We start from the raw sequence: 53,502 nt of genomic DNA on the forward strand, positions 1-53,502 counted from the left end.
TAGAGGACGAGAGCGCGCGCGAGCGCAATTATGTCGGCGATGCCGACTGGGTGATGTCGGACATCACGATTTCGACCGCCGCCGACCAAGTGCCGATCGCGCCGGGGAGGAAAGTCTCGGACAAGGTCGAGGGGGACCGCCGCACCGCCCGCTTCCGTTCGACCGCGCCGATCCTCGCCTTCTTCTCAATCCAGTCGGCAGACTACGAGATCGCCGCGCGCGACATTCCCGAATTCGGCGAGAGCGGTCTCAGGCTCGAGGTCTATCACGACCCGCAGCACCCCTATAACGTCCAGCGGATGCTCGATGCGATGGAGGCTTCGCTCGGCTATTACGCGGCCAATTTCGGACCCTATCAGTTCGACCACGCCCGGATCATCGAGTTTCCCGGTTATGCCAGCTTCGCCCAGGCCTTTGCCGGCACGATGCCGTGGTCGGAGCGGATGGGGTTCATCGCCAATCTCGCCGATCCTGGGGAGATCGATTACGTCACCTATATCGCGGCGCACGAAATGGCGCATCAATACTGGGCACACCAATTGATCAGCGCCGACCAGCAGGGTGGCACGATGCTGGTCGAGACGCTGGCGCAATATTCCGCGCTCATGGTGATGAAGGACCTCTATGGCGAGGACCAGATGCGCCGCTTCCTCAAATACGAGCTCGACAATTACCTTGGCTCGCGCGGCAGCGAGGCGATCGAGGAACTGCCGCTCGAACGGGTCGAGAACCAGGGCTACATCCATTATCGCAAGGGTTCGGTGGTGATGTACCTGCTGCAGGACCGGCTCGGCGAGGACCGGGTCAACGCGATGCTCGCCGGGCTGCTCGATCGTTATCGGTTCAAGAGCCAGCCCTATGCAAGCTCGAGGGATCTCGTCGAAGGGTTCCACTCGCTTGCCCGCAATGGCGAGGAACGCGGCCTGGTGCGCGATCTCCTGCAACGGATCACCCTCTACGATCTCAAGGCCGAGGAGGCGGTCGTGCGCGAACTGGATGACGGGCGCTTCGAAACGGTGCTCACGATAAAGGCGACGAAATTCTACGCCGATGGAGAGGGGCGCGAAATCGAGGCTCCGCTTGCGGACCGGATCGAGTTCGGCCTGTTCACGGAGCGCCCCGGCAATGGCGCCTTCGCGCGCGAGAACGTCATCGCGATGGAGCGCCGGCCGATCCGTTCGGGCCGCCAGAAACTGCGCATTGTCACCGACCGCCCGCCCGAATGGGTCGGGATCGACCCGTACAACAAATATGTCGACCGCAATTCGGACGACAACCTCGTCGCACCGGGATGATCTCCCGCTCGTCGTCGTGGGCAAGGACGTGCTCCCGGCGGTGGACAACGAAAGCGCCGCGCCCCCGGAACACGCTCGACAAAACGCGCCGCTTTGACCAGTGGCTCTTGCATGAAGTCCGTCTCGTACATGCGGTTTCCGGCTTGGCCCTATCTCGCATGGCCATGCGCGGCGCTGGCGGGGCTGGTGGTCCCGGCCCTTGCCATCCTGCTGCTCGCGGATGCCGCCGCTCCGCTGGCCTCGGCCGGCGGACCGATTTTCGCGGTCGGCCTGATGGGTTCGGGAATGATCGGAGCGGCCGCAGGAGGGAGCTTGCGATTTGGCGTGTTTCTTGCCCTGGCAACCGGCGCAGGTCTCATTATCCTCTCGCTCGCGCTCGGCATGTCGCCCCCATCGTATGCGGCATCAATCGGGCTGGCGTTCGTCACCGCCGCGATCAGCTTTGCCGCAAGAGGAGCCCTATTCGCCCGCAGCGCTTCCGAAAAGGGCTGGATCATCGCGCTGGGGGTGGTCGGCGGCGAGGCGGCTGTCGTGGCGACCGCCTTTGCGGCACCGGGTGCCTTGCCCGACTGGCTGCTGGCGCTGCTGCCCGCGCAGTGGGCCAGCACGGCTATCCAGACGGCGCTGGCCGGAACCGGTATGCGCGCGGCGATCCGGCCCCTGGTGGCGCTCGCCGGAACCGCGGCGGCGACGCTTCTTGTGTCTTCGCTATGGCCGCGCCGCTGGCCCTATCTCGTGATGTTCACCACCTGGATCGGGGTCTCGGCGCTGGTCCTGTATGGGGCCTGACCCCGGGGCCTGGAAACATGCCGCGCGCCGCAAAGCGTCATCGCAAAGCCGCAAGGCGGAAGAAACAATCGCAGTGAATAAACAGGCAAAAACCGCGCTTGTTGACGAAGGCGGGCGGCAATCGGAGCGGTACATTGAAAGCTCGAATTCCATAACTTCGATCAGGGCCAGATCTTTGCTATCGGCTCCCGAAACGCTCTCAACTCGGACGTTTCCCTGCGTCATGACGATGGCAAGGACGCTCGCACGCGATAAAGGGGCGTGGCTGCGGTCGGGCATGGTGGGCCCGGGGGCGCGCAGATAGCAGTTTGAAATCAGAAGGGGCCGATGAGCAAAACACACTCCAACCTTCTTGTCGGGCTGCTGGCGATCACGCTTGCCGTCCTGTCATATATCGCCTGGAGCCCTGCGGAGCCTGCCAAGGAGCGCTCGCCAGACTCCCAAAGCCAGTCAGCCTCCAACGATCCGCGCGAAGCCGTGCCGATGAATGCCGAACAGATGCAATTCGCACTCGCACAGATGCGCGGTTTCCTCGAAGCGGTCGAACGTCTCGAGGCTGCCGAGCGGGAAATGGATACCGAGACGATGGCCCGTATAGCAGGGGCGCATGGGCCCGGAAAAAATCAGGCTCCGCAAGGCTTCCGAGACCGACTCCCCGAAACCTTCCGTGCAATGAGCAGCGCCACGAGGGCATCATTCGCGGCGATGGAGAAAGATTTGTCGAACGGCGATCTCGATGCGTATAAGGCGACCCGGCTGGAGGCGTTGAGAACCTGTAACGCCTGCCACTCGTCTTTCCGTTTCGTTCTCGACCCCGATTGAGCCGTGGACGCCGTCGGCAAGCATGCGGTGACGTATCGATCCCCTTCCTTTCGCCCGCGCCGCATCCAAACCGGCGGCGTGACTTGGCAGACGGCGTCATCCCGGTTGCAAGGGGACAATGATCAACCGCATGTAATCGGCATCCCGGGTGACAAACGCTTGGCTGTGAATTAAGCGCTGTCCTTGGATGTTATGCGTGCCGAAATTTGCCTCCAGACGCAGCCCCGTGACCTTTGCGGTCATGGTGGTTGTGCTGCTCGCCAGCATCCTCGTCCCGCGCGGCTATATGGTTTCGCCATCCCCGACGGATGTCTTCGAGATCACGGCCTGTCCCGAAACCAACCCGCTCGCGCGGATTGTCGCGGATAGCCAAAGCCAGGAACACCGTCAGGCTCATGCAGCCATGGGCCATCACATGGATCCCGCCGACGACGATCCGTCCACCGGCACGTCCGGCAGTGATTGCGCGTTTGCCGGATTTGGCGCCCAGGGCCTGGCACAAGATGATCAACCATGGGGCGAACCGGCTCGCCTTCATGAAGCGCCGCAGCGCCCGCTGCACACCGCCAGTGCCGAACGGCGGCTGTTGAGATTGCGGCCTCCCCTGCGCGCGCCCCCCGTGAGCATCTGAAATCTTTCCTTTCAGACCCGGACGCTGGTCATCAGCCAGCGTTCGACCGCTCATGCGCAATTCGGATACATCCAATGGCTTTCAACACTCTTGGCAGAGCGCTCCTGCTCGCCTCCATTTCACTCGCCCCCTTCCACGCCGCCCTGGCGCAAGATCGCTCCGAGCAAGACAAGCCCGGCAAGACGCAGGTCGATCCGATCCTGACCGATACAATCGTGGTCAGCGCCGTGCGACCGGATCGCGCGGAACGGATCAGTGCGGACGAACTCGCCATGCCCGAGCAGATCGCTCTTCCGGCGGATGCCACCGCGATTGCCGCCCGCGTTCCCGGCGGTGCGTTCTTCGGCAACGGCGCGTTGTCGGGCCAGTTGTCATACAGAGGTCTGGCCGGGCAACGCGTCCTGGGACGGGTCAACGGTCAGCGCTTCGCAACGGGCGGGCCGAACGCGATGGACCCGCCGTTTCACTACGCGCCTTCCGTGCTTGTCGAGAGGATAGACGTTGCCCGCGGCGTCGCTCCGGTCTCCCAAGGCCCTTCGCTTGCAGGGGCTGTCAATGCTCAACTCTTCGAGACGGATTTCGCCGATGGCCCCGACTGGTCGACCGACCTGCGTTTCACCAGCCAGTATCGCAGCGTAGACAACAGCTACGCCCTTGGCGGCATGGCCGGCCTGTCGAACGAGAAATGGCGCATTGGCGTCATCGCCAGCCGCGAGGAAGGCGAGGATTACGACTTTCCCGGAGGCACGGCCGTCGGCACGTCTTTCGAGCGCAATCTCTACGGCGCCCATGCCGGCTTTCAGACCGGTTCGGGTGAGCTATTCCTCGAATACAGGCGCAGCGAAACCGACCCGACCGGCAACCCGCCTTTCTTTCTCGATATCGTGTTCTTCGACACCGACTTCGTCCAGGGCGGCTATCGCGGGGAGATTGCGCAAGACGTGCAGCTCACACTCAGGCTGGGCCATGTCGCCATACGTCACCTGATGGACAACCAGACCACTCGCGATCCCGTGGCCCCGCCGAATCGCGCGCGGGCGACATTCGCGGATGCCGACACGAGCACCGCGGAACTCGCCGTGCGTTTCGGCGAGACGGACTCCTATTTCCAGTTCGGAGCGGATACCGAATTGACCGACAAGTTCGTCACCATCACCAATCCGTTCAACCCTGCGTTCTTTCTGGAATCGCAGCCCAACGTCCAGGCGGAGCGGATCGGAGCGTTCGCCCAGTGGCGCGGCGCGGCCGGCAAGGCCGAGTTCGAGCTTGGCGCGCGGGTGGACAGCACGAACCAATCGGCCGGCGCACCGCAAGTGGGAGCGGCCGTGCCGATGGGTCCGCGCGGGCTCGCCGCTGCTTTCGCAGCCGCCGATCGCGAGACGCGGCAAACGACCGTGGACGCAGTTGTTCGAACATGGCTTCCGCTCGGCGACATCACGCCGCGCCTGACGCTTGCCAGGAAAGAGCGCGTGGCAAGCCTCCTGGAGAGGTTCGGCTGGCTACCGACCGAGGCGAGCTTCGGCCTTGCGGACGGCAATATCTATGTGGGCAATCTCGATCTCGAGCCGGAAACCGCCTGGATCGCCGAAATCGGATTCGATCTCGACACGGGCGGTTTTTCGCTGCGTCCGACGGCTTTCTACCGCCGTGTCGACGACTTCATCCAGGGCGTGCCCTTCGACGATAGCATCGGAGTGATCGACAGCCCTGTAGAGATGATCGCCTCGATGAACGGCGATCCCACACCGCTTCGCTTCGGCAATGTGGATGCGGAGCTCTTCGGGGTCGACCTGGATTTCGCGCTCAGGCCCATGGACCGGATCGAAGTGAACGGAACGGCCAGCTTCGTAAGGGGCAAGCGACGCGATGCGGACGACAACCTGTATCGCATACCGCCCGCCAATCTTCGCTTGTCGGCTGCCTATCGAGGCGATGACTTTTCTTTCGGCGCCGAATTGTTCGCGGCCGCCAGCCAGAACAAGGTTTCGGCTTTCAACGGCGAGGCACCGAGCGAATCCTTTGCAGTCGTTGGCCTCTTCGCACGATACGGCTTCGCCGATGGTCTTGCGCTGGAGGCGGGGGTCGAGAACCTGTTCGATGAGTTCTATCAGCCGCATCTCGCGGGCCGCAACCGCTTCGGGGCTTCCGATGTGCCGATGTTCGAAAGGCTGCCCGGCCCGGGCCGCGGTGTCTGGGCGCGATTGACGGGGCGCTTCTGAGGAGGCGCCCCCGAAAGGGCCCAAGAAACGTCGGCAATGATACGCCTGTTACCGATTGAGCCGCGCAACGTCGCCTGTTGCGCGGCCTTCGGCGCGGTCCCTGAAAGCAGCGACAAGTGCAGAGGTAGGTGGCGGAGCAGGAGGGATTCGAACCCTCGATACGGGGTTGCCGTATACACACTTTCCAGGCGTGCGCCTTCGACCACTCGGCCACTGCTCCGCGCTGCCATGGGGCAAGGCGCGGCTCCTAGCCATGAACCGCGCGGTTCGCAAGGCGCTCTGAGTGCGCGGGCGATGGGAAGCGCAGCGCGTTTGTGGTAAACGCATTGCTCAGGATGGCGCTGCGCGGAATGGCATTCCCTGCGAACGCCGCCTCGAAAACCCCTTTCCGCCCCCGAAAACGCGTGGAAAGGGGTTTTTGATTGCGCGCGGCCTGTGGCACATCCCTGCCCATGAGATATGTCGTTTTCGCAGCCGCTGCGGCTTTCGCCCTCCCTCTCCCGCTTTCCGCGCAGGATGCGCCTGTGCGCGCGAGCAGCGCAGTGGTAGCGCAGACAAAGCCCCAGCCCGGCCCCGCCGACATCGTCAACGCCGCGCCGCAGGAGGACTGGGTGGTGATCCCGCCCGAGGACCTGCTGGTGATGACGCTCGCGCCGGACGCCGAGGGGAACGCGCGCAAGGTCGTGATCCAGCTGATGCCGCCACCCTTCAGCCAGGGCTGGACCGGCAATATCCGCCTGCTCGCGCGCGAGCGCTGGTACGACGGGACAAGCGTCAACCGGGTGCAAGACAATTACGTCGTCCAATGGGGCGATCCGAATTACGACAATCCGGAAGCCGACGGTAAGGCAAAGCCGCTGCCGGATGGGCTGCGGGTAATGGATGAAAGCGCCTATATCACCAGCCTTCCACAGCGGGTGCAGGAGGCGCTCGAAAGCAATCTTCGCCGCAGGCTGAGCGAGAGAATGGCACATGACGGGATCGAGAGCGACGGGTCCCGCTCCTCCAATCCCAGCGAGGAGCAGAAAGCCGATGCGTTTCTCGCCGATCCCTATGCCGCTATGCATTCGTGGTTCGCGGGCTGGCCGTTCGCGCTCGACCCCAATCGGCAGAGCGTCGGCAACGGGAAGCCGATGGCCTGGCCCGTCCACTGCTACGGCATGGTCGGCGTCGGGCGGAATCTGTCGCCCGACACGGGCTCTGGCGCGGAGCTCTACACCGTGATCGGCCACGCGCCGCGCCATCTCGATCGCAACATCGCGCTTGTCGGGCGGGTGATCGGGGGGATGGAGTACCTCTCCAGCCTGCCGCGCGGGTCGGGCGCGCTCGGCTTCTACAGCGCCGAGGAGCGGGACAAGCGCACGCCGATCCTCTCGATCCGTATCGCCAGCGACCTGCCCGAGGAGGAACGGCCGCTCTACGAATATCTCTCGACCGAGAGCGATACCTTCGCCCACTATGCCGAAGCGCGCGCCAATCGGCGCGACCCGTTCTTCATCGTGCCGGCAGGCGGCGCGGATATCTGCAACATTCCCGTGCCGGTGCGCGCGTTCGAATACGCGGACGACGAGTGAGCGATAGCCTCGCCGCGACCCTTCCCCTGACGCGCTGGGAGGGCGAGCGGGGCACTTATCACCTCGTCACATTCACCGGCGCCCAGGCCGAGGAACTGGCCGCGCGGGCGATGATGGAACGGCTCGAAACAGGCCGGGCGCGCGGCTTCGGATCGCTCAAGGTGACGGCGCGGATCGGGGCGAGCGAATGGCGCACCTCTATCTTTCCGCAAAAGGGCAAGGCCGAGTGGATACTGCTGGTCTCGCGCACAGTCATCCGCGCCGAAGACCTCGCGCCCGGCGACCCCGCCCACGTCACCCTCACCTTTTGAGGGAACGCAGGCCCAAGTCCCTCATTAACCTATGTATGACGGACCAAGCAGATCGCGCGGGAACGTCCCCGCAGCCCCGCCCAGACCACTTTCGCGCGCGCAATCCGCGGGCCGCTTCGGCCGGGCCCTTCGCGCGTTTCTTCCGCCGTCGCGGCGCGCTCGACCTGACCCGCGATGCGTCCGGCCACCGCCGCTATGCCTGGCTGCATGAGGATATGCTGACATGAAAATCGCCGACCGCAAGGAATTCGCCAGCAAGGCCCCGCCGCTCACCGTGACGCCCGAGACGATGGTCTATGATGCTGTCACCCAGATGGCGGAAAAGAATTTCGGCTCGGTCATCGTCACCGACGGCGATCGGCGCGTGCTCGGCGTGATGACCGAACGCGACATCTTCCGCCGCGTGATCGGGGCAAGCCGCGACCCAAAGACGACTCCGGTGAGCGAAGTGATGACCACCGAGGTGCGCATGGCGCACAAGGACGACAACGTGCTCGACTGGTTGCAGGTGATGTCGAACGAACGCTTTCGCCGCCTGCCGGTGGTGGACGAGGATAACCGGCTCGTCGCGGTCATGAGCCAGGGAGACTTCGTTAGCTATACCTGGCCGCAGCTCCTCACCCAGTTCTCGCAGATGGCGCAGGCGACGCTGACGCCCGCATTCAACCCGCTGATGATCGTCTTCGGCGGACTGGTCTATGCCGTGGCGGTCGTGCTGATCGTGCTCGCCTTCGTCGGATAGCCTAAATCCGCTCGGCCTGTGCCACGGCATCGCTTGCGCGTAGCGCCGAAAGGATGCGGGTCAAGTGGGCAAGGTCCTGAACTTCGGCATCGATCTTGTAGCTCGTGAAGGGATGATCGAGCTGTGTCTGGTCCAGGCTGGTCACGTTCGCCTTGTTCTGGGCGAAGATTCCCGCCATTTCGGCAAGCGTGCCCGGTCGGTCGTAGAGCGTCACGCCGAGCCGGCCGACCGCTCCCTGCGAACGCTTGCCCCAGCTGAGATCGAGCCAGTCGGTATCGACCCCGTTCGCCAGATCGAGGCAGTCGATCGCATGGACCAGCACGGGTTCGCCCTTGCGCCTGATACCCACGATGCGGTCGCCGGGCACGGGGTGGCAGCAGGTCGCGAGTTCGAAGGCCACACCGGGCGTGAGCCCGCGGATCGAGATCACCTTTTCCCGGCTCGGCCACTCCTCGTCTTCCTCAAGATCGGCAGTGCAGCCCGGGACGAGCGCCTCCATCACCTCGCGGTCTGTCAGCTTGGCCGCACCGATGGCAAACATGAGGTCCTCGGGCTCTTCCATCTCGAGCCGTTCGAGCGCGGCCTTGATCGCCTTCTTGCCGATGCGCGCCGGCACGCGGGAGGCGATCTCGTCGAACAGCTTTTCCCCGATCGAGGCGACTTCGGCGCGTTCCTTGAGCCGCACCTGCCGCCGGATCGCAGCGCGCGCCTTGCCGGTGACGACGAAGCCGAGCCATGACAGTTGCGGCTCGGCATTCGAACCCTTTATGATTTCCACCACGTCCCCGTTGTCGAGCGGCGTGCGCAGCGGCATGTGCCGTCCGTTGATCTTCGCGCCGACCGTGGCAAGTCCGAGATCGGTGTGCACCGCGAAAGCGAAATCGACCGAGGTCGCGCCCTTGGGCAGCTGGAACAGCGCGCCCTTGGGTGTGAAGGCGAAAATCCGGTCCTGGTAGATCGCCATGCGCGTGTGTTCGAGCAGTTCTTCGGCATCGTGGCTTGCATCGACGATCTCGATCAGGTCGCGCAGCCAGCCCACCTGACCGTCGGCACGGTCGTGCTGCTTGTAGGCCCAGTGCGCGGCCAGGCCGAATTCGTTGCGCCGATGCATCTCGCGGGTGCGAATCTGGACTTCGACCCGCATCGAATCCTCGTACATGAGCGAGGTGTGCAAGCTGCGATAGCCGTTGGTCTTGGGCGTTGAGATGTAATCCTTGAACCGCCCGGGCAAAAATTGCCACGTCGTATGCAGCACGCCCAGAGCGCGGTAGCAGTCCGCTTCGCTTTCGGTGATGACGCGAAAGGCCATGATGTCGGTCACCTGCTCGAAGGAGACGTGCCGCTCGCTCATCTTGGTCCAGATCGAATAGGGATGTTTCTCGCGCCCCATGACCTCGACCTTCAGGCCCGCCTCGGCCAGCGCCTGCTTGATCTTGAGAGCGATCGCATCGACCTGCCCGCCGTCCTGGCTGCGCAGCTGTTCGAGCCTCTTGGTGATCGTCGTATAGGCCTCGGGCTCGAGCTCGCGAAAGGCGAGCGCCTGCATCTCGCGCATATATTCGTACATGCCCACGCGCTCGGCCAGGGGGGCATAGATATCCATCGTCTCGCGCGCGATGCGCTGGCGCTTCTCCGGCTTCTTGATGAAATGGAGCGTGCGCATGTTGTGCAGCCGGTCGGCGAGCTTGACCAGCAGGACGCGGATGTCCTCGCTCATGGCGAGTAGGAACTTGCGCAGGTTCTCCGCCGCCCGCTCGTTTTCGGGCATGGCCTCGATCTTGGACAGCTTGGTGACGCCATCGACCAGCCGCGCCACTTCGGGCCCGAAATGCGCCTCGATGTCGTCGATCGTCGCCAGCGTGTCCTCGACCGTGTCGTGGAGCAGGGCGGTGATGATCGTTTCCTGGTCGAGCTGGAGGTCGGTCATCAGCCCGGCGACTTCGACCGGGTGGCTGAAATAGGGATCGCCGCTGGCGCGCTTCTGGGTGCCGTGCTTCTGCACGGTATAGACATAGGCACGATTGAGCGCCGCCTCATCGGCGTCGGGATCGTAGGTCTTGACCCTTTCGACGAGTTCGTACTGGCGCAACATCGCTTGCGAATATGTGCCGCGCAGGCGCTCTCGGCAAGCGCTAAGGGGGCATCAGCTCCAGGTGGCTCTGGGCGGCAGGCTCATCAGGATGGCATCGACATTGCCGCCGGTCTTGAGCCCGAAGATCGTGCCGCGGTCATAGACCAGGTTGAATTCGGCATAGCGGCCCCGGTATTCGAGCTGGCGCGCCTCGTCGGCGGCGTCGAAGTCCTGCCCCATGCGCTTCCTCACCAGCTTCGGGAAAATATCGAGGAAGGCCTTGCCGACATCCTGCGTGAAGGCGAAATTGCGCTCGAAGCTTGCGTCATAGGTGCATTCGAGATGGTCGTAGAAAATGCCGCCGACACCGCGATGTGTTTCACGGTGGGGAATGTAGAAATAATCGTCCGCCCACTTCTTGTAGCGTTCGTAATAGGTCGGGTTGTGAGCGGCGCAGGCAGCGCGCATGGCCGCGTGGAAATCCTCGGTGTCCTCTGCGTAAGGGATCGGCGGGTTGAGATCCGCCCCGCCGCCGAACCATGCCTTTGCCGTCGTCAGGAAACGCGTGTTCATGTGGACTGCGGGAACGTGCGGGTTCGTCATGTGCGCGACCAGGCTGATGCCGGTGGCGGTGAAGCCCGGCGCCTCGGCGCTCGCGCCGTTCACCTGGCCTGCGAATTCCTTGGAGAAACTGCCGCGCACGGTCGAGACATTGACCCCGACCTTCTCGAACACGCGGCCCTTCATCAGGCCCTGAACGCCGCCGCCGGGGTCATCATTGCCCTCTTCCTCGCGGTCCCACGGCGTGTAATGGAAAGATGCGTCGGATCCCGCCTCGCGCTCGATCGCCTCGAATTCCGCGCAGATCGAATCGCGCAGTGCCTCGAACCATTCCTTCGCCCGCGCCGTGTGGGCAGCCCATTCGCTCATCCGTGATCCCCGTCTCTCTGCTCGGCGCGGACAATCACGATGCACACCCGGCCTGTCAATCGGCTTTGACAGGCCGGCAGGCCAATTCGGTGGACTTAGCACACGTCGCCCGGCCGGGGCCTTGCCTTTACGCGCCAGCCGCGCCAGAGGGGCGACATGGTTCCCGTTTCGTTCGCCCCTTTCGAACTTGCCGGAGAGGAATTCGCCCTCACGAAGAGCGGCGCGCTCTACTGGCCGCGCGAGCGCGCGCTGCTGGTCGCGGACCTGCATCTCGAAAAGGGCAGCTGGCATGCCCGCCACGGCGCGCTGCTGCCGCCCTATGACAGCCGCGAGACGCTTGAGCGGCTGGCCGATGCAGTGAAGGCCACGGGTGCGCGGCGGGTGATCACGCTGGGCGACAATTTCCATGACGATTCGGGCACACAAAGGCTCGATTCCTACTGCGCCGGAATGCTCGAATCGCTTACTCGGGCGCTCGACTGGGTCTGGATCACGGGCAATCACGATGCGGGCCAGCACCGCGCTTTCGGGGCGCAGCTTGCCGAGGAGCTGGAAATCGACGGCATCGTTCTCAGGCACGAAGCGCGGCCAGGCGAGAGCCGGGCGGAGTTGTCCGGCCATTTCCACCCCAAGATGCGGATGAAAGTGCGCGAACGGCACATTGCCCGCGCCTGCGGTGTGGTAAGCCGGTCGGCGAGCGCCGAGCGCATGATCCTGCCGGCCTTCGGGACATATACGGGCGGGATGGATGCAGGCGCGCCTGAAATCCTTGCCGCCTTGAGCCCCGCGCGGGAGATCGACGCCGTGATGACCGCGAAGGATCGGCTGGTCCGCTTTCCGCTCTGGCGCGAGGCGGCCTGAGACTCCATCTGGCGTTTCGCCGCAATTCCGCCTACATTATGCCCTTGGAACATCAGCAACAGGAGATTCTCACATAGCCCGTCCACCCCGGCGTTCGATGGCCCCGCCCGTCAAAAGCGGCCCTCGCTACGATCAATTCATCCAGGTTCCCAAGGTCCGCGTCATCGATGACGAGGGCGAGAATCTCGGAGTCATGTACACCCGCGAAGCTGTCGAGCAGGCCCAGGAGAAAGGCCTGAACCTCGTCGAAGTGTCCCCCAATGCGGACCCGCCGGTGTGCAAGTTCCTCGATGTCGGCAAATACCGCTACGAAGCCCAGAAAAAGGCCAATGCGGCGCGCAAGACGCAGAAGACGCAGGACATCAAGGAAGTGAAGATGCGTCCGAACATCGACACGCATGATTATGACGTGAAGATGAAGAACGTGAACAAGTTCATCGAGAACGGCGACAAGGTGAAGGTCACGCTGCGCTTTCGTGGGCGCGAGATGGCGCACCAGCATCTCGGCATGGACCTGCTCAAGCGGGTCCAGACCGATGTCGAGGAAATCGCCAAGGTCGAAGCCTTCCCCCGCCTCGAAGGCCGCCAGATGCTCATGGTGCTGGCACCGAAATAGGTCCCGCGCGATTCCCGCAAGCCTCCCGGCTCGGCACCTGCCGGGCCGGAAGGCTTGCGTGCGCTTGCTCCACGTGGAACAAATAAAGAACATAGGTGCGGTGGACGCATGCCGTCGCCTCACGCCGTTCGTCGTCGACGAACGGCGTGGCCGCCTCGACAAAGCACACAATGAAACCGATGGCCGGGAACATCCGTAAGCTTTTCCGGGGTATACGGACTGCAAGGGCGTTCGCGGGAAACTCCAGTCCCGCGTTCCGCCCGGCGCGCCTGCGAGTCCCCGCCGTCAGGCGCGCCCCGATTACCAGTGCAAGGCGCTCCTCTTTGCGGGGCGCAAGCGACCGAAGCGGCCCGGCATGAAGGACCGCAAGACATGAAGGACAGGCAGACGTGACGAGATTCCCCCTCCCCGCCCCGCACGCCCTCACCGCGCTTGTCGCGCTCGCCGCCGCCGCGCTCGGCACACCGCTTGGCGCGCAGGAGCCGCTCGCGGTCGATCCGCAGTATCGCACCTTCGTGCCCAAGGATGATCCGAACAAGGACGGCATCGACTATTCGATCTGGACCGAGGCGATGAAGAACCTCGTCGTCTCGATGGGCCCGTCCTTGCGCGAAGGCGCGGGCCGCCCCGACCCGAGCTTCGGCACACGCCGCCAGTACGGCCATGTCTCGCGCTATCGGCTCGAAGGCAGCAGGCTGATGTTCAGCTTCCTCGACGACGAAGTCATCGACAGCTTCACCGAATATCGCCGCGACCTCGAGGCGACGGCGGACAAGGTCGACATCCAGAAGCTGTCGCGCAACGAACAGCTCGCCTACTGGATCAACCTGCACAATGTCGCGGTGACCGAACAGATCGCGAAGCAATGGCCCGTGCGCCAGCCGCGCGAGATGGAAGTGGACGGCGTCAAGCTCGACGAGGCTAAGTTCATCACGGTCGAGGGCATCGCCCTCTCCCCGCGCGACATCCGCGAGAACATCGTCTATCCCAACTGGCGCGATCCCAAGGTGATCTACGGCTTCTGGCGCGGCGAGATCGGCGGCCCGTCGATCCAGCGCGAGGCCTTCAACGCCGAGAACGTCGCGCGCCTGCTCGAAAAAAGCGCGCGCGAATTCGTCAATTCGCTGCGCGGTACGGAAAAGGCGGGCGACACGCTGGAAGTGTCCGAACTCTACCGCGAGGCCGCGCCCTTCTACTTTTCCGATTTCGAGCGCGACCTGCGCGCGCACCTGCGCGAATATGCGCAGCCCAAGGTCGTCGCCATTCTCGATGAAACAGACAAGCTCGAGGCGTCGATCCGCGAATGGGACATCGCTGATCTCGCCGGCGGAGTGCGCGAGCCGACCTATCAGAACATCCAGAACGCGCAGGGCGACCAGGTGAGTTCGCGCATCCCGCAAAGCATGGCGCGGCTTCTCGCCCAGCGCGAACGCAAGTTCGAGAAGATCATCCGCGAAGGGCGCACCGGCACGGTCACGTTCAGCAATCTCAGGCTTCCCAACGGGGATGAGAACGATGGCGAGGTCGAATAACGCCCGCGCGGGCACCGCTCAGCAGGGCGCTTTTCCAAGCGCGGGATAAGGGTAGTAAAACTTTGCCTCGCGGCCCGGCATCGCTATCGTCGGCGCGATGGCAGACTACCTTGCATGGCCCCTTGCACTCCTTGCCGCCGTCGCCGTGCCATGCGCGGGGGCCCGTGCCGAGCCTCCCGCAAGTCCCTCCGCTGCCGATCCGGACGATCCGGGCCGCTACGACACCTTCGTCCCGAGGGCCGACCGTCGCCGGCACCGTATCGATTACGCGGTATGGACCGAAGCGCTCGATGCCTTCGTGGTCGACATGGGTCCGCCGCTTCGCAAGATGCCCCTTCCCGACTCCGCTCCGCTGGGCACACGGATGCGGATCGGGCACAATTCGATCTACCGCCTTGACGGGGCGATGGTCGGATTTTCCCTGATGGATCGCGAGATTATCGCGAACATCGCGCAATATCGTCGCGACCTCGAGGCAGTCGCCGACGAACTCGACATCCAGTCGCTCCCACGCAATGAACAGCTTGCCTACTGGCTCAACCTGCACAATGTCGCGATGGTCGAGATGATCGCGGCGAACTGGCCCGAGCGCCAGCCGCGTGAGATCGAGCTGGACGACGCTCCGCTCGACGAGGCGCGCTTCATCACCGTCGAGGGCGTGGCCCTTTCCCCGCGCGAGATCCGCGAGAATATCGTCTTCGCAAACTGGAAAAGCCCGGAAGTCTTTTACGGTTTCTGGCGCGGCGAGATCGGCGGCCCGGCCATGCAACGCACCGCCTTCGAGGGGCGCGATGTTGCCCTGCAGCTGGAGCGCGCGGCGGAGGAATTCGTCAATTCGCGGCGCGGGACGGAAAAGCGCGGAGGCACCCTGCATGTCTCCGAGTATTACGCCGAAATCGCACGCTTCTTCTTCCCCGATTTCGACGCGGACCTGCGCGAGCATCTCGAGAAATATGCGCAAGGCAAGGTCGCCGAGATGCTGCAGGAGACCGAACGACTGAAACCGAGCCTGCACGAACGCGACATCGCCGATCTCGCCGGCGGCAGGCGGAACAATGCGTTCTTTGCCAACGGGAGGCTTGATCCAGGCGCTGCCCGCCTGCTCGCCCTGCGCCAGCGCAAGCTCGAATATGTCAGGCGCGAGCTCCCGCCCGAAGGCCGCGTCTTCTTCAGCAATATCGACCTTCCCGGAGATCCCGAGAACAAGGGCGAAGTGGAATAGGCGAGATAGGACTCTGCGCTGCGCGTTTCGCGATCTTCCGCGGCGTCTTTCGCAAGTCGCCGCTCAATAACCAAGCGCCGCCGTCGGGTGACTTGGTGCGCGCTCATCTCGCCACTTATGCCGAGGAGGATCTTGAGCGCATCCTCGCCGGGACGACCCGCACCGAAGCGATGATCCGGGAACACGAAATCGCCGACATGGCCGGTGGCTCACGTCCGGCGAGCTATCTGTTCGCCTCCTCTGTGCCCGGCGGGTCCGGGCGCGATCTGCCCACAGGCTCGCACCGCCTGGGTATCGCGATTGCCCTGCTCATGCGCGAGCGGGAGAACAAGCTGGCGAACATGCGGCGCAAGGGGGAGCCGACTTACCGAATCTATTTTTCGAACATCGATCTACCGGGCGACGATCCGAACAAGAACGCGGTCCGTTAGGGCCGTTCGCAAAGCGGCGGGCGTCACCGCGCCCCGTGCGACGCGTCCCTATTCGAAGATCGCATCAAGGCTCGGCGCGTGAACCATCGCGCGTTGCCTGCGCGCGAATTTCCACCAGAAATGGGCCGTCGCCCCGCCAGTTAGCGCGCCGAAGACTCCAAGTAGCGCACTCATGGCCGGGAACTCGCCGAAAAAGGCGTGAGACACAGTGGCGACCGACAGGGTGCCGAGGATGACACCGGGGACGACATAGGCGCGCCGGGTCTCACGACCGGTGCGGTGCAGCCAGGCAGTGAGCGGCCAGCCGAACACCGCCAGCCCCGTGCCCGCCGCAAGCAATCCGGTCCCGAAAGGCATGACGATGACCATGAGAGCCCTGCCCGGATCATCGCCTATGGTGCCCGTCGCAGCGGCAATCGCCACCAGCGTCGGCAGGCCGGTTCCCACCAGCGCGCCCATTGCGGCGGCCTTCGCCCCGGCCAGCAGGCTTGCCCTTGCGTCCATGCTCCGCGATTAGTGAGCGAGCAGGGCGCCATTGGCAAGCATCGCCATCGCGCTTGAGGGGTATGGCAGGGGAACGCAACGGCCATGGACGCAAAGCGGATCGGACTGTTCCTGGGCCCGCTCGCCTTCGCATTGACCGTGGTGACACAGCCCCCTGCCGCAATGCCCGGCGAAGCGTGGCTTGTCGCCGGGCTCGTCGTGTGGATGGCAAGCTGGTGGATGACCGAGGCCGTCCCGCTCACGGTTACGGCGTTGCTTCCCTTTGTCGTCCTGCCTTTCGGCGGTGTGTCGACCGCCGCCGAAACGGCCAGCACCTATTATTCACCGATCCTGTTCCTGCTGCTGGGCGGTGCCTTCATCGCGCTTTGCATAGAGCGCACCGGATTGCACAAGCGCCTCAGCCTCGCGATCCTGCAACTGGTCGGGGCCGGTGGGGGCAAGACGCAGCTCCTGCTGGCCTTCATGATCGCAGCAGCCCTGCTGTCGATGCTGATTTCGAACACCTCGACGACTCTCATCATGACGCCGATGGCGCTGGCCGTGCTGGCGGGGGGAGAGGCGCTTTCCGATACGGGAAAGAGCACTCCTGCCGGCCGGGCCGAAGGCGACGCAGCGCCTGAAAAGGACGGTCTTTCCGGCGCGCTGCCCATGGGTATCGCGTTTGCCTCCTCGATCGGCGGGCTGGGCACGATCGTCGGCTCGCCCACCAATGCCATCGCTATCGGCCTGCTCGACACCGGCATCGGGATGCGCATCAGCTTCGCTCAGTGGACGCTTTACGGCCTTCCCATCGTTATCCTCGGCGTTCCGCTCGCGGCGTGGATCATCGCCCGGTTCCAGCGCGTTGCGGAGCATCCCTTCGATGTCGTCGCAGCGCGCGCGGCGATTGCCTGCAAGCCCGACTGGAGCACGCCCGAGGTCAGGCTGACGGCAATCGTCGCGCTCACCTTCCTCGCCTGGATGACACGTCCGCTGGTGACACCCTACCTGCCCGATGCTTCGTGGGGCGACGGCACGATCGCCATCATCGCGAGCTTTGCGCTGTTCCTCCTGCCCGACGGAACCGGGCGGCCGCTGCTGGTCTGGCGCGAAGCGGATCGCGCTCCCTGGGGTATGATCCTGATGTTCGGCGGCGGCCTGGCGCTCGCCGGAGGTATGCAACGGTCCGGCCTTGCCGAATGGCTCGGACAGGCGCTCCTCCCGCTGGGCGGCTGGCCGCTCCCGATGGTCGCGCTGGCCATCGTCGCGATGATCATCGTCGTCACCGAATTCGCCAGCAATGTCGCAACCGCCAGCGCGATCATCCCGGTCGTCGCCGCGCTGACGGTTGCGCTCGGCGCGGACCCGATCCTGCTCGCCATGCCCGCCGCGCTCGCGTCCAGCTGGGGCTTCATGCTGCCGGCCGGGACGGGCCCCAACGCAATCGCCTGGAGCACCGGGCGCATCCGGATCGAACGCATGGTCGGTGCGGGGCTGGTGCTCGATCTCGTCGGCGTGGTGCTGATCGTCGCGGGGGTGTGGGCAGTGGCCGCGCTGGTCTAGCCGATGCCTTGCGCGCCCAGACCCGCCGCGATAATTCGAGGCAGCGAGTCCCGCGCAAGGGAGATGCGTTCCTGCGGAGGTTAGGAACGGGCGCCCCGGGCCTCGCGCGCGTGACAGCTCCTGCCTTCCTGGGAGCATGATACAAGGAAGGATGCCGCAGATGCCGGACGCCATCGACGCACACGACACCCCGACCCCGCGCCGCAAGCCGAAGCCGGAAAACACCGCGATAGCCGGGCGGGAGATGAAGCCCTCAACCCTGATGATGGGGCTTGGTTACGACCCCGCCCTGTCCGAAGGCTCGCTCAAGGCCCCGATCTTCCTCACCTCGACCTTCGCTTTCGAGAGCGCGGCTGCGGGCAAGCGCCATTTCGAGGGCATTACCGGCATGCGCGAAGGCGGGGCGGAAGGCCTCGTCTATTCGCGCTTCAACGGGCCGAACCAGGAAATCCTCGAGGATCGCCTCGCCGTGTGGGACGGGGCCGAGGACGCACTCACCTTTTCCAGCGGCATGACGGCGATCTGCATCCTGATGATGGCCTATGCGAACCAGAACGACGTGATCGTCCATTCCGGCCCGCTCTATGCCGCGTCCGAGGGCTTTGTCGCGAAGGTGCTGAGCCGCTTCGGTGTCACCTATGTCGACTTTCCCGCCGGCGCGAGCCGCGAGGAACTGGACGCGATCATGGCGCACGCCAAGGCCCGGGCCGACGAACAGGGTGGGAAGGTCGCGCTGGTCTATCTCGAAAGCCCAGGCAACCCGACCAATGCTCTCGTCGATATTGAATCGGTTAAGGCGGCGCGCGATGCCGCGCTCGATGCGTCCGAAACGCCCATTGCGATCGACAACACCTTTCTCGGCCCATTGTGGCAGCGCCCGCTCGATCACGGGGCCGACATCGTCGCCTATTCGCTGACCAAGTATGTCGGCGGCCATTCCGACCTCGTCGCCGGCTCCATCGCGGGGGCGAAAAAGTGGATGGACCCTGTCCGCGCGCTCAGGAACACGATGGGCGGGATTGTCGATCCGAACACCGCCTGGATGCTGTTGCGCAGCCTCGAGACGGTCGAACTCAGGATGCAGCGCGCGGGCGAGAACGCGGCCAGGGTCTGCGCCTTCCTCAAACAGCACCCCAAGGTCGCAGGCCTCGGCTATCTCGGCATGATCGAGGATGCGCGCCAGAAGGACATCTACGACCGCCACTGCCTTGGCGCGGGCTCGACCTTTTCGCTCTTCCTCGAAGGCGGGGAAGAGGAATGTTTCCGCTTTCTCGACAATCTCACCATCGCCAAGCTGGCCGTCAGCCTCGGAGGCACGGAGACGCTGGCGAGCCACCCCGCGAGCATGACCCACCTGTCGGTCCCGCATGGTCGCCGCCAGCAGCTCGGCATCACCGACAGCCTCGTGCGGATCAGCATCGGGATCGAGGACGCGGACGACCTCATTGCCGATTTCGAACAGGCGCTGGACCATGTCTGATCCGAGAAAGCCCGTTTTCCTCGTCATCGGAGCCGGGGCCGGGATCGGCGGGCAGGCGGCGAAACGTTTTGCCGCAGGCGGGTATCACGCAGTGCTCGTCCGCCGCTCCGACAGGGAGGGGCTCGACCGGCTCGTCGACGCGATCGAGGATGCAGGCGGCAGCGCCACGGGCATGCTGGTGAATGCGACCGAGGACGGGGCGATCGAGGACCTCGTCGAGCATATCGAACGCGACATCGGACCCGTCGAGGTGATGCTCTACAATCTCGGTGCGCAGATCGGGAACCGCAGCCTCGCAGACACGCCGCACCGCACGTTCGAACTGGGCTGGCGGCTTGCCTGTTTCGGCCTGTTCCGGCTCGCCCACGCGGCCTTCCCCTCGATCGTAGAAAGAGCAAAGCGCGGCGGACGGCACGGTACGCTGCTCGTCACCTCGGCGACCGCGGCGATGCGCGGCAATGCCGGGCAGCACAGCCACGCCGCCGCGATGGGCGGGCGGCGCATGCTGTGCCAGACGCTCCATGCCGAATTCGCCCCGCAGGGCGTGCATGTCGCGCATGTCGTAGTCGACGGCGCGGTGGACGCGCCCGACACGCTCGGCAAGCTGCTGGGCGACAAGTACGAGGCGTTCAAACAGCGCAAGGGGCCCGAGGGGCTGATCGACCCGGCGGTTCTGGCCGAGACGTATTGGCACCTCGCGCAGCAGCCACGCGGCTGCTGGAGCCACGAGATCGATGTGCGCCCGTGGAGGGATGTGGCCTGGTGGAACGACAACCCGAATCCGGAAATCGATTCCGCAGGCAAGGGCTTTGCCGGTCCGAAAGAGGACTGATCGAGCGTCGCCCTAGCCGCGCCAGGTGCGCCTCTCCTCGCCCGCGCGCAGGACCTCGTAGGCGACCTGGAGCGCCTGGAATTCCCGCGCGGCCTCTTCATCGCCCGGCTTCACGTCGGGATGGACCTGCTTGGCGCGCTGGCGATAGGCTTTCTTGATCGTCTCGAATTCGGCATCGGCTTCGAGTCCCAGCAATTCGAGTGCGCGCATTTCATCGGCGCTTCTCGAACCGTCGCCCGAGCCCGCCCAGCCATAATGGGCGCTTTCGGCATAGCCGGCGCTTTCGGCCCGTTCCGCCTTGGCGCGGGCTTCTTTCTCGGCTTTCTCGAGCCCCTCGAAATAGTCCCATTTGGAATTGTATTCCGCCGCATGGCGCTGGCAGAAATACCAGCGTTCCGGGCTGTTCGGTGCCTTGGGCGCGGGGCAATCGCCTTTTTCCTCGCAGCCGTGCCGGTCGCACAGGCGCACCGTCGTCGCCTCGCGCGAGGCATCGTAGCCGCGCCACCTCGGGAAGCCCCAATCGTTCGAGCGGCGCGCGCGGCTCATGCGAGCTCGTCCGGCATCCGGCGGGTGATGACGTTGGTCGATGGCATAGGCCCGCCAGTCTAGGGAAGCTGGGCGGATATGCAAAGCATGGTAAATCGGGGAACCAGTTGCTATATGAAATGTTGCATTGCGGAAGACCGGCGTGGAAACCGCACCGTGGCAATGCCGTCAAGGAACCCGCAAAGGGCCGCAGGAAGGACCAAGATGATGAGCCAGCAACTCGCCTTTTCCAGCATCGCCTCGGTGCTCGCCATGGCGTGCCTGTGCCTGGCCGCCGGGTCCATCGAGCAGGCCCCGACGCCCGCGCACGACACGCTCACGCTCACGCACGCTGATGAAGGCGTCGTGCTCCCGGTCTGAACCGAGCGTCCCGTCCCGCATGCGGGACGGGCACCACCATCATTCCATCATTCGCGTCAATCGATAACGACGCTCGCCGCGCGGCGATTTCGCGCCCATGCCTCGGGCGTGGATGCGAGTGCGACCGGCCGCTCCTTGCCATAGCTGACCGTGCGGATGCGATCGGGCGAGACACCGAGGCTGACGAGGTAGTTTTTCGCCGCATTGGCGCGCCGTTCGCCCAGGGCAAGGTTGTATTCACGCGTGCCGCGCTCGTCGGCATGGCCCTCGACGGTGAAATTCACCTGCGGATAGCGCGAAAAATACTGCGCCTGCGCCTGCAGCGCAGAGGCATCCTGACTGTCGATGTTGTAACGATCGGTGTCGAAATAGATCGTCGTCGAGGAGCCGACCGCATCGGCGAAATGTTCCTGCGTGCCGACGCTCGGTCCGCTCGGCCTTGCGGGCGGAGGAGTGGTCGCCGGTGCCTGCGGTGTGGTCGCCGGGGCGGGCGGCAGTTCCTCGGGCGCTTCGCGCGAACAGGCACCCAAAGCGAGGGAAGTCGAAACGAGCGCGGCGGCAGCGCAGCGCGGCAGGGAGATTGTCATTCTTGTGCTCTCCTTTTTGGCCGGGAATCGTCGAACAGGGCCCGGATGGTCTTACACGAAAAACGGTGTCAGGGACGAATCGGGCCCCAGGCCGGATCCGAGGCATCCACCGGCGTCGGCAGCCTCCTTTCATTGCGACCGGTCAGGTCGACCTGCCACAGCGATGAACGGCCGGAATTTTTCGCAGTTCGGAAGAATTGGATGATGCGGCCATTGGGGGCCCAGGTCGGGGCTTCGTCCTGCCAGCCACGCGTCAGCACGCGCATGTTCCCGCCCGCAGGAGTCATCACGGCGACGTTGAAATCGCCCGCGATGCGCGTGAAGGCGATCTGGTCGCCGCGCGGGCTCCATTCAGGCGTGGCGCAGCGCCCGCCGAAAAAGCTGATCCGGCGCTGGTTCGTGCCGTCGGCATCCATGACGTAGCACTGCTGCGCGCCCGAACGATCGCTTTCGAATACGATCCGGCGACCGTCGGGCGAATAGGACCCCGCGATATCGATCCCGGGCGCCGTAGTCAGGCGTTCTGCCTGCCCACCGCTTACCGGCACGCGGTAGATGTCGGTATTGCCCGCGACCGCCATCGAATAGAGGATGTGGCGACCATCGGGCGACCAGCGCGGGGCGAGCGTCGGACTGGCGTTCTCGGTAACGAGCTGCTGCCGCCCCGAGCCGATGTCGTAGACGTAGATGCGCGGGTTTCCGTCGACATAGGAGAGATAGAGGATCTTCGAATAATCCGGCGAATAGCGCGGGGTGAGCGCGGTCGCGCTGCCCAGCGTGATGAAGCGGTGGTTCGCCCCGTCGCTGTCCATCACCGCGAGGCGCTTGACCCGGTTATCCTTGGGGCCGGTTTCCGCGATATAGGCGATGCGGCTGTCGAAGAACGGATCCTCGCCGGTCAGCCGGGCATAGATGAGATCCGAACATTTGTGCGCCGCGCGCCGCCAGTCGGCCGGGCGCACCACCCAGCCTTCGCGGATCAGTTCGTCCTCGAGCGCGACATCGTAGAGATAGCATCCGACCACCAGCTTGTCGTCCTGCCGTGCGCGGACATAGCCGTGAACGAGCATATCCGCGCCCCGGCCCGACCAGTTGGCCCAGGCGGGCGACGTGATCTGCGGGAAAGTGGGCTGCGGCAGGCTGTCCGGGCCCACCGGCTGGAACAGCCCATTGTTGCGCAGATTGGCCGTAATGACCCGCGCGACTTCGCGGCCCAGGGCTTCGGTCCCGTCGGCGCTTGCCGGAGTGGGCCGGTTGCGATCGGTGGCGAAGGCCGGGATGGCGACGCCGATATCGGACCAGTCGCTTTCGTCGGTGACGGTGAAAGTCAGCCCGCCCTCGGCATCCTCGCCGGAGGCCTCGGTATCGGTGGTCTCGACCTCGCCGCCTTCGCCAAGTGGTTCGCCGAGATCGGTGGTCTGAGCTAGGACAGCGGCGGGGAAACAGGCAAGGGCTGCTGCGGCGATCAGGATCGGGGTTCGGGCTCGGGTCATCGGGAGAGGTTCCTATCGAAACGCGCGCCCCGGATCGACTTCCAGGCGTTGTAATATTCGTCTGGGAGATCGAAGGGCGCGGCAAGTTGCACGGCGCGGATGGCGCGTTCGGCGTGAAGCGCCTTTTGCGGTCGGTTGGCCTCGTTGACCCCGCTCTGCCGCAGCACACGCGGACGGCCCTTCAGACTGCCATCCTCGTTAAGGTCGAAGGCGAGCTCGGTCACAAGCAATTCGGCATCGGCACCGCTGGGAGCGGTCCAGTGCGGGCGGATCTGGCGCACGATGGCCTGGATGATCGACGCCTTGGCGCTCGCGCCGATCTTCGAGGCGGGGATGCGCGTCTCGTCGGTCCTGGTGGAGGAGCCCGACCCTTCGAGAAAGTTTTCGCCGATCCGGCTGCCGCCGGCCGGTTCCTCGCGCGCTGCCTGCTGGGGCGTCTCGCGTGTCCGCGGGCGATCCGGGCGGCTGCGCTCGCGGCTTGGCGCGGGTTCGCGGGTGGCGGTGCGCGCGGGGGGCGGCGGGGGAATGTCTGCCGATGTCTCGACCGGCGCGGCCTCGGCCTCCGGGAGCGGGCTTTCGGCCAGGGTCGGCGCAATCGCCGCGCGGCTTTCGGAGACGGGATCGGGCGCACTCGCCTCGAGCCCGACATCGCTCGCAAGGCTGACCGTCATGCGCTGATTGACGGGAGGCGGCGGCGACATGCCCCATTGCAAGGCCAGCACCGCGACCAAACCCGCGTGCAGGACCATCGCGGCCAGCAGGCCGGTGCGATCCTCGCTGCGGAATGTCGCGGTCTCTGCCATGCTCGTCCTATCGCTATGGCGGCGAAACTGAACCGTCGGTGACCAGTTCGATTCGGGTGAAGCCCGCGCGGTTCATCTCGCCCATCACGGCCATGACGCGGCCATAGTCGAGCCCCCGGTCACCGCGCAGCACCAGCGTCGGAAGCTCGCCGTCCCCGCCCCGCCCGATCGCGGCGAGCGCCTCGGGAAAGCCGCCCACGGGCACGGCTTCGTTCTCGATGTAGATGCGCCCCTCGCCGTCGATGCTGACAGTGACCGATGTCGGCGCTTCCTCGACCGGGTTGGCCCGGCTTTCGGGCAGTTCGATCGGCACGCCGACCGCAGGCAGCGTCACCGTCACCATGAAGATGATAAGCAGCACGAGCATGACATCGACCAGCGGTGTTACGTTGATCTCCGCCATCGCCGCCCGGCGCGAGCGGCGGCGACCCCTGCCGCGCGAGGAAGGGGAAAGCGAGCCGCCCATCAGAGCTTGTCCAATTCGCGGCTGAGCCCGGCGTGGACGCGGTCCGCAAAGCGCTGGAGCCGCGCCTCGTATCCGTTCACAGCGTTCGAGAAACGGTTATAGGCGATCACGGCGGGAATGGCCGCGAACAGGCCGATCGCGGTCGCGAACAACGCCTCGGCGATACCGGGAGCGACGACCGCCAGCGAGGCGCTCTGCTGTGCGCCGATCTGGAAGAAGCTGTTCATGATGCCCCAGACGGTCCCGAACAGGCCGACAAAGGGCGCGACCGATCCTGTGGTCGCAAGAAAGCCGAGCCGCCCGGCCAGATCGTCCGCCTCGAAAGCGACCTGGCTTTCCATCGCCGCTGCGATCCGCTGGCGCGCGGCGTCGGCATCGAGCTTGCCCGCGCCGGTCGATTTCTTCCATTCCTCGAGCCCCGCTGCCGCGATCCGGGCGGAGGGAATCTGGCGCCGCTGCTGCTTCGTCAGCGTCGCCTCGCGGTCGCGCGTCTCCCAGAAATCCTTCTCATAGGCGCGCGATGCCTTTTCGAGCCTGCCCCGGCGCAGGGTGAAAGAAACGATGATCGTCCAGGTCCAGATGCTCGCAAGGACGAGCCCGACCATCACCGCCTGCACCACGATGTCGGCCTGCAGGAACAGCTCCAGCGGATCGAGCCGGGTCGGCCCCGAGCCGGAAACACCTGCAGGGGACGCGGCGGCAAGGAGGGTAATGGGCATGGGTCAGGTCTCCCCTTTGTCCATGAAGGCGGCGAAGGCGGCGCGCCACTCTGCCGGCTGGCGGCGCGGTCGGCCTTCGAGGCTGATGAAGCCGACGCGCAGGGTGGCCTCACATAAATCTTCATCGCCGCGGCGGGCGACCTGGTGCATCCTGCAGCTCGCTGCGCCAAGCTCGGTGCAGCGGGTCTCGATCACCACATCGTCGTCGAGCCTTGCCGGGCGAAGATAGCGCAGGTTCACCTCGGACACGGCATAGGCCCCCTCGCTAGCCTCGATCGCGGCGCGCTGGTCGATAGCCAGCAGGCGCAGCAGGTCGGATCGCGCGCGCTCGAACCAGCGCAGGTAATTGGCGTGATAGGTGATGCCCGAAAGATCGGTGTCCTCGTAATAGACCCGCACGGCGTAAAGGTGCCGCGCGCCGTCGATCAGGCCGCCGGGAGGTGTCGGATGGGTCATCGCGCCGGCGTTTAGCGGGTGGTCGGAGGCCATGCCAGCGATGAATGCCCAATCGATGTGAATGGAAGCGGAACGAGGGACCCGCTCAGCAAAGCAGGGCTTGTTCACTTCGTACATGCCCCCTTGCCCCAAAGCGAAAATCCGCGTTGGATCGCCCCCGGTCAAATCCTACGCGCGTTGGACGCGCGCACGGCGCAGGGCGTTTTCCAACAGGACTTCAGTCGCCTTTCCAGATCATCGGGCCAAGCGGTTCGCCGCCGAAGATGTGGACGTGGAGGTGCGGCACTTCCTGCCCCGCATGCGGACCGACATTGGCCAGCAGGCGATAGCCGGGCTCGACCAACCCCCTTTCCCGCGCGACATGGCCCACCGCGCGCACGAAACCGGCGATCTCGTCCGCGGAGGCCTTGGCCGAAAAATCGTCCCAGCTGACATAGCGGCCTTTGGGGATGACGAGCGTATGATTTTCAGCCTGCGGGTTGATGTCCTCGAAGGCATAGGCCCATTCGTCCTCGTAGACTTTCGTCGATGGGATTTCCCCGCGCAGGATCTTCGCAAAGATGTTGTCGTCGTCATAGGGAAGGGTCGCGTCGATCGGCATTATTCGCTCCTGTTGGCCTTTTCCTCGATACCCGACAGCCCTTCGCGCCGGTCGAGTTCGGCAAGGACATGGTCGAGCGACACGCCCCGCGCGGACAGCAGCACGAGGAGGTGGAAGAGGAGGTCCGCGCTCTCGCCGACCAGTTCCGCGTTGCTCCCCGCGACGCCTGCGATCACCGTCTCGGTCGCTTCCTCGCCAAGCTTCTGCGCGATCTTGGGCAAGCCCTTGGCGTTGAGTTTCGCGACATAGCTTTCCTCCGGCGAGGCGGCGCGGCGCGAGGCGATGGTCTGTTCGAGGCGGGCGAGCGTGTCCATGGGCGCTTTCCATAGAGGGGCCGGGGCGGGAGGCAAAGCCCCTCCCCTCGAAGGGGGGGGTTGGGGTGGGGTGCGCCGCGTTCGATCGGACGCGCCCTAGTCCCCCCGCGCCGGCAGGCCGGCATCGCATCTCCTAGTCGCCGCGCGCCGGCAGGCCGGCGTCGCGCAGGGCCTTGTGCGCCTCGGCGATCGAATGCGTGCCGAAATGGAAGATGGACGCGGCCAGGACAGCGTTCGCATGGCCCTCGCGCACACCGTCGACGAGGTGTTCGAGATTGCCCACCCCGCCGCTCGCGATCACGGGGACGCTGACGGCATCGGCGATGGTGCGGGTGAGTTCGAGGTCGTAGCCCGCCTTGGTCCCGTCGCCGTCCATGCTGGTGACGAGGAGTTCGCCCGCGCCGAGCTCCGCGACCTTCTTCGCGTATTCCAGCGCGTCGATGCCCGTCGGCTTGCGCCCGCCATGGGTAAAGATCTCCCAGCGCGGACCGCCTTCGGGTTCCTCGCCTTGCACGGGAACCTCGGGGACGACCCGGCGCGCATCGACGCTGGCGACGACGCACTGGCTGCCGAATTTCGCGGCGATCTCGCGCACCAGTTCGGGCCGCGCGACGGCGGCGGAGTTCACCGCGACCTTGTCCGCCCCGGCGAGCAGCAGCGCGCGCGCATCCTCGACACTGCGAACGCCGCCCCCGACGGTCAGCGGCATGAAGCACACCTCGGCGGTGCGGCGCACGATATCGAGCAGCGTGCCGCGCCCTTCGTGGCTCGCCGAAATGTCGAGGAAGCAAAGCTCGTCCGCCCCCGCCGCGTCATAGGCACGCGCCTGTTCGACCGGATCGCCCGCATCCTTGAGGTCGACGAAATTGACGCCCTTGACCACGCGGCCCTCGGCCACGTCGAGACAGGGGATGACGCGGATGCGGACGGTCATGGGGCCTCCTGCGGGGGTTGCTCGGGCAAAGCGGCGGGCCGGGGGCAGTCCTCGCCCTCGCAGCCCTCATATTGCGCGATGATGACCGCGACGGGCCACAGGAAACTGGCGAAGAACGCCCCCGCCATGCCGTAGACCACGCCCTGGCTGCCGAAGCGCGGGCCGAGAAAGCGCGCCACGCCGAGCGCGAGGACAAGGAACACCACGACATTGATCAGCGCGGTTTCCACCGTGCCGATGGTGATCCCGGCAAGGAAGGTGAGCGCAAAGAACAGGCAGCCGACCTGGCGCATGCGTCAGCTTTCCGCCCTTCGGCCCATCGCGATCGCGGCGGCGAGATCGAGCTTGCCCTCGTAAAGCGCACGGCCGGTTATCACGCCCTCGATCCCCTCATGCGCATGGATCGAGAGGATATGGATATCGTCGAGCCCGCGCACCCCGCCGCTGGCGATGACAGGCATGTCGACGCTGCGCGCAAGTTCGACCGTGGCGTCGATGTTCACGCCCTTCAGCAGCCCGTCGCGCCCGATATCGGTGAACAGCAGCGAGGCGACGCCCGCATCCTCGAACCGGCGGGCGAGGTCGACCACGGGGACGTTGGAGACCTCGGCCCAGCCCTCGGTCGCGACCATGCCGTCCCGCGCATCGACGGCAACAACGATGCCGCCTTCCCATTCGCGCGCCATTTCCTTGACGAAATCGGGGTCCTTGAGCGCGGCCGAACCCATCACGACCCGCGCCACGCCGAGATTGAACCAGCCCTCGACCGTCTGTGCGTCGCGAATTCCGCCGCCCAGCTGCACGTAGCCCGGAAACCGCTCGACGATCGCCTCGACCGCGGCGCGGTTTTCCGGCCGCCCGGCAAAGCTGCCGTCGAGATCGACGACGTGCAGGTGCTCCGCGCCCGCCTCGGCGAAGATCATCGCCTGGGCGGCCGGATCGTCGCCATAGGTGGTGGCGCGGGCCATGTCGCCCTCGGCAAGGCGCACGACTGCGCCGCCTTTAAGGTCGATGGCGGGAAAGACGATCATGGCGTTTGTTTGCTGCATGCGGGACGCGCATCCGCGCGCCCCTTTGTGCCGGGCCAGCCCACGCCCCCGCCCTTCTGCCCTTGAGGGTACCATTCCGGGTGGAAGGGCGGGGGCGTGGGCTGGCCCGGCCCGCGAGCGCTAGCGAGCCGCGAGACGATCACGGATACCATGCGAGGAACCTCTCAAGCGTGGCAAGGCCGAAAGCCTGGCTCTTTTCCGGGTGGAACTGCACCCCGACCATGTTGTCGCGCGCCACGGCTGCGACAAGGCCCTCGCCGTGATCGGTCAGCGCGGCGACATCGCCGCCGCGCTCGGCGACGAAATGGTAGGAGTGCAGGAAATAGGCCTCCCCGCCCTCGAAGACCTGGTGAGCGCGGGCATGAGGAAGAAGCGCGACATCGTTCCAGCCCATATGCGGCACCTTGACCGCCGGGTCGGCGGGCTCGATCAGCCGCACCTCGCCCGGGATCCAGCCGAGCCCTGCAGTCGTGCCGTGTTCGAGCCCGCGCGTCGCGAGAAGCTGCATCCCGACACAGATGCCCAGAAAGGGCGCGCCGCCCACATGGACCCGTTCGGTCATCGCCTCGATCATGTGCGGGACGGCCTTCAGCCCTTGCGCGCAGGCGCGGAAAGATCCGACACCGGGCAGCACGATCCGGTCGGCGGCGCGCACCACGTTGGGGTCGTCGGTGACGGAGACGTTCGCCCCCGCCTTCCTCAGCGCGTTATGGACCGAGTGGAGGTTGCCCGCGCCGTAATCGATGAGAGCGGTGATCTCGCTCATGGCTCGATCATTCGGCTGAGCAGCCGCCGCAAGGGCGGAGTCGAAGCTGAAAGCGCGGACGTGCGAAGCACACCTGCAAGCCCGCCCGCAGCGGGTCCGCGCCCCGGACTTGATCCGGGGGGAGGACGTCCAGCGAGGCAGTCGAAGACGGGGTGGAGCCCCACCCGCGCCCGGATGGGCGCGCGAAAAGAAAACGGGCCTCAACCACCAAGCTGCCCCTTGGTGCTGGGGATCGCCTCGCCCTTTCTCGGATCGCGCTCGACGGCGGTTCGCATGGCCCGGGCAAAGCCCTTGTAAAGGCTCTCGCAGATGTGGTGGTTGTTGGTGCCGTAGATGAGTTCCATGTGCAGCGTGATCCCGGCGCTCTGGGCAATCGAATGGAACCAGTGCTCGATCAGCTCGGTGTCCCATTCGCCCAGCTTTTCCTGGGTGAACCCCGCCTTCCACACCAGAAAAGGCCGCCCCGAAATGTCGAGCGCGACGCGGCTCAGCGTCTCGTCCATCGGCGAATAGGCATGGCCGTAGCGCCCGATCCCGGCCTTGTCGCCCATTGCCTCGGCCAATGCCTGCCCAAGGGCAATCGCCGAATCCTCGGTCGTGTGATGCTGGTCGACATGCAGGTCGCCTTCGACCTTCATGTCCAGGTCGATCAGCGAATGGCGCGAGAACTGTTCGACCATGTGATCGAGAAAGCCGATCCCTGTCGACACATCGTAGCGTCCCGTCCCGTCGAGATCGACGTGAATCGCGATCTTCGTTTCGGCCGTATTGCGCGTAACCGAGCCTGTGCGGCCGGAGGAAGTGTCTGAAACACGGGTCATGGCCGCGCTATAAGCCTGTCGCTGCGCGGTGCAAGTGGGGCGGCCTCCGACAAGGCTTGCGGCAAATATGCGGCAAGCGCACGAAACGCTTGACCAGCGCCGCCAGCCTCGCCACGCTTCGCACGATATGAGCGAAGAAACGCCCGACAGCCTGATACCCTATGACGAAATCGTCCAGGAAGCGCTGCGCGCCGTTGTCGGCCGGGTGCTGGGCGAGATCGAGCGCGGCGGCGGGACCCTTCCCGGCAACCATCATTTCTACATCACCTTCAAGACCGCCGCCCCGGGCGTTTCGATCCCGCAGCACCTGCGCGACCGCTTTCCGGACGAGATGACGATCGTGCTCCAGAACAAGTTCTGGGACCTCGAGGTGCGCGAAGAGGATTTCACGGTCGGCCTTTCGTTCAACCAGATTCCCGCCAAGCTGCAGATCCCCTTTGCGGCAATCACCGCATTCGTGGACCCGGCGGTCGATTTCGGCTTGCAGTTCCAGACCGCGGTGGACGAGTTGCCCCACGAGGAGCACGACGACGCGGAAAATGACGGCGAAGGCGGTGAAACGGACGCAGAGGACGGCGACGGCTCCAATGTCGTGACGGTCGATTTCGGAAGGAAGAAATAGCGCGGTAATGGCATCGACCCCAACCCCGGACAAAGCCGATCGGCAGGATCCCGAGGACCCGGAGCGACTTCCGCCCGACGATGGTCCCAAGCCGCGCCGGGCGAACCGGGCGATGCCGAGTCCCGACCCGAACACCAATCTGATGATCACCGACATCGTGGTGCGCGGCAGCAGCCTGTTCCTGAGGCGCAAGCTCAAGGACCGGATGCTGCTCGAAGAATACGATCCCGACCAGGTCGCGAAATTCAAGGATGGCAAAGGGCTCCTGCGCACGGTCGGACTGCTCGCGGCAAGCCGGCTGGCGACCGGGTCCCTGCCCGGCCTTGCCGTGGTCGCCGGCGGACTCGCAGCCAAGACTCTCTATGACCGCGGAAAGGCACGCGAACTGCGCCGCCGTCGCGCGCGCAGGGATGCCGCCAGCGGGCAGGGGTGATTCCACCCCCTTGATTCGCGCGCCCGCTTTGCGGCAACGGGGCGCATGGACACGTCTTCTCCCTCCAGCCCGATCCAGTCGCCCGCGCTGAAGCGCCGCGGCCTGATGTTCATCCTCTCCTCGCCCTCGGGCGCGGGCAAGACGACGCTGTCGCGGATGCTCCTTGAACAGGACCCCGAGATCAAGCTCTCGGTCTCGGTCACCACCCGCCCGCCGCGTCCGGGCGAGGTCGACGGGGTGCATTACCATTTCAGGAGCGATGCCGAATTCGACGCGATGGTCGAAGAGGACGATTTCTACGAATGGGCGCATGTGTTCGGCTATCGCTACGGCACGCCCAAGGGGATCATCCGCGCCGCGCTGAAAGAGGGGCAGGATTTCCTCTTCGACATCGACTGGCAGGGCACGCAGCAGCTTTACCAGAAGGACCAGCAGGACGTGGTGCGCGTCTTCATCCTCCCGCCCTCGATCGAGGAACTGCACCGTCGCCTGCGCAGCCGCGCGACCGACAGCGAAGAAGTGATCCAGAGCCGGATGGAACGCGCCCGGGCCGAAATCAGCCACTGGGACGGATATGACTATGTCGTCATCAACGATGACGCGCAGCAATGCTTTGGCAAGGTGCGCGAAATCCTCGATGCCGAACGCATGAAGCGCCAGCGCCAGACCGGGCTCATCCCCTTCGTGCGCGAGTTGATGGCGGGCTGACGCGCTGCCGCGACGGGCGGCCTATTGAATCCGGAACTCCCCGTCGACATGGCGGAATTCGCGCGGGGCCAGGCTATGCTGGTGCGCGATACGGACCGAATGGATCGCCGCCTCGATCTCGCGCCGCCAGTGGTCGAGGAACCGGAACAGGATCGGGTAATCCGGGGCCTCGTCGTAATCCTGCCAGACGAATTGCTGGATCAGCGAGGGATAGTCGGGGAAGAAATAGAAGATCTCGGCCGTGAGCAAGCCTTCGCCCCTGAGCTGTCTCTCGAAATCCCGGTCCGCCATGCGCACTCCTTCGCGTCTGCCTCCTTCTCTCGGGACAGATGCTGGCGCGAAAGCGTTAAGCAGTCAATTCTTGCGAGGCAGGATTATCCACGGACATATTCGTGCGCCGGGATGAGTGCGGGCTTGGCACTCCTTACTCAAGAATGCCAAGCCTGCTCAGGACCCGGCCCGCAAGGGCCGGGCTCCCTCAACCCGCCGGATCGTTGAAGCTCGACGGGAGCGCCGCGTTCACCACCCCGCCATCGACCGTCAGCGTCTCGCCGACGACATAGTCGCCCGCGCGGCTGCACAGGTAGATCGCGGCCGCCGCCATGTCTTCCGGGCTGCCGATGCGCTTTGCCGGGATGACGCTCGCCGAAGCGTCGGGCGCGTTCTTGGCGGCCTTGTTCATTTCGGAGGCGAAGGCCCCCGGCGCGATCGAAGTGACGACGATGTTGTCCTGGATCAGCCGGGCGGCCATGCGCCTCGTCAGCTGGATCACGCCCGCTTTCGAGGCCTGGTAGGCATAGGTCTCCCAAGGATTGATCCGCTGCCCGTCGATCGAGGAGACGTGGATGACCTTCGCCGGATGGTCGCCCTTGCCACCTGCGACCAGCAGGTCGTGGAGCTTCTGCGTCAGGAAGAACGGCGTCTTGACATTGAGGTCCATCGTGCGGTGCCAGCCGGCCTCCGAGAATTCGAGATAGGGCTGCCCCCAGGCTGCGCCCGCATTGTTGATGAGGATGTCGAGCCGCTCTTCGCGGCTTCCCATTTCGGCGGCGAGCGATTCGATCCCGTCCATCTGCGAAAGGTCGGCGGGAATGCCGATCACCTTGCCTTCGCCGAAAGCCTCGTTGAGCTCGGCGATGGTCGCTTCCATCTGTTCCACCTTGCGCGCCGAGATGTAGACCCGCGCCGCGCCCGCCGAAAGCAGGCCTTCGACAAACATCTTGCCGATCCCGCGGCTGCCCCCCGTAACGAGCGCGATGCGCCCATCGAGGCTGAAAAGTTCCTGAATGTTCATTTCAAATCTCCACCGTCATCCCGGCGAAGGCCGGGATCTCGAGCCTGATGCGCTGCACCGGGCCGCTCTGGGCCCCGGCCTGCGCCGGGGTGACGAGGCTGGTCAATACCCGCTCATCTCCGCGACGCGATTGGCGTGGTAATAGGCATCGCCCATGAATTCGGCGAGCGCGCGGTCGCGCTTCATGAACAGGCCGATATCGTATTCATCGGTCATGCCGATCCCGCCGTGCATCTGCACGCCCTCCTGCACGGCAAGCCGCGCGGCCTTGGCGACCTTGGCCTTGGCGACCGATGTCATCATGTCCGCGCTCTCCGCGCCCGCGTCGAGCAGCTGCTGGGTCTTGATCGTGACCGCACGCGCGATCTCGACCTCGGAATAGAGATGCGCGGCGCGGTGCTGCAGTGCTTGGAATTCGCCGATATGCTTGCCGAACTGCTTGCGCTGCTTGAGATAGTCGACCGTCCGGTCCATCGCCCCGCGTGCAACGCCCACGCCTTCTGCCGCAGCCCCGATGCGCCCGGCGCGCAGCATCGCATCGAGCACTTCGCGCCCGCCGTCGACCTCGCCGATCACCGCATCGCCATCGAGTTCGACGCCGTCGAATGTCGTGTGAGTCGCCATCGAGGAATCGACAAGGCGAACTGCGTCGTGGTTCATGCCCTTCGCGTCCCTGGGCACGGCGAACAGGGTGATGCCGTCTGTCTCGCTGTCGGAGCCCGAGGTGCGCGCGGCGACGACGATCATGTCCGCGCTCGCCCCCTGCACGACGAAACTCTTGGAGCCGTTCAAGCGAAAGCCGTTGCCCGATTTTTCCGCGCGGGTCGTGATGCGTTCGGGGCGGTGCTTGGCGGTCTCGTCGATCGCCACGGCAAAGACGCTCTCGCCCGCGACGAGGCCGGGCAGATAGCGTCCCTTGAGATCGTGGGAGCCGTGCTTCAGCGCGCTCGCGGCAACCACCGAAGACGTGAGGAAGGGCGAAGGGGTGAGGTTGCGGCCGATTTCCTCGAGCACGATCCCGGCTTCGACATGGCCCATGCCGAGCCCGCCGTGATCTTCCTCGACGAGGATGCCCGTGAATCCCAGCTCCGCCATCTGCTTCCACAGGCCATGGCCGAAACCGTCCTTGCAATCGCGGTCGCGCCAGTGGCGCAATTGTTTCTGGATATTGCCTTCCTCGGCCATGAAGCTGCCGGCGGTATCGGCCAGCATTGCCTGGTCTTCGTCGTGGTAAAGGGGCATGGCGAGCGGGTTCCTCTCTCTCTTGTCGCTTGTATCGCTGGTGTTCGGATGGTCAGCGGGCCGCTCCCGTATCGCCGGAAGCGGCCCGCTCGTCATTCGTGGCTGGCCGGATCAGCCGCCCGGCAGTTCGAGGATGCGCTTGGACACCACGTTGAGCATGATTTCCGACGTGCCGCCCTCGATCGAATTCGCCTTGGTGCGCAGCCAGTTCCGCGCCGGCTTGCCGCCGCCGGTGTCCTCGCTTTCCCATTCGAGGCTGCGCGAACCGCCCGCGGCCATCATCAGTTCGTGGCGGCGCTTGTTCAGCTCGGTCCCGGCATATTTCATCATGTTGGGCTGGGCGGGATGCGCCCGGCCCGCCTTCGCCTCGTCGAGGAACTTCTCGCCCATCGCCGAATAGGCCAGCGCATCGACGTCGAACATGGCGAGCTCGGCGCGCAGCACGGGGTCGAGCTCGTCCCCGGTCTTCGCCGCGTGGCGCTTCATCGCCGCGCCGATCGCTGCGGTCCGGTCGCCGCCGCCCGCGCCGGAAATCATCTCGCGCTCATGGCCGAGCAGATATTTCGCAACGTCCCAGCCGCGATTGATCTCGCCCACTTGCGCAGGGATATCCTCGCCATAGGACTTGGGCACTTTCACGTCCTCGAGGAAAGTCTCGCAGAAGGGGGAAGCACCGCTGATCAGCTTGATCGGCTTGGTCGACACGCCCTCGCTCGCCATGTCGATGAGCATGAAGGTGATGCCCTGATACTTGTTCGCCTTGTCGGTGCGCACAAGGCAGAAGATCCAGTCGGCCTGGTCGGCATAGGAGGTCCACACCTTCTGCCCGTTGACGACCCAGTGACCGCCCCCTTCGGAATCGGAAACGTCCTCGCCATAGGTCTGCAAGGAGACGAGGTCCGATCCCGAACCGGGCTCGGAATAACCCTGGCACCAGCGGATTTCGCCGCGCGCGATTTCGTTGAGAAAGCGCTGCTTCTGGCCTTCCGTGCCGAAATGCAGCAGCGCGGGGCCGAGCATCCAGATGCCGAAGGAGGAGAGCGGCGGGCGCGCGTCGATGCGGGCCATTTCCTCGCGCAGGACCTTGGCTTGCGGAGCGGAAAGCCCCGCGCCGCCATATTCTGTGGGCCATGCGGGCACGGTGTAGCCCTTTTCGACGCAGGCTTCGAACCATGCCTTCTGCGCATCGTTCTTGAAAGTGGCGTTGCGGCCACCCCAGTAGACGTCGTCCTCGTCGCGCACGGGCTCGCGCATTTCGGCCGGACAGTTCGCCTCGAGCCAGGCGCGTGTCTCCATGCGGAATTGTTCCAGATCGCTCATGATCGGACTCCTCTCAACTGTTCGTAAGCTCCCACTTGACCTTTACGTTAGCGTGATTTTCGCGCGCGCCGCAAGCGCTCTCGTCCTGCGGAACGGGCGTCGGTGCGGAGGGGCCGGGATGCCGTAACGTCAAGCTTTCATGCCACCGGCGCGATTGACGAAGGCGGCCGGGAAGGCCACTCTCCGGGACGAGAGAGATGGAGAGGACCGTAGGGATGATCGCGATTTCCGGATTCGCCGGAGGCGCAGCGTCACGCTGCCCACGGACGCGGCAGGCATGAGCTTCGTGAAGGGCAAGCTGCCGCTCGACCTGCGGTTCTTCAACGGGCTCGGCGCGGTTGCTTTCGGGGTGAAGGACGGCGGCTTCCTCTATTTCCTGCTGCCCTTCTACAATCTCGTGCTGGGCGTCGATGCGTGGCTCGTCTCGCTCGCGCTTGCCACCGCGCTGGTGATCGACGCTTTCGTCGACCCGCTGATCGGGCACTTGTCCGACCGCACCTATACCCGCTGGGGCAGGCGGCTGCCGTGGCTTTACATCGCGCCGATCCCGCTTGCGCTGATGTGGACCCTGTTGTGGTCGCCGCCCTTTGCCGGCACGCCCAGCTTCTGGGAGATCGTCGCGCTCGCCGTCGGGGTGCGGCTGCTGCTGTCGGCCTGCGAGGTTCCCTCGGTCAGCCTCGTGCCGGAAATCACCGACGACTATGTCGCGCGCACCACGCTGTTCCGGTTCCGATTCCTGTTCGGCTGGGTCGGCGGGCTGACGATGATGCTGCTCACCTTCGCGGTCTTCCTGCCGACCGAGGCCGCGCGGATGCAGCCCGAAGGCTATGCGACCTACGGCATCGTCGGGGCGATCGTCATCGCCGCTTCGGTGATCGGTTCGGCCGCCGGGCAGCACCGCTATGTCGCGCAGCGCCCCGCCCAGCCGCCCGGGCGCTTCTCGCTGTCCGATGCCTTCGGCGAGATCGTCGACGCCTTCCGCGAGCACGCCTTCGTCATCTTCGCGCTGGGCGGCCTTGCGACCTATGTCAGCCACGGAGTGACCCTGTCGATCACGATCTACGTGACGCAATATGTCTGGCAGTTCTCCGAACGCGCCTTCGTCGTCTATCCGCTGGTGCTGGGGCTTTCGGTGGTCTTCATGTTCCTCCTCGCAGGGCCGCTCCACCGCCGGTTCGGCAAGCAGATGACCGCCGCCTTCGGCGCGCTCGCCGCGCTCGGCATCATGGGCATACCGTACACGCTCTTCCTTGTCGGGATGTGGCCGCAGACGGGCGGAACCGCTTCGACCATCGGCTTCATGACCTTCATGGTGCTGGCCAACACGGCAGGGGTCATTTCGAGCATTTCGGCGACCTCGATGGTGGCCGAGATCGTCGAGGCCTTCGAGGAACGCACCGGCAAGCGGGCCGAGGCGACCTTCTATTCGGGCAACTGGCTGGTCCAGAAATGCGCCACCGGCGGCGGCATCATGCTGAGCGGGCTGATCGTGTCGATGATCGGGCTGGAGCCGGGCACGCCGCAGGCCGAGGTGAGCCCATCGGTCTCCGCCTGGCTCGCCATCCTCTACATCCTCGTCACCGGGGTGCTGGCCGTTTTCGCGGCCTTCTGGCTCGCCCGATTCCCGATCACGCAGGAACAGCACGAAGCCCGCGTCGCCGCCCGCCACGCGCGCATTGCGGCGGGCGAACCCGACCCCCTCGCCGCCGAGCCGCGCGCGGCGAGCAAGGCCGCCGGGGCTCCGGCCAAAGAGCATCCCCAGACCGGGTGACGCGCGCACCCCCTCGCAAATAGGAGCTTGGCGCTGGCATTTGCCTCTGCCACGGTCACTCACGAGAGATTCGATTGCAAATCAGGACGAGAGAGGAACTCCCCCATGGATTTCGAACCCACCGAACGCCAGGTCTATTGGCGCGACCGCGTGCGCGGTTTCATCGAACAGCACATCCGCCCCAACGTTCCGGTCTATGACGAACAGGACCGCGAAGGCGATCGCTGGAAAGTCTTGCCCATCGTCGAGGAGATGAAGGCCAAGGCGAAGGAGCAGGGCCTGTGGAACCTGTTCATGCCGCCGCGCAATGACAGCCATCACCATGTCGACGACAGCTTCGAATTCGAAGGTCCGGGCCTCACCAATCTCGAATATGCGCTCTGCGCCGAGGAAATGGGCCGCATCGGCTGGGCGAGCGAAGTGTTCAACTGCTCCGCGCCCGACACCGGCAACATGGAAGTGTTCCACCGCTACGGCACGCGCGAGCAGAAGGAGCAGTGGCTGGGACCGCTGATGAACGGCGAGATCCGTTCGGCCTTCCTGATGACCGAGCCTTACACCGCCTCTTCCGATGCGACCAATATCGAGACCCGGATCGAGCGGCAAGGCGACGAATACGTTATCAACGGGCGCAAGTGGTGGTCTTCGGGCCTCGGCGATCCGCGCTGCAAGGTCGCGATCGTCATGGGCAAGACCGATTTCGAGGCCCAACGCCACGCCCAGCAATCGATGATCCTGATGCCGATCGACTCGCCCGGCGTGAACATTCTGCGCCACCTGCCGGTCTTCGGCTATGACGATGCCCCCCACGGCCACATGGAAGTCGAGATGAAGGACGTGCGCGTTCCGGCCTCGGCGATCCTGCTGGGCGAAGGGCGCGGCTTCGAAATCGCGCAGGGCCGCCTCGGCCCGGGCCGCATCCACCACTGCATGCGCACCATCGGCGTTGCCGAGGAAGCTCTGGAGAAGATGTGCAAGCGCCTGCAGGAACGCGAAGCCTTCGGCAAGCCGATCTACAAGCATTCGGTCTGGGAAGAGCGGGTCGCGCGCGCCCGCATCGACATCGACATGACGCGCCTGCTCTGCCTGAAAGCCGCGGACATGATGGACAAGGTCGGCAACAAGGCGGCGAAGCAGGAAATCGCGATGATCAAGGTGCAGGCGCCGATGATGGCGCTGCGGATCATCGACGACGCGATCCAGGCCCACGGCGGCGGGGGCGTTTCGGAGGATTACGGCCTCGCGCGGGCCTATGCCAACCAGCGCACCCTGCGCCTTGCCGACGGGCCGGACGAGGTCCACGCCCGCTCCATCGCGCGCATGGAATTCGGCAAGCACGCGCCGCAGGAAGGCCCCAGTGCCAACGCCCTGCGTTCCGGCCCGGCGCCCGCCAATGACAGCGACACGCTGAGCTCGGGCGACATGGGGGTCGCGCGCTGACAGGCCTTCGCCTGTTGGGAGGTTCGTTCACATAAGTCATGCAGGGGGCCGCCTTCAAAGGGGTCCCCTGCCCTTCCCCAGCGCCTCATCCCCTGTAGGAAAAGCGCTCGGGAAACCCCAATTCCAGACGGAGAGGAAAATCCATGGCCAAGGCCGCCATCCTTGAAAAGCCGGGCGAAGGGCTCGTCATCGGCGATGTCGAATATGCCGATCCCGCCCCGCACGAAGTCCTGATCGACACCAAGGCCTGCGGGCTGTGCCATTCCGACCTCCATTTCATCGACGGCGCCTACCCCCACCCGCTGCCCTGCATTCCGGGGCACGAGGCGGCGGGCGTGGTCCGCGCGGTCGGCTCCGAAGTGAAAACGGTGAAGCCGGGCGATCATGTCGTCTCGTGCCTGTCCGCCTTCTGCGGGCATTGCGAATTCTGCGTGACCGGCCGCATGGCGCTGTGCCTCGGCGGGGACACGCGCCGGCCCAAGGGTGGTGAGCCGCGGATGAGGCGTGCCAAGGGATCAGGGGCGGGTGACGAGACCGTCAACCAGATGCTCAACCTGTCCGCCCTGTCGGAGCAGATGCTGATCCACGAACACGCCTGCGTTTCGATCGACAAGGACATGCCCTTCGACCGCGCCGCCGTCATCGGCTGCGCGGTGACGACCGGCGCGGGGACGATCTTCAACGCGGTATCGCTCACGCCGGGTGAAACCGTGGCCGTGATCGGCTGCGGCGGGGTCGGCCTTGCCGCGATCAACGCCGCCAAAATCGCGGGCGCATCGAAAATCATCGCCGCCGACCCGCTGCCCGAAAAGCGCCAGTTGGCCGAGGTGCTCGGCGCGACCCACAGCGTCGATGCGCTGGCCGATGACGCCGCGAAACAGATCATCGCAATTTCCGGCGGCGGGGTCGATTACGGGATCGAGGCGGTCGGACGCCAGGCCGCCGCCGATCTCGCCGTCGCCTCGCTCAAGCGCGGGGGGACCGCCGTGATCCTCGGCATGATGCCGCTCGATTGCAAGGTCGGCCTGTCGGCGATGGACCTGCTCGGCGGCAAGAAGCTGATGGGCGCGATCATGGGGATGAACCATTTCCCGGTCGACCTGCCGCGGCTGGTCGATTTCTACATGCGCGGGCTTCTGGACCTCGACACGATCATCGCCGAGCGCATTGCGCTCGACGAGGTCAACGAAGGTTTCGACAAGCTGCGCGGCGGCCATGCGGCGCGCAGCGTGGTCGTGTTCGACTGAGGACGAAACAATGACAGACGCACCCCAGATCGATTTCGACAAGGAAATGGTGGGCACGGTTCCAGTGCCCGAGGCGGACCGGCTCGATCTCGACACCCTGACCGCGTGGTTCGAGGCGAATGTCGATGGATTCGAAGGACCGATCAGCTACACCAAGTTCAAGGGCGGCCAGTCGAACCCGACCTACAAGATCGAAACGCCGGGCGCGAAATACGTGTTGCGCCGCCAGCCTTTCGGCAAGCTGCTGCCATCCGCGCACGCGGTCGACCGCGAATACACCGCCATGACCGGGCTTTACCCGACCGGCTTTCCCGTCCCGCGCACCTATGGCCTGTGCGAGGACCCCGAGGTCATCGGCTCCAAGTTCTTCGTCATGTCCATGGCCGACGGGCGAAGCCTGTGGAACGGCGCGCTGCCGGGCTGCACGCGCGAGGAGCGGCGCGGCATCTACAACGCGCTGATCGACACCATGGCCGACCTCCACCTCAACGATCCCGGCGCGATCGGCCTCGGCGACTACGGCAAGCCGACCGATTACTGCGCGCGCCAGATCGCGCGTTGGTCGAAGCAGTACAAGCTGTCCGAAACCGAACACATGCCCCAGATGGAGCGGCTGATCGAATGGCTGCCCGAAACGATCCCGCCGCAGCATGAATCCAGCGTGGTTCACGGCGATTACCGGCTCGACAACGTGATCTTTCACAAGACCGAGGACCGGATCATCGCCGTGCTCGACTGGGAATTGTCGACGCTGGGCGATCCGATCGCGGATTTCAGCTATCTCATGCTCAACTGGCACAACCCGGCGGACGGGCGCGCGGGGCTGCTCGGGCTCGATCTGGAAGAGCTCGGCATTCCTTCGCAGGAAGAGGCCGTGGAACGCTATGTTGCGCGCACCGGATACCCCGTGCCGCCGATGGACTGGTATTTCGCCTACAATCTCTTCCGCCTCGCCGGGATCATGCAGGGGATCAAGAAACGGGTGATCGACGGGACCGCTTCCAGCGCCCATGCGAAGCAGATGAGCGAGCGGGTGCAGCCGCTGGTCGAACGCGCGCACGAATTCGCGCTCAAGGCCGGCATGCCGCAATAGGCGCAGGAAGGGGCGCGGCCGCCCCTGGCCAGCCGCTCGCCCTTCTGCCGCGATTTGTCATGGCGCGAGTCCCTGCCGGGGCCATCGCGTAACTGATGTGGCGCGCGCAGGGGTTCGAGCCGCGCTCAGAACCCGGCGGTAACGCTTACCAATGCGCCCATGTCGGCGGGCGCATCGGCGAAATGGCCCGGCTGGCGGCGGTAATAGACGCTTGTCGAGAGGCTCCCCCAGGCGCGCGCGCCCCATGGGCCATGGCCCAATGCGAAGGGCCTCGACCATGCAAGCTCCCCCATCACCTCGCGCCCCTGCGGGGCGAGCGAAACCGAACGGCGGGCCATGACGGCGCTTTCGCTCGCATAATCCCATGCCACCGGCAGGTCGAAATCGAGCGTGCCGCCCTCGACCCGGAGCGGCTGGCTGAACCTCAGGCCGAGCCGGTCCGAGGGCCCAAGCACGCCCGCTTTCGTGAGGTCGAGCGACCAGCCCTGCGTGAGAAGATGCGAGCCTTCGCCCACGGCATCGCCGCCGCGCGGGCGCGTGATCCCGCCGCGGACCGCCCCGGCGATCGTCCAGCCGGGGGCGATCCGCGCGGCGAGCGCCCCGTCGAGAAACAGGCTGTCAGCCCCGGAAATCGTAAAGGCGCGGTGGAAATGCGCGCCGAGCAGGGTTTCCTCCTCGACCAGCCACGATGCGCCCAGCCGCGCCTCGACATCACCGACAGCGCGATCGACGGCGAGCGATAGGGTGGTCGTCCCGCGATGTTCGGCAAGGCCGAAAATCGTCTCCTCGGCGCGGCGGTGTTCGGCGAGCCATGCGCGGCCGCGCTGCGCCGAAAGCGTCACGCCCCACTCACCGAAACCGCGCCGCGCGGCGAGGGCAAGATCGCTGCTGCCGGTGAAGCCTTCGTCGAGACCCGCCTCGGGCGCGATGCGGAAAGCGGCGCGCGGGGCGCCCTTCGCGCTATCCGTCCCGGCGCGTTGCAATTGCCGGGAAAGGGTGCGCGCGCCCATGCCGAACGCGAAACCGGCCTGCAAGTCCGGTGCGATCCGGCCCGCAACGCGCGCGGCGAGGACACGCGGGCCTGCCGCCTCCTCGGGCGCGAGGCGCAATTCGCCGGGCCATTGCAGGCCCGCGGCGCGTGTGGTTTCGCCGGTCGTCAGCGCGAGCGACAGCGACTCGCCCCCGGCCGCGCGGGTGAAGCCGGGCCTTTCCACCGCGCCGGACAGGCGCTGCACCTGCGCCGCGCCGCGCGCGCGGCGGCCGAGCGAATGGCGATAGGCGCGATCGTAACGGTCGAGCACGACCGTCTCGAGCCCGGACGCGCCGAGGGCCGCCAGGGCATCGCCCATCGCCGCCGAGCCGACTGCGAAATCCTCCCCCAGCGCAAGGGCGATGCCGCTGCCCGCCAGCCGGGTCGTGCCCTGCGGCGCGAAAGCGGCGGCGATATCGAGTATGCCGCGCCCGTAAATCGCATCGACCCCGCCGGCCCCCGCGTCGCGCGCCGTGGTGAGCAGGATTTCCGCGATCTCGTCGCCCGAAAGGTTCGGGAAAGCCTGCCCCAGCAGCGCGACCGCGCCCGCGACCTGGGGTGCTGCGAAGCTGGTGCCGGAAAACAGCGTCACGAACTGCTCCCCGTCGATCGTCTCGATGAACAGCCGGCCCGCGTCATAGACGCAGCAGATCGCCTCCCCCTGCGCGGCGAGGAAGCTGTCGGCGAAAGAGCCCGCGCGATTGCTGAAAGTGGAAATCGTGCCGCTGTCGTCGACCGAGCCGACGATGATGACGTTGTCTCCGCCCGCATCGCGGAGCGCCCGCGCGAAGGGGTCGGGCTCGAACGGGTCGATGTCGGGGTCCGATCCATCCCCCGAATTGCCGGCCGCGACCACGATCACGAGGCCCGCATCGGAAGCGCGGCGGACGGAATCGAACAGATCGCCCGTAATCCCGCCCCCGCCGAGGGAAAGGTTCACCACCCGCGCGCCCGTCGCCACGGCGGCATCGATCCCGCGCGCGATGTCTCGGTCGAGAAAGCGGCACGAGAGCGTCGGATCGGCCGGCGTGTCGCCCGCGCAGGAGCCCGGCTGGTCGGCGCGCAGGGCGAGCACCTGGGCATCGAAGGCGATGCCCAGCACGCCCTCGCCATCGCGCGCGGCGGCGGCGACGGTGGCGACATTGGTGCCGTGATCATCCTCCGGATCGATGTCGCGGCCGCCTGCGACATCGCGCGAATCGGGGTGGACGCGGCCGGCGAATTCGGGGCTGTCGGAATCGAGCCCCGAATCGACCACCGCGATGATCTCTCCCGCCCCGGTGAAACCGTCGCGCCAGGCGGTATCGGCGCCGTGAAAGCCCGGCCCGTCGGAGCGCCGGAATTCGGCCGTGTCGAAATCGGTCGCAGGCGGCGGGGGCGGAGGAGGAGGTGGCGGCGGGGGCGGCGGAGGCGGAGGAGGAGGAGGAGGAGGGGTCGGCGGCGGAGTGGAAACGACCCCCCCGCCTCCGCCGCCACCACCGCCGCCGCATGCCGCAAGCGCGGCGCAGGCGAGCGCGGCGACAAGCGCCCTGCCCGTGTTCTTCGCCGGCGTTCCGGACGCTGCGATCCGGTGCCAGCGCACCGGCGCAGCGGGATCGGGCGCGGGGGCGTGAGCTGGCACCGGCCGAGGTTTAGTGGGCGGGCGCGCGCGACCATCCATCCCGGACGCGCGGGACGGCCGGGCGGAACGCACGCAGGCTCTCGGGCTTGGATCGGTCCTGTCTGTCACACGAACGGTCATGGAAAGTCCCTTCTAACCGCCCAGCCCCGGCTGCCAAGGCAGAGCGCGCCTCTTACCAGTCGGCGCTCGCCGCGTCGTTCGCCTTTGCCGCCGAAGCGGTGGTTTTCCCGGACCCTGCCCGCTTGCCGGCCGGGCGCGCAAGACGCTTGCCGAGCCTCGCCCGCCCCGCTAGCAGCCCTGCCGGGTCCGCGCGCGAAACCGCGCCAGCGCGCCCGCAGCCAGCAGGAGGATCGAGGCCCATGACCGACACTCTCATCGCGCAGATCGAGAAAGCGTGGGAAAACCGCGCCGACATCCTGCCCGACAGCGAGATCCGCGGCGCGGTCGGCGACGCGCTCGAAATGCTCGACAGCGGCACGGCCCGCGTCGCCGAGCCCGATGGCGAAGGCGGCTGGCGCGTCAACCAGTGGCTCAAGAAGGCGGTGCTGCTGTCCTTCCGCCTGACCGATAACCGGGTGATGGAAGGCGGTTCGGCGGGGGCGGCGGCGTTCGACAAGGTATCCAACAAGTTCGGCGGTTGGGGCGAAAGCCGCTTCCGCGAAGCGAGCTTTCGCGTCGTGCCCGGCGCGGTCGCGCGGCGCGGCAGCTATATCGGCAGGGGCGTCGTTCTGATGCCGAGCTTCGTCAATATCGGCGCCTATGTCGATGAAGGCACCATGATCGACACCTGGGCGACGGTCGGCTCCTGCGCGCAGATCGGGAAGAACGTTCACATATCCGGCGGCGCGGGGATCGGCGGGGTGCTCGAACCGCTGCAGGCAGACCCCGTCATCATCGGCGACGGGGCTTTCATCGGCGCGCGCAGCGAAGTCGCCGAAGGCGTGCGGGTGGGCGAAGGCGCGGTGCTTTCGATGGGGGTCTACCTTGGCGCCTCGACGAAAATAGTGAACCGCGAAACGGGCGAGATCCATCGCGGCGAAGTCCCGCCCTATGCGGTTGTCGTCCCCGGCTCGTTGCCCGGAAAAGCCCTGCCCGACGGCAGCCCCGGCCCGTCGCTCTACTGCGCGGTGATCGTCAAGACGGTGGACGCGCAGACCCGCGCCAAGACCGGCATCAACGAACTGCTGCGCGACTGACCGCGCCCGCAGCACCGGGCCTTTGCCCGGCCGGCCCCCGTGCGTCTCGGAACGGGCCAGCGGCGCTCCCGTTGATCTGGTAAGACATTCACCCAAGGGAGGGCAGGCCCATGGCCGAGACAGACCAGAACAACGAACAAGCCGTCCATATCGAGGACGACGCCGCCCGCGCGGGCGAGACATCCGGACGCGCGCGCTGGATCCTGATCATTTCGACCCTGATCGCGATCGTCGCGATGAGCATCGCCTGGATCGTCCCCGCCCTGCAGCAGGACGACGTCGAAAGCGCCGAACTCGCCAGCGAGCGAGTCGAGGAGATGCGCGAGGAGGGAACACCCGAAAGCGAGATCCCGGCCGTCCCGACGACGCAGCCCAGCGCCCCGGAATCGAGGGTCGGGGAACCGATCACCGAATAGGGCGCGCAGCCTTCCCCGTCATTCTTTCGGCCCGTCACTTTTTCGGCCCGTCACTCTTTCGGAATAAGCGTCTCGATCGGCGGCTCGCCGCGCAGGCGGGCGGCGTATCGTTCCGCCTCGCGCATGACGCGCAGCGCGTTGCGGCTGGCGATCATCTCCAATTCGGCCTGGCCATAGCCGCGGCGGGCGAGCTCGGCGAAAAGCGCGGGATAGCCGGTCACGTCCTCGAACCCTTCCGGCCCGCTCGGCATGCCGTCGAAATCCCCGCCGATCCCGATCGATTCGATCCCTGCAACCTCGCGGATATGATCGATATGGTCGGCCATGTGCCCGATGGTCGTCGCGGGTTCGGGATTGGCCGCGTCCCATTGCGCCATTGCCGCCGTTACCTTGTCGGGCTGACCCTGCAAAAGCGATTCCTGCCGCGCCTGCTCGGCCTCGCGGTTTGCGAACCACTGGCGGCGTTCCTCGTTCAGATAGCCCGGCAGAGCGACGACCATGACGATGCCCCCGTTATAGGGCAGGCGCCGCAGCACGCTGTCGGGGACGTTGCGCGCATGGCCATTGACCGCGCGCGCGCCCGAATGGCTGAAGATCACCGGGGCCCGCGCCACGTCGAGCGCGTCCACCATCGCCTCCTCGCTGACATGGGAAAGGTCGACCAGCATCCCCAGCCGGTTCATCTCGCGCACCACGTCGCGGCCGAAATCCGACAGCCCGCCATGCTCGGGATCGTCGGTCGCGCTGTCGGCCCAGGGCGTATTGGCATTGTGCGTGAGCGTCATGTAGCGCGCGCCAAGGGCATGCATCTGCCTGAGCACGGCAAGGCTCGAGCCGATCGAATGGCCGCCCTCCATGCCGATCAGCGAGGCGATCCGCCCGGCGCGAAAGGCGTTTTCGACATCGTCCGCGCTTTGCGCGAAGGCAAGCGCGTCATAGGCATCGATCAGCCGCTTCGTCACGTCGATCTGTTCGAGCGTCATCTGCACCGCCTGCGGCTCGGTGAGCGAGGCGGGGACATAGACCGACCAGAACTGCGCGCCGACCTTGCCCTCAGCAAGACGCTTGAGATCGGTGTGCATCGCGCGCCCCTCGGGGTGAGTCTCGCCGGTCGCGCTTGTGTCGGTGAAATCGAAATCGGCCAGTTGGTTGTCGAACCGCGCGCGCAGCTGGATCGGCAGGTCGTTGTGCCCGTCGAAGACCGGCGCGATCTCGAGCGCGGCATTAGCGGTATCGACGGCCGGGTCGAACACGGTCTCCGCCCGCTCCGCCTCCGGCCCGGTGGTGCGCGGTTCGGCCGTCTCCTGCGCGGTGGCCGGCAGGGCGGCGCTCCCTGCGAGGAGCGCGGCGACAAGCGGGACTGCAATCGAACGGGCGGCGGCGGCGTGTTGCGTCATGACGGGCTCTCCCTTTAAGGGCTGCGCCGAAAGGAACTCCCGATGACGCAGGCCGGATCCGCGAACACGAATAGCGCCGAAGCGCTGATCGAACAATTACGGCTCGAGCCCCACCCCGAAGGCGGCTGGTATCGCGAGACCTGGCGCGCGGGCGTGCAACCCGGGACCGACGGCACGCGGGCGGCGGGGACGGCGATCGTCTTCCTGCTCAAGGCGGGCGAATCGTCGCACTGGCACAGGGTCGATGCCGAGGAGCTGTGGATCTGGCAGGCAGGCGATCCGCTCGAGCTGCGCCTGGCCGAAAATGACTATGCCGATGCGACAAGCCTGCGGCTCGGCGCGGATGTCGCGGGCGGCGAAACGCCGCAGGGGCTGGTCCCGACCGGGCATTGGCAGGCGACCCGGCCGCTTACGCCCCGGCAGGGCGCGCATGGCTGGTCTCTGGTGTCGTGCGTGGTCGTGCCGGGCTTCGATTTCGCCGGTTTCGAACTGGCCCCGCCGGACTGGGAACCGGGAGACGGCGCGCCCGGACAGGCATGACCGCCCGCGCGGCGATCATGGCGCTGCTCGCCGAGCGCGGGCCCGGCAGGACGATCTGCCCGAGCGAGGCGGCCAAAAGGCTCGCCGGGCCGGATGGCGACTGGCGCAGCCTCATGGGCGACGTCCACGCGAGCGTCGATGCGCTCCTCGGCGAGGGCGAAATCGCGCTCTCGTGGAAAGGCGCAAGGCTCGGCCGGCGGCGCGGAGCCTATCGCATCGCACGCCGCCGGCCTGAGAGGACCTAGCGATCAGCTGAGGTGCTTGGACACCGCCGCCGTCATCTTGAACATGGAAATCTGGTCGTTGCCGATTACCGCGCCGAGCTTGGCATCGGGATTGATCTGGCGCTTGTCCTTCGCATCCTGGAGGTTGTTCGCCTTGATATATTCCCAGACCTTGGAGGTGACTTCGGCGCGGGTCATCGGACCCTTGCCCACCACCGCCTCGAGATCTCCCGAAAGCTGCACCGGTTTCTGAAGCGCATTATTGCCAGCCATTATCCTTCTCCCATTCTTGGCAGGTTCATCAAAAATCCTCGTCGGCCAGCCCGTCATCCTCGGGCGTGCCGGTAAACGGCGCGTGCAGGAGGGCGCAGGCGGTCACCTGTCCCTCGATCGCCTTGACAATATCCTCGCGCGTTGCGCCGGGCATGGTGGTCAGCGGCAATTCGGTGGCGAAGGCCTGAAACACGTAATGCCGCGTCACGCCCAGCGGCGGGTTCGGCAGCAGCCATTCCGAATTGCCTTTCGCGTTCTTGCCCGCGCGCGGCGGGGTCTCGCCTTCCAGCAGCTTGCCCTTCTGGCCCGGCAGGCCCCAGACCAGCCAGTGACATTGCGGCTCGGCCGCCTCGCTCGAGGCGTCCTCGGCGATAATCACGATTTCCTGCGCCCCGGGCGGCGGCGCGCTCCATTCGAGCGGGGGGGCGACGGCATCCTCTTCCTTGGCGGTGAAGCAGGGGTCGAGTTCCTCCCCGGCGGCAAAGGCCGGGCTGGAGAGGGCGAAGCCGCCTTTCGCCAGTTTGCGCTCGTCACCCAGCCGCGCGATGGCGAGGCCGGGATGGCGCGCGCCGGCGGGCAGTTTCGCGGCGATCCATTGGGGTAGCTCGGTCATGACTCGGTCGCTTTCATTCCTGTGTGCTAGTGCCGTTACCGGGAGGATACGAGACGTGCGAGCGCTCTTTTGCCCCGGTTTCTTGCGAAAAACCCGCCGCGAGGCGGTCTTCGCGGGGGTGTCGGCGGCGACAATCCGCACCGCGCGCACCCCGGTGACTTGCCCAGGCGGCCCCGCCATTGCATGAAAGCGCGCGGAGACGCCCGGATCCGGGCGAGGTCCCTAACGCATCTACAGGCCAATTCGGAGTCGCCCTTTCATGAAAACCGGTCGCACCGCGCTTTCCGCCACGCTCGCGCTCGCACTCGTCGCATGCGGCGGGGGCGGCGGATCGAATCCTCCACCCACCTCCGGCGGTCCGACCCCCGCGCCAACGCCGACCCCGACCCCGACACCGACCCCCACGCCCACCAGCGCGGCCTGTTCGACGGCCGCGCAGATCGATTACGCCGATCGCGTCCTCGATGACTGGTATCTTTTCCCCGACCTGCTCGACAACACGGTGAACCCGGCCGATTTCAACGACGTGCAGGCCTTTCTCGATGCCCGCGTCGCCCCGGCGCGCGCGCAGGACATCGATCGCGGTTTTACCTTCGCGACCTCGATCGAGGAAGAGAACGAGCTCATCAATTCGGGCTCCAGTGCGGGCTTCGGCATCCGCCTGGCCTATGACACGACAAACAACCGGGTCTTCCTGCTCGAAGCATACGAGAACGGCAACGGTTTCGCCGCCGGGATGGATCGCGGGACCGAACTGCTCGCGATCGGCACGACCTCCGCGAACCTCCAGCTCGTCAGCACGCTGATGGCATCCGGCGGCCCGCAGGCGGTGGTCAACGCGCTCGGCCCGTCCGATCCCGGCCTTGCGCGGGTGCTGCGCTTCCGCACGGCCGAAAACACCGTGATCGAACAGAGCGTGACCAAGACCGAATTCTCGCTCGATCCGATCTCCGATCGGTATGGCGTGCGGATCATCCAGGACGGTGGCAAGAAGGTCGGTTATCTCAACCTGCGCACGTTCATCATACGCGACGCGGAAGAGCAACTGGAGGACGCCTTCGACCGGTTCCGCGGCGAAGGCGTAACCGAACTCATCGTCGATTTCCGCTATAATGGCGGCGGGCTTGTCGAAGTGGCCGATACGCTCGGCGACCTGCTTGGCCGGAACAATGTGGGCGAGGTGTGGAGCCGCACCGTGCTCCGCCCCTCGCGTTCGGACGAGGAAGAGACGGAGCTGTTCGAATTCGAGGAGGAAGCGATTGCTCCCACCCGGATCGCTTTCATCGGGCGCGGCGCGACCGCCTCGGCGAGCGAGCTCGTCATCAATTCGATGGTCCCCTATCTCGGCAACAATGTCGCGCTGATCGGGGCAAATACCTTCGGCAAGCCGGTCGGCCAGTTCGGCTTCGATCTGACCGACTGCGACCTGCGCGTGCGCGCGGTGACGTTCCAGACCGTCAATGCCGATGACGAGGGCGAGTATTTCTCCGGCCTCGCCAGCACCATGCCCAATACCTGCGCCGCCGTGGACGACATTTTCCAGCCGCTCGGCGATCCGGCCGAGGATTCGGTCGCGACCGCGCTCGATTTCCTCGCCGGGCGGACCTGCGACCCGATCGGCGCGGCGCCCGATCGCGGGATTGCCGGGGCGAACGCGGAGAGCCAGCGCGCAATGGTCACGCTGGGCGATACGCGGCGCATGCTCCAGCCGCGCCGCCCCAATGCGGCGCAATTCGAGATACCGGGCCTGTTCTAGGATTTCCCGCGCGCGCGGCCGCCATCGCACCGCTCGCAGCGGGCGATGGCGGCCTCGATGACGGTGTCGGCGCTCGCGGGCTTGGAGATGAGATCGGCATCGAGCCGGCGGATCGTCTCGTCGTGGCGATCGAGATCGCCCGAATGGAGCAGGAAGGGAATGCCGCGCCGTTCAAGCTCCTCGGCCACCGGAAGGCAGGTCTCCTGCCCTGCGAGCGACACGTCGAGCACCGCCACGTCGATCTGTGCCACCGCTGCGAGCCGTTCGAGCGCCGCACCGCAACTGGAGGCGCAAACTGCGGCGCAGCCATGGTCCTCGGCCGCGAATTCGAGGTCCATCAGGATGATCGGTTCGTCTTCGAGCAGCAGGATCGTGCAAAGGCCGGCCATCAGATGGCGCGGGCGGGGACGGTGATCGTCGCGGTCAGCCCGCTTTCCTTCCATTCGCGCTCGATCCGGCCGCGCGCGGTCGTGAGCATACGGTCGACGATCGCAGTACCGGTCCCGGCCTCGATCCGCGCCGGGTTAACCGGCGGGCCGCCGCTTTCCTCCCAGCGAATGACCAGCGTCGCATCCTCGCCGCCGGTTTCCCAGGCGACGCGCACCCTACCGTCGGGCACGGTCCACGCGCCGTGCTTCATCGCATTGGCGGCCATTTCGTGCAGGATCATGCCGACGATCGAGATAATCGCGAAAGGCGTGGCAGCGTTCTCGCCCTCGAGCGCCAGCCGCCCGCCTCCCTGGTCGTAAGGCGCGAGGACCGCGCGGATCGCGCTGCCAATCTCGATATTGCCCGAAGACGCATCGTCGAGCGTGGTTTCATAAGCCCGGCCCAGTGCCTGTATGCGGGCATTGATCTCCGCCGCTTCGTCCTGGATGCCGCGCATCCGCCCGGTCACGTTGACGATGCCGGAGATCACCGCGAACATGTTCTTCATCCGGTGCGACAGTTCGCGGGCCATTTCCCTGGCATGCTTCTCCTCCGCCCGCGCGGCGCGCACGTCGGAGACATCCCACTGGCTGCCGAAGAAATAGACCAGCTCCCCTGCATCGTTGTAGATCGGGCCGAGATGGAGCGCGTTCCAGAAGGTCGTGCCGTTCTTGCGGTAATTGAGCAGTTCGACGACCACGACGTCCTCGTTCGCGATCGCCTCGCGGATGCGCGCGACCGGTTCGGGATCGGTCTTGGGCCCCTGCAGGAAACGGCAATTGCGCCCGACGATCTCTTCCTCGGAATAGCCCGTCAGCTGGCGGAAGGCGCGGTTGGCGAAGACGATCGGGTGGTCGGGCGTATGCGGGTCCGACAGGCAGATCGCCATGCGGGTCTGGGCCATGGCCTGTTCGAACAGGACCCCCGATGCGCCGGAAAAGCGGTCGCTCGTCGACCCGGAGCGGAATCGTTCGGGCGCGTCGTCGAACCGCATCGAGGCCTGGTTGCTCAGGCTGGGTTCGTTCTGGTCGTCATTGCTCACGTCTGTTTCATCCCACAGCCTCGTCCGGAGCCCGGCGGCAGGCATGGCACGGGCACGAACATAGGTTACACTTTTTCAATTCGGATTCCGCCTTATGGTTCCGAAAGCAGTTCAAGTGCCTGATTACCCGAGCTTTTTCTTGCGAGCCCTTCGCAAGATGGGCGGGCGCGTCACGGCGAGGGCGGCACCGTGTCATAGGCCGGGATGTCGCCCAGCGGGGTCCATGCCTGCTTGCTCTTCGTCCAGCAATGGAAGGCGGGGGCAAGCTCAGAGGTGTCGTCGAGCGTCCCGGCCTTGACGAAAGCCAGCCCCGGCGGGTGGTCGAGCCGCGAGAACAGGGCCGAGCCGCAGGTGTCGCAGAACTGGCGGCGCACACGCCCGCCGCTCTCGCCCGTGTCGTCATAGGTCCGCACCGCGCCCTCGACCAGCAGCGCGTCCTCGCGCACGCCGACAATGATCGAAAGCGCGCTTCCGGCCTGGCGCTGGCAGTTCTTGCAATGGCACACCACGCACATCAGCGGCTCGCCCGCGATGCGGTAGCGCACTTTGCCGCACAGGCATCCCCCTGTCCGATCGGTTCCGTTCATGCCATCTCCCCTTTCATTGCCCCGTGAACCTAGGAATCGCTTTCGCGCGACAGCAGCAAAGCGAGCAGGCCGACTGCGAACAGGCCGTTGACCACCACCGCGCCCGCCACCACCAACGACCCTTCGGAGCCGAAGCCCAGCGGCGCGAACAGGGCGGCAGTCCCGACCTTGGCGATAAGGCCGGACCAGAGCACCGGGGCGAACCGCTCGGGATCGCGCGCCGCCTGGACATAGACAATCGCGAAGGCGAACACGAACAGCCCGATCAGCCGCGCATCGAGGTTCGACACGGGAGAGAGCATGCCGATCAGCCCGACGACGAAATTGAACGAAGCGACGAGCCACAGGAAAATCCGCCAGCCCTGCCCGACCGGCCGCCGCCCGATCGGCGCTCCGAGCCGGCCTTCGCTCATGCCGCGCCCGGCCCTTCGCGGCCCTGGCTGTCGGTAAAGGCGCAGCCTTTGAGGTCGCGCCCGCCAATCTCGGCGGTGGCGGTGAAGGGATAGGTGAAATCGCTCATCCCATCGCGGCATTCGCCCGGCGTGATCGTCACCGTCACAGGGTCGCCGCCCTCGAGCGTGCCGGTGAAGCCGAGGCCGTTATTCCCGGCGAAGCGCGCAATGGCGAAACGCTCGCCGTCGATGTTTTCGGGCGTGGAATAGGCCGCCGCGCCTTTCGACTGGTCGATCGTCATCGCCCAGAACGGTTCGGTTCCGCTGACTTCGATGACCTCGCCTTCGCCGATGCCGGAAAAGGGCTCGGTATCGCGGCTGATACCGTCCCCGCCCTCGGCCGAACAGGCGGCGAGGGCCGACAATGCGGCGATGGCGGTCAGCGGATAACGAGCGGCGTGCATCGGGTCCTTCTTCTTCTTGGCGGCCCCGGTCTA

At 65.9% G+C, this 53,502-nt stretch carries 59 protein-coding genes and 1 tRNA gene (1 of these 60 cut by a window edge); 29 read left to right on the forward strand and 31 right to left on the reverse strand.

What is annotated here, in order from left to right; genetic code table 11:
* The 5 genes from RIB52_RS01175 to RIB52_RS01195 all read left to right on the forward strand — a co-directional run.
* A protein-coding gene (locus tag RIB52_RS01175) for an ABC transporter permease/M1 family aminopeptidase (RefSeq protein WP_350172071.1) crosses the window boundary here: on the forward strand, nucleotides 1-1,295 show its end. Its footprint begins 2,305 nt before the window's first position; the window shows 1,295 of its 3,600 coding nt (coding positions 2,306-3,600); its start codon lies off the left edge, out of view; its stop codon occupies nucleotides 1,293-1,295.
* Between the two features lie 111 nt (nucleotides 1,296-1,406).
* The gene (locus RIB52_RS01180) at nucleotides 1,407-2,084 is read left to right on the forward strand and encodes a hypothetical protein (RefSeq protein WP_350172073.1); all 678 of its coding nucleotides are present in this window, start codon (nucleotides 1,407-1,409) and stop codon (nucleotides 2,082-2,084) included.
* Nucleotides 2,085-2,411: 327 nt separating this feature from the next.
* Nucleotides 2,412-2,906, forward strand: a complete 495-nt coding sequence (locus RIB52_RS01185; RefSeq protein WP_350172075.1) for a hypothetical protein — start codon at nucleotides 2,412-2,414, stop codon at nucleotides 2,904-2,906.
* Nucleotides 2,907-3,132: 226 nt separating this feature from the next.
* Entirely contained in the window at nucleotides 3,133-3,537 is a 405-nt protein-coding gene (locus RIB52_RS01190; RefSeq protein ID WP_350172077.1) for a DUF2946 family protein, read from the forward strand.
* A gap of 74 nt (nucleotides 3,538-3,611) precedes the next feature.
* Complete coding sequence (locus RIB52_RS01195; RefSeq protein ID WP_350172079.1) at nucleotides 3,612-5,756, forward strand: TonB-dependent receptor; 2,145 nt, start codon at nucleotides 3,612-3,614, stop codon at nucleotides 5,754-5,756.
* Between the two features lie 129 nt (nucleotides 5,757-5,885).
* Here the strand turns inward: RIB52_RS01195 and RIB52_RS01200 are convergent.
* A tRNA-Ser gene (locus tag RIB52_RS01200) sits at nucleotides 5,886-5,976 on the reverse strand.
* A gap of 232 nt (nucleotides 5,977-6,208) precedes the next feature.
* On the opposite strand from RIB52_RS01200, the gene RIB52_RS01205 reads away from it, so the two are divergent.
* The 3 genes from RIB52_RS01205 (at nucleotide 6,209) to RIB52_RS01215 (ending at nucleotide 8,383) form a co-directional block, all read left to right on the forward strand.
* The gene (locus RIB52_RS01205) at nucleotides 6,209-7,330 is read left to right on the forward strand and encodes a peptidylprolyl isomerase (protein ID WP_350172081.1); all 1,122 of its coding nucleotides are present in this window, start codon (nucleotides 6,209-6,211) and stop codon (nucleotides 7,328-7,330) included.
* On the forward strand, nucleotides 7,327-7,641 hold the full coding sequence (locus RIB52_RS01210; protein ID WP_350172083.1) for a DUF1905 domain-containing protein: 315 nt from the start codon (nucleotides 7,327-7,329) through the stop codon (nucleotides 7,639-7,641). The genes RIB52_RS01205 and RIB52_RS01210 overlap by 4 nt, the downstream gene beginning before the upstream one ends.
* Before the next feature lie 223 nt (nucleotides 7,642-7,864).
* A complete protein-coding gene (locus RIB52_RS01215; protein WP_350172085.1) occupies nucleotides 7,865-8,383 on the forward strand; it encodes a CBS domain-containing protein in 519 nt (172 codons plus the stop codon).
* 1 nt (nucleotide 8,384) lies between these two features.
* Here the strand turns inward: RIB52_RS01215 and RIB52_RS01220 are convergent, their stop codons facing one another.
* Both RIB52_RS01220 and hemF read right to left on the reverse strand, forming a co-directional pair.
* The gene (locus RIB52_RS01220; RefSeq protein ID WP_350172087.1) at nucleotides 8,385-10,475 is read right to left on the reverse strand and encodes a RelA/SpoT family protein; all 2,091 of its coding nucleotides are present in this window, start codon (nucleotides 10,473-10,475) and stop codon (nucleotides 8,385-8,387) included.
* A gap of 51 nt (nucleotides 10,476-10,526) precedes the next feature.
* Nucleotides 10,527-11,384, reverse strand: a complete 858-nt coding sequence (gene hemF / locus RIB52_RS01225) for an oxygen-dependent coproporphyrinogen oxidase (protein ID WP_350172089.1) — start codon at nucleotides 11,382-11,384, stop codon at nucleotides 10,527-10,529.
* A 156-nt stretch (nucleotides 11,385-11,540) separates the two neighbouring features.
* Between hemF and pdeM the strand changes: the two genes are divergently transcribed.
* From pdeM to RIB52_RS01250, 5 genes are all read left to right on the forward strand, one after another.
* Nucleotides 11,541-12,245 (forward strand): ligase-associated DNA damage response endonuclease PdeM, encoded by a 705-nt coding sequence (gene pdeM / locus RIB52_RS01230; RefSeq protein ID WP_350172091.1) that lies wholly within the window; start codon nucleotides 11,541-11,543, stop codon nucleotides 12,243-12,245.
* Nucleotides 12,246-12,342: 97 nt separating this feature from the next.
* Nucleotides 12,343-12,861 carry a translation initiation factor IF-3 gene (infC, locus tag RIB52_RS01235; protein WP_350172093.1) on the forward strand — a complete coding sequence of 173 codons (519 nt, stop codon included), beginning with the start codon at nucleotides 12,343-12,345 and terminating at the stop codon, nucleotides 12,859-12,861.
* Between the two features lie 389 nt (nucleotides 12,862-13,250).
* Nucleotides 13,251-14,393: a DUF547 domain-containing protein gene (locus tag RIB52_RS01240; protein WP_350172095.1), complete on the forward strand. Its 1,143-nt coding sequence runs from the start codon at nucleotides 13,251-13,253 to the stop codon at nucleotides 14,391-14,393.
* 97 nt (nucleotides 14,394-14,490) lie between these two features.
* Entirely contained in the window at nucleotides 14,491-15,615 is a 1,125-nt protein-coding gene (locus RIB52_RS01245) for a DUF547 domain-containing protein (RefSeq protein ID WP_350172097.1), read from the forward strand.
* Between the two features lie 92 nt (nucleotides 15,616-15,707).
* On the forward strand, nucleotides 15,708-16,046 hold the full coding sequence (locus tag RIB52_RS01250; RefSeq protein ID WP_350172099.1) for a hypothetical protein: 339 nt from the start codon (nucleotides 15,708-15,710) through the stop codon (nucleotides 16,044-16,046).
* A gap of 48 nt (nucleotides 16,047-16,094) precedes the next feature.
* On the opposite strand, the gene RIB52_RS01255 is transcribed toward RIB52_RS01250, so the two are convergent.
* Nucleotides 16,095-16,550: a hypothetical protein gene (locus RIB52_RS01255; RefSeq protein WP_350172101.1), complete on the reverse strand. Its 456-nt coding sequence runs from the start codon at nucleotides 16,548-16,550 to the stop codon at nucleotides 16,095-16,097.
* Nucleotides 16,551-16,634: 84 nt separating this feature from the next.
* Here RIB52_RS01255 and RIB52_RS01260 point away from each other — a divergent pair, with 84 nt between their 5' ends.
* The 3 genes from RIB52_RS01260 to RIB52_RS01270 all read left to right on the forward strand — a co-directional run bounded on the left by RIB52_RS01260 (nucleotide 16,635) and on the right by RIB52_RS01270 (nucleotide 20,404).
* Entirely contained in the window at nucleotides 16,635-18,092 is a 1,458-nt protein-coding gene (locus tag RIB52_RS01260) for an SLC13 family permease (RefSeq protein ID WP_350172103.1), read from the forward strand.
* Between the two features lie 160 nt (nucleotides 18,093-18,252).
* Complete coding sequence (locus RIB52_RS01265; protein ID WP_350172105.1) at nucleotides 18,253-19,572, forward strand: cystathionine gamma-synthase family protein; 1,320 nt, start codon at nucleotides 18,253-18,255, stop codon at nucleotides 19,570-19,572.
* A complete protein-coding gene (locus RIB52_RS01270) occupies nucleotides 19,565-20,404 on the forward strand; it encodes an SDR family NAD(P)-dependent oxidoreductase (protein WP_350172107.1) in 840 nt (279 codons plus the stop codon). The genes RIB52_RS01265 and RIB52_RS01270 overlap by 8 nt, the downstream gene beginning before the upstream one ends.
* Before the next feature lie 12 nt (nucleotides 20,405-20,416).
* Here the strand turns inward: RIB52_RS01270 and RIB52_RS01275 are convergent, their stop codons facing one another.
* Nucleotides 20,417-20,950 (reverse strand): J domain-containing protein, encoded by a 534-nt coding sequence (locus RIB52_RS01275; protein ID WP_350172109.1) that lies wholly within the window; start codon nucleotides 20,948-20,950, stop codon nucleotides 20,417-20,419.
* 204 nt (nucleotides 20,951-21,154) lie between these two features.
* On the opposite strand from RIB52_RS01275, the gene RIB52_RS01280 reads away from it, so the two are divergent.
* The gene (locus RIB52_RS01280) at nucleotides 21,155-21,310 is read left to right on the forward strand and encodes a hypothetical protein (protein ID WP_350172111.1); all 156 of its coding nucleotides are present in this window, start codon (nucleotides 21,155-21,157) and stop codon (nucleotides 21,308-21,310) included.
* A gap of 56 nt (nucleotides 21,311-21,366) precedes the next feature.
* Here the strand turns inward: RIB52_RS01280 and pal are convergent, their stop codons facing one another.
* The 13 genes from pal to hisB form a co-directional block, all read right to left on the reverse strand.
* Nucleotides 21,367-21,897 (reverse strand): peptidoglycan-associated lipoprotein Pal, encoded by a 531-nt coding sequence (gene pal / locus RIB52_RS01285; RefSeq protein ID WP_350172113.1) that lies wholly within the window; start codon nucleotides 21,895-21,897, stop codon nucleotides 21,367-21,369.
* Between the two features lie 68 nt (nucleotides 21,898-21,965).
* Entirely contained in the window at nucleotides 21,966-23,390 is a 1,425-nt protein-coding gene (gene tolB / locus RIB52_RS01290; RefSeq protein ID WP_350172115.1) for a Tol-Pal system beta propeller repeat protein TolB, read from the reverse strand.
* Nucleotides 23,387-24,193, reverse strand: coding sequence for a cell envelope integrity protein TolA (tolA, locus tag RIB52_RS01295; RefSeq protein WP_350172117.1), 807 nt, complete (start codon nucleotides 24,191-24,193; stop codon nucleotides 23,387-23,389). Before tolA ends, tolB begins: the two co-directional genes overlap by 4 nt.
* A gap of 13 nt (nucleotides 24,194-24,206) precedes the next feature.
* Nucleotides 24,207-24,659 carry an ExbD/TolR family protein gene (locus RIB52_RS01300; RefSeq protein WP_350172119.1) on the reverse strand — a complete coding sequence of 151 codons (453 nt, stop codon included), beginning with the start codon at nucleotides 24,657-24,659 and terminating at the stop codon, nucleotides 24,207-24,209.
* A complete protein-coding gene (tolQ, locus tag RIB52_RS01305) occupies nucleotides 24,659-25,378 on the reverse strand; it encodes a protein TolQ (RefSeq protein ID WP_350172121.1) in 720 nt (239 codons plus the stop codon). Before tolQ ends, RIB52_RS01300 begins: the two co-directional genes overlap by 1 nt.
* Before the next feature lie 3 nt (nucleotides 25,379-25,381).
* Nucleotides 25,382-25,834: a YbgC/FadM family acyl-CoA thioesterase gene (locus tag RIB52_RS01310; protein WP_350172123.1), complete on the reverse strand. Its 453-nt coding sequence runs from the start codon at nucleotides 25,832-25,834 to the stop codon at nucleotides 25,382-25,384.
* Nucleotides 25,835-26,051: 217 nt separating this feature from the next.
* A complete protein-coding gene (locus RIB52_RS01315) occupies nucleotides 26,052-26,435 on the reverse strand; it encodes a histidine triad nucleotide-binding protein (RefSeq protein WP_350172125.1) in 384 nt (127 codons plus the stop codon).
* Nucleotides 26,435-26,749: a phosphoribosyl-ATP diphosphatase gene (locus RIB52_RS01320; RefSeq protein WP_350172127.1), complete on the reverse strand. Its 315-nt coding sequence runs from the start codon at nucleotides 26,747-26,749 to the stop codon at nucleotides 26,435-26,437. The genes RIB52_RS01315 and RIB52_RS01320 overlap by 1 nt, the downstream gene beginning before the upstream one ends.
* Nucleotides 26,750-26,882: 133 nt before the next feature.
* On the reverse strand, nucleotides 26,883-27,683 hold the full coding sequence (gene hisF, locus RIB52_RS01325; protein ID WP_350172128.1) for an imidazole glycerol phosphate synthase subunit HisF: 801 nt from the start codon (nucleotides 27,681-27,683) through the stop codon (nucleotides 26,883-26,885).
* On the reverse strand, nucleotides 27,680-27,976 hold the full coding sequence (locus RIB52_RS01330; RefSeq protein WP_350172130.1) for a hypothetical protein: 297 nt from the start codon (nucleotides 27,974-27,976) through the stop codon (nucleotides 27,680-27,682). The genes hisF and RIB52_RS01330 overlap by 4 nt, the downstream gene beginning before the upstream one ends.
* A gap of 3 nt (nucleotides 27,977-27,979) precedes the next feature.
* Nucleotides 27,980-28,714 (reverse strand): 1-(5-phosphoribosyl)-5-[(5-phosphoribosylamino)methylideneamino]imidazole-4-carboxamide isomerase, encoded by a 735-nt coding sequence (gene hisA, locus RIB52_RS01335; RefSeq protein ID WP_350172216.1) that lies wholly within the window; start codon nucleotides 28,712-28,714, stop codon nucleotides 27,980-27,982.
* Between the two features lie 157 nt (nucleotides 28,715-28,871).
* The gene (hisH, locus tag RIB52_RS01340) at nucleotides 28,872-29,498 is read right to left on the reverse strand and encodes an imidazole glycerol phosphate synthase subunit HisH (protein ID WP_350172132.1); all 627 of its coding nucleotides are present in this window, start codon (nucleotides 29,496-29,498) and stop codon (nucleotides 28,872-28,874) included.
* Nucleotides 29,499-29,698: 200 nt separating this feature from the next.
* Nucleotides 29,699-30,319, reverse strand: coding sequence for an imidazoleglycerol-phosphate dehydratase HisB (gene hisB / locus RIB52_RS01345; RefSeq protein ID WP_350172134.1), 621 nt, complete (start codon nucleotides 30,317-30,319; stop codon nucleotides 29,699-29,701).
* Between the two features lie 127 nt (nucleotides 30,320-30,446).
* On the opposite strand from hisB, the gene RIB52_RS01350 reads away from it, so the two are divergent.
* The 3 genes from RIB52_RS01350 to gmk are packed head-to-tail and all read left to right on the forward strand — an operon-like array spanning nucleotide 30,447 to nucleotide 32,082.
* Nucleotides 30,447-30,941 carry an SspB family protein gene (locus tag RIB52_RS01350; protein WP_350172136.1) on the forward strand — a complete coding sequence of 165 codons (495 nt, stop codon included), beginning with the start codon at nucleotides 30,447-30,449 and terminating at the stop codon, nucleotides 30,939-30,941.
* A gap of 7 nt (nucleotides 30,942-30,948) precedes the next feature.
* Entirely contained in the window at nucleotides 30,949-31,374 is a 426-nt protein-coding gene (locus RIB52_RS01355; RefSeq protein WP_350172138.1) for a hypothetical protein, read from the forward strand.
* A 45-nt stretch (nucleotides 31,375-31,419) separates the two neighbouring features.
* Nucleotides 31,420-32,082 carry a guanylate kinase gene (gene gmk, locus RIB52_RS01360; RefSeq protein ID WP_350172140.1) on the forward strand — a complete coding sequence of 221 codons (663 nt, stop codon included), beginning with the start codon at nucleotides 31,420-31,422 and terminating at the stop codon, nucleotides 32,080-32,082.
* Between the two features lie 21 nt (nucleotides 32,083-32,103).
* Here gmk and RIB52_RS01365 read toward each other — a convergent pair whose 3' ends face one another.
* The 4 genes from RIB52_RS01365 to RIB52_RS01380 all read right to left on the reverse strand — a co-directional run bounded on the left by RIB52_RS01365 (nucleotide 32,104) and on the right by RIB52_RS01380 (nucleotide 35,938).
* Nucleotides 32,104-32,373, reverse strand: a complete 270-nt coding sequence (locus RIB52_RS01365; protein WP_350172142.1) for an usg protein — start codon at nucleotides 32,371-32,373, stop codon at nucleotides 32,104-32,106.
* 187 nt (nucleotides 32,374-32,560) lie between these two features.
* On the reverse strand, nucleotides 32,561-33,376 hold the full coding sequence (locus RIB52_RS01370) for an SDR family oxidoreductase (protein WP_350172144.1): 816 nt from the start codon (nucleotides 33,374-33,376) through the stop codon (nucleotides 32,561-32,563).
* Nucleotides 33,377-33,478: 102 nt separating this feature from the next.
* Nucleotides 33,479-34,618 (reverse strand): acyl-CoA dehydrogenase family protein, encoded by a 1,140-nt coding sequence (locus RIB52_RS01375; RefSeq protein ID WP_350172146.1) that lies wholly within the window; start codon nucleotides 34,616-34,618, stop codon nucleotides 33,479-33,481.
* Between the two features lie 111 nt (nucleotides 34,619-34,729).
* The gene (locus tag RIB52_RS01380; RefSeq protein WP_350172148.1) at nucleotides 34,730-35,938 is read right to left on the reverse strand and encodes an acyl-CoA dehydrogenase family protein; all 1,209 of its coding nucleotides are present in this window, start codon (nucleotides 35,936-35,938) and stop codon (nucleotides 34,730-34,732) included.
* A gap of 277 nt (nucleotides 35,939-36,215) precedes the next feature.
* On the opposite strand from RIB52_RS01380, the gene RIB52_RS01385 reads away from it, so the two are divergent.
* From RIB52_RS01385 to RIB52_RS01400, 4 genes are all read left to right on the forward strand, one after another.
* Nucleotides 36,216-37,709 carry an MFS transporter gene (locus RIB52_RS01385; RefSeq protein ID WP_350172150.1) on the forward strand — a complete coding sequence of 498 codons (1,494 nt, stop codon included), beginning with the start codon at nucleotides 36,216-36,218 and terminating at the stop codon, nucleotides 37,707-37,709.
* Nucleotides 37,710-37,814: 105 nt separating this feature from the next.
* Complete coding sequence (locus RIB52_RS01390; RefSeq protein ID WP_350172152.1) at nucleotides 37,815-39,149, forward strand: acyl-CoA dehydrogenase family protein; 1,335 nt, start codon at nucleotides 37,815-37,817, stop codon at nucleotides 39,147-39,149.
* 143 nt (nucleotides 39,150-39,292) lie between these two features.
* Nucleotides 39,293-40,396, forward strand: coding sequence for a Zn-dependent alcohol dehydrogenase (locus tag RIB52_RS01395; RefSeq protein ID WP_350172154.1), 1,104 nt, complete (start codon nucleotides 39,293-39,295; stop codon nucleotides 40,394-40,396).
* A gap of 10 nt (nucleotides 40,397-40,406) precedes the next feature.
* Complete coding sequence (locus RIB52_RS01400; RefSeq protein ID WP_350172156.1) at nucleotides 40,407-41,489, forward strand: phosphotransferase family protein; 1,083 nt, start codon at nucleotides 40,407-40,409, stop codon at nucleotides 41,487-41,489.
* Nucleotides 41,490-41,614: 125 nt separating this feature from the next.
* Here the strand turns inward: RIB52_RS01400 and RIB52_RS01405 are convergent, their stop codons facing one another.
* Nucleotides 41,615-44,140: a S8 family peptidase gene (locus RIB52_RS01405; protein ID WP_350172158.1), complete on the reverse strand. Its 2,526-nt coding sequence runs from the start codon at nucleotides 44,138-44,140 to the stop codon at nucleotides 41,615-41,617.
* Nucleotides 44,141-44,499: 359 nt separating this feature from the next.
* Here RIB52_RS01405 and dapD point away from each other — a divergent pair, with 359 nt between their 5' ends.
* Both dapD and RIB52_RS01415 read left to right on the forward strand, forming a co-directional pair.
* Nucleotides 44,500-45,336, forward strand: a complete 837-nt coding sequence (dapD, locus tag RIB52_RS01410) for a 2,3,4,5-tetrahydropyridine-2,6-dicarboxylate N-succinyltransferase (protein ID WP_350172160.1) — start codon at nucleotides 44,500-44,502, stop codon at nucleotides 45,334-45,336.
* Between the two features lie 110 nt (nucleotides 45,337-45,446).
* Complete coding sequence (locus tag RIB52_RS01415) at nucleotides 45,447-45,752, forward strand: hypothetical protein (protein ID WP_350172162.1); 306 nt, start codon at nucleotides 45,447-45,449, stop codon at nucleotides 45,750-45,752.
* Between the two features lie 50 nt (nucleotides 45,753-45,802).
* On the opposite strand, the gene RIB52_RS01420 is transcribed toward RIB52_RS01415, so the two are convergent.
* On the reverse strand, nucleotides 45,803-47,149 hold the full coding sequence (locus tag RIB52_RS01420; RefSeq protein WP_350172164.1) for a dipeptidase: 1,347 nt from the start codon (nucleotides 47,147-47,149) through the stop codon (nucleotides 45,803-45,805).
* 42 nt (nucleotides 47,150-47,191) lie between these two features.
* Here RIB52_RS01420 and RIB52_RS01425 point away from each other — a divergent pair, with 42 nt between their 5' ends.
* Both RIB52_RS01425 and RIB52_RS01430 read left to right on the forward strand, forming a co-directional pair.
* Nucleotides 47,192-47,689, forward strand: coding sequence for a cupin domain-containing protein (locus RIB52_RS01425; RefSeq protein WP_350172166.1), 498 nt, complete (start codon nucleotides 47,192-47,194; stop codon nucleotides 47,687-47,689).
* Nucleotides 47,686-47,934, forward strand: coding sequence for a DUF3253 domain-containing protein (locus RIB52_RS01430; RefSeq protein ID WP_350172168.1), 249 nt, complete (start codon nucleotides 47,686-47,688; stop codon nucleotides 47,932-47,934). The genes RIB52_RS01425 and RIB52_RS01430 overlap by 4 nt, the downstream gene beginning before the upstream one ends.
* 3 nt (nucleotides 47,935-47,937) lie before the next feature.
* Here the strand turns inward: RIB52_RS01430 and RIB52_RS01435 are convergent, their stop codons facing one another.
* Together RIB52_RS01435 and RIB52_RS01440 are read right to left on the reverse strand one after the other, a co-directional pair.
* Nucleotides 47,938-48,186, reverse strand: a complete 249-nt coding sequence (locus RIB52_RS01435; RefSeq protein WP_350172170.1) for an SWIB/MDM2 domain-containing protein — start codon at nucleotides 48,184-48,186, stop codon at nucleotides 47,938-47,940.
* A gap of 28 nt (nucleotides 48,187-48,214) precedes the next feature.
* Nucleotides 48,215-48,799 (reverse strand): YbhB/YbcL family Raf kinase inhibitor-like protein, encoded by a 585-nt coding sequence (locus RIB52_RS01440; protein ID WP_350172172.1) that lies wholly within the window; start codon nucleotides 48,797-48,799, stop codon nucleotides 48,215-48,217.
* Between the two features lie 259 nt (nucleotides 48,800-49,058).
* Here RIB52_RS01440 and RIB52_RS01445 point away from each other — a divergent pair, with 259 nt between their 5' ends.
* Nucleotides 49,059-50,555 (forward strand): S41 family peptidase, encoded by a 1,497-nt coding sequence (locus RIB52_RS01445; RefSeq protein WP_350172174.1) that lies wholly within the window; start codon nucleotides 49,059-49,061, stop codon nucleotides 50,553-50,555.
* On the opposite strand, the gene RIB52_RS01450 is transcribed toward RIB52_RS01445, so the two are convergent.
* From RIB52_RS01450 to RIB52_RS01470, 5 genes are all read right to left on the reverse strand, one after another.
* A complete protein-coding gene (locus RIB52_RS01450) occupies nucleotides 50,552-50,944 on the reverse strand; it encodes a response regulator (protein WP_350172176.1) in 393 nt (130 codons plus the stop codon). The genes RIB52_RS01445 and RIB52_RS01450 overlap by 4 nt on opposite strands.
* A complete protein-coding gene (locus tag RIB52_RS01455) occupies nucleotides 50,944-52,026 on the reverse strand; it encodes a PAS domain-containing protein (protein ID WP_350172178.1) in 1,083 nt (360 codons plus the stop codon). Before RIB52_RS01455 ends, RIB52_RS01450 begins: the two co-directional genes overlap by 1 nt.
* Before the next feature lie 170 nt (nucleotides 52,027-52,196).
* The gene (locus RIB52_RS01460) at nucleotides 52,197-52,613 is read right to left on the reverse strand and encodes a GFA family protein (protein WP_350172180.1); all 417 of its coding nucleotides are present in this window, start codon (nucleotides 52,611-52,613) and stop codon (nucleotides 52,197-52,199) included.
* A 29-nt stretch (nucleotides 52,614-52,642) separates the two neighbouring features.
* The gene (locus tag RIB52_RS01465; protein WP_350172182.1) at nucleotides 52,643-53,026 is read right to left on the reverse strand and encodes a hypothetical protein; all 384 of its coding nucleotides are present in this window, start codon (nucleotides 53,024-53,026) and stop codon (nucleotides 52,643-52,645) included.
* Nucleotides 53,023-53,469, reverse strand: coding sequence for a COG3650 family protein (locus RIB52_RS01470; protein WP_350172184.1), 447 nt, complete (start codon nucleotides 53,467-53,469; stop codon nucleotides 53,023-53,025). The genes RIB52_RS01465 and RIB52_RS01470 overlap by 4 nt, the downstream gene beginning before the upstream one ends.
* Nucleotides 53,470-53,502 lie beyond the last annotated feature (33 nt).

Origin of the sequence: Erythrobacter sp. (assembly GCF_040217515.1) — a bacterium.
Classification (GTDB): Bacteria; Pseudomonadota; Alphaproteobacteria; order Sphingomonadales; family Sphingomonadaceae; genus Erythrobacter.

What these genes read in the sequence shown, in the direction of transcription:
- RIB52_RS01180 (WP_350172073.1), top strand. Translation starts at nt 1,407, where the DNA reads ATGAAGTCCGTCTCGTACATGCGGTTTCCGGCTTGGCCCTATCTCGCA.
- RIB52_RS01185 (WP_350172075.1), top strand. Translation starts at nt 2,412, where the DNA reads ATGAGCAAAACACACTCCAACCTTCTTGTCGGGCTGCTGGCGATCACG.
- RIB52_RS01195 (WP_350172079.1), top strand. Translation starts at nt 3,612, where the DNA reads ATGGCTTTCAACACTCTTGGCAGAGCGCTCCTGCTCGCCTCCATTTCA.
- RIB52_RS01205 (WP_350172081.1), top strand. Translation starts at nt 6,209, where the DNA reads ATGAGATATGTCGTTTTCGCAGCCGCTGCGGCTTTCGCCCTCCCTCTC.
- RIB52_RS01215 (WP_350172085.1), top strand. Translation starts at nt 7,865, where the DNA reads ATGAAAATCGCCGACCGCAAGGAATTCGCCAGCAAGGCCCCGCCGCTC.
- RIB52_RS01220 (WP_350172087.1), bottom strand. Translation starts at nt 10,475, where the DNA reads ATGTTGCGCCAGTACGAACTCGTCGAAAGGGTCAAGACCTACGATCCC.
- hemF (WP_350172089.1), bottom strand. Translation starts at nt 11,384, where the DNA reads ATGAGCGAATGGGCTGCCCACACGGCGCGGGCGAAGGAATGGTTCGAG.
- pdeM (WP_350172091.1), top strand. Translation starts at nt 11,541, where the DNA reads ATGGTTCCCGTTTCGTTCGCCCCTTTCGAACTTGCCGGAGAGGAATTC.
- infC (WP_350172093.1), top strand. Translation starts at nt 12,343, where the DNA reads ATGGCCCCGCCCGTCAAAAGCGGCCCTCGCTACGATCAATTCATCCAG.
- RIB52_RS01245 (WP_350172097.1), top strand. Translation starts at nt 14,491, where the DNA reads ATGGCAGACTACCTTGCATGGCCCCTTGCACTCCTTGCCGCCGTCGCC.
- RIB52_RS01255 (WP_350172101.1), bottom strand. Translation starts at nt 16,550, where the DNA reads ATGGACGCAAGGGCAAGCCTGCTGGCCGGGGCGAAGGCCGCCGCAATG.
- RIB52_RS01260 (WP_350172103.1), top strand. Translation starts at nt 16,635, where the DNA reads ATGGACGCAAAGCGGATCGGACTGTTCCTGGGCCCGCTCGCCTTCGCA.
- RIB52_RS01265 (WP_350172105.1), top strand. Translation starts at nt 18,253, where the DNA reads ATGCCGGACGCCATCGACGCACACGACACCCCGACCCCGCGCCGCAAG.
- RIB52_RS01270 (WP_350172107.1), top strand. Translation starts at nt 19,565, where the DNA reads ATGTCTGATCCGAGAAAGCCCGTTTTCCTCGTCATCGGAGCCGGGGCC.
- RIB52_RS01275 (WP_350172109.1), bottom strand. Translation starts at nt 20,950, where the DNA reads ATGAGCCGCGCGCGCCGCTCGAACGATTGGGGCTTCCCGAGGTGGCGC.
- RIB52_RS01280 (WP_350172111.1), top strand. Translation starts at nt 21,155, where the DNA reads ATGATGAGCCAGCAACTCGCCTTTTCCAGCATCGCCTCGGTGCTCGCC.
- pal (WP_350172113.1), bottom strand. Translation starts at nt 21,897, where the DNA reads ATGACAATCTCCCTGCCGCGCTGCGCTGCCGCCGCGCTCGTTTCGACT.
- tolB (WP_350172115.1), bottom strand. Translation starts at nt 23,390, where the DNA reads ATGACCCGAGCCCGAACCCCGATCCTGATCGCCGCAGCAGCCCTTGCC.
- tolA (WP_350172117.1), bottom strand. Translation starts at nt 24,193, where the DNA reads ATGGCAGAGACCGCGACATTCCGCAGCGAGGATCGCACCGGCCTGCTG.
- RIB52_RS01300 (WP_350172119.1), bottom strand. Translation starts at nt 24,659, where the DNA reads ATGGGCGGCTCGCTTTCCCCTTCCTCGCGCGGCAGGGGTCGCCGCCGC.
- tolQ (WP_350172121.1), bottom strand. Translation starts at nt 25,378, where the DNA reads ATGCCCATTACCCTCCTTGCCGCCGCGTCCCCTGCAGGTGTTTCCGGC.
- RIB52_RS01310 (WP_350172123.1), bottom strand. Translation starts at nt 25,834, where the DNA reads ATGACCCATCCGACACCTCCCGGCGGCCTGATCGACGGCGCGCGGCAC.
- RIB52_RS01315 (WP_350172125.1), bottom strand. Translation starts at nt 26,435, where the DNA reads ATGCCGATCGACGCGACCCTTCCCTATGACGACGACAACATCTTTGCG.
- RIB52_RS01320 (WP_350172127.1), bottom strand. Translation starts at nt 26,749, where the DNA reads ATGGACACGCTCGCCCGCCTCGAACAGACCATCGCCTCGCGCCGCGCC.
- hisF (WP_350172128.1), bottom strand. Translation starts at nt 27,683, where the DNA reads ATGACCGTCCGCATCCGCGTCATCCCCTGTCTCGACGTGGCCGAGGGC.
- RIB52_RS01330 (WP_350172130.1), bottom strand. Translation starts at nt 27,976, where the DNA reads ATGCGCCAGGTCGGCTGCCTGTTCTTTGCGCTCACCTTCCTTGCCGGG.
- hisA (WP_350172216.1), bottom strand. Translation starts at nt 28,714, where the DNA reads ATGATCGTCTTTCCCGCCATCGACCTTAAAGGCGGCGCAGTCGTGCGC.
- hisH (WP_350172132.1), bottom strand. Translation starts at nt 29,498, where the DNA reads ATGAGCGAGATCACCGCTCTCATCGATTACGGCGCGGGCAACCTCCAC.
- hisB (WP_350172134.1), bottom strand. Translation starts at nt 30,319, where the DNA reads ATGACCCGTGTTTCAGACACTTCCTCCGGCCGCACAGGCTCGGTTACG.
- RIB52_RS01350 (WP_350172136.1), top strand. Translation starts at nt 30,447, where the DNA reads ATGAGCGAAGAAACGCCCGACAGCCTGATACCCTATGACGAAATCGTC.
- RIB52_RS01355 (WP_350172138.1), top strand. Translation starts at nt 30,949, where the DNA reads ATGGCATCGACCCCAACCCCGGACAAAGCCGATCGGCAGGATCCCGAG.
- gmk (WP_350172140.1), top strand. Translation starts at nt 31,420, where the DNA reads ATGGACACGTCTTCTCCCTCCAGCCCGATCCAGTCGCCCGCGCTGAAG.
- RIB52_RS01365 (WP_350172142.1), bottom strand. Translation starts at nt 32,373, where the DNA reads ATGGCGGACCGGGATTTCGAGAGACAGCTCAGGGGCGAAGGCTTGCTC.
- RIB52_RS01370 (WP_350172144.1), bottom strand. Translation starts at nt 33,376, where the DNA reads ATGAACATTCAGGAACTTTTCAGCCTCGATGGGCGCATCGCGCTCGTT.
- RIB52_RS01375 (WP_350172146.1), bottom strand. Translation starts at nt 34,618, where the DNA reads ATGCCCCTTTACCACGACGAAGACCAGGCAATGCTGGCCGATACCGCC.
- RIB52_RS01380 (WP_350172148.1), bottom strand. Translation starts at nt 35,938, where the DNA reads ATGAGCGATCTGGAACAATTCCGCATGGAGACACGCGCCTGGCTCGAG.
- RIB52_RS01385 (WP_350172150.1), top strand. Translation starts at nt 36,216, where the DNA reads ATGAGCTTCGTGAAGGGCAAGCTGCCGCTCGACCTGCGGTTCTTCAAC.
- RIB52_RS01390 (WP_350172152.1), top strand. Translation starts at nt 37,815, where the DNA reads ATGGATTTCGAACCCACCGAACGCCAGGTCTATTGGCGCGACCGCGTG.
- RIB52_RS01395 (WP_350172154.1), top strand. Translation starts at nt 39,293, where the DNA reads ATGGCCAAGGCCGCCATCCTTGAAAAGCCGGGCGAAGGGCTCGTCATC.
- RIB52_RS01400 (WP_350172156.1), top strand. Translation starts at nt 40,407, where the DNA reads ATGACAGACGCACCCCAGATCGATTTCGACAAGGAAATGGTGGGCACG.
- dapD (WP_350172160.1), top strand. Translation starts at nt 44,500, where the DNA reads ATGACCGACACTCTCATCGCGCAGATCGAGAAAGCGTGGGAAAACCGC.
- RIB52_RS01415 (WP_350172162.1), top strand. Translation starts at nt 45,447, where the DNA reads ATGGCCGAGACAGACCAGAACAACGAACAAGCCGTCCATATCGAGGAC.
- RIB52_RS01420 (WP_350172164.1), bottom strand. Translation starts at nt 47,149, where the DNA reads ATGACGCAACACGCCGCCGCCGCCCGTTCGATTGCAGTCCCGCTTGTC.
- RIB52_RS01425 (WP_350172166.1), top strand. Translation starts at nt 47,192, where the DNA reads ATGACGCAGGCCGGATCCGCGAACACGAATAGCGCCGAAGCGCTGATC.
- RIB52_RS01430 (WP_350172168.1), top strand. Translation starts at nt 47,686, where the DNA reads ATGACCGCCCGCGCGGCGATCATGGCGCTGCTCGCCGAGCGCGGGCCC.
- RIB52_RS01435 (WP_350172170.1), bottom strand. Translation starts at nt 48,186, where the DNA reads ATGGCTGGCAATAATGCGCTTCAGAAACCGGTGCAGCTTTCGGGAGAT.
- RIB52_RS01440 (WP_350172172.1), bottom strand. Translation starts at nt 48,799, where the DNA reads ATGACCGAGCTACCCCAATGGATCGCCGCGAAACTGCCCGCCGGCGCG.
- RIB52_RS01445 (WP_350172174.1), top strand. Translation starts at nt 49,059, where the DNA reads ATGAAAACCGGTCGCACCGCGCTTTCCGCCACGCTCGCGCTCGCACTC.
- RIB52_RS01450 (WP_350172176.1), bottom strand. Translation starts at nt 50,944, where the DNA reads ATGGCCGGCCTTTGCACGATCCTGCTGCTCGAAGACGAACCGATCATC.
- RIB52_RS01460 (WP_350172180.1), bottom strand. Translation starts at nt 52,613, where the DNA reads ATGAACGGAACCGATCGGACAGGGGGATGCCTGTGCGGCAAAGTGCGC.
- RIB52_RS01465 (WP_350172182.1), bottom strand. Translation starts at nt 53,026, where the DNA reads ATGAGCGAAGGCCGGCTCGGAGCGCCGATCGGGCGGCGGCCGGTCGGG.
- RIB52_RS01470 (WP_350172184.1), bottom strand. Translation starts at nt 53,469, where the DNA reads ATGCACGCCGCTCGTTATCCGCTGACCGCCATCGCCGCATTGTCGGCC.